Origin of the sequence: Methylibium sp. Root1272 (assembly GCF_001425905.1) — a bacterium.
Taxonomy (GTDB): Bacteria; Pseudomonadota; Gammaproteobacteria; order Burkholderiales; family Burkholderiaceae_C; genus Methylibium.
Window position 1 is genome coordinate 1 of sequence record NZ_LMDY01000004.1, and the last position, 56,011, is coordinate 56,011.

Consider the following 56,011-nt stretch of genomic DNA (forward strand, 5'->3'; position numbering starts at 1 on the left):
GAGCTCGACGCCGGCCCTGACACCGGCGTGGCGTACACCTACATGCACATGAAGGCGAACTACGAGCTGATCATCGACAACGTGATGGACCTGAGCCACGTCGACCACGTGCACGGCGAGATCATCACCACGCGGGGGCAACTGTCGCCGCAGATTCCGAAGCTGCGCGAGGGTGGCGAGTCGGTCGCGGCCCGCTGGGAATGGCAGCAGACGCCGCCACTGCTGATCCTGGCGGACTTCCTGCCGGAGCCGAAGATGCAGGCGCGGCACTTCATCGAGGTGAGCTGGAGCCCGCCGGCCAACATCCAGCTCTCGGTCGGCGCAACGCAGAACGACGGCGCGCTCGACCTGGTCAACTGCATCGGCCAGTACGACCTGCACACCTGCACGCCCGAGTCGGCCGGGACCACGCACTACTACTTCGCGACGCGGCGCAACCATCTCGTCGACGACGCGGCCTACAACGAGGCCAAGATCAAGGCCATGCATGTCGCCTTCGAGACCGAGGACGGCCCGATCATCCAGGCGATCGATGAAGAGATGGACACGACCGACTTCTTCGGCCTGAACCCGGTGCTGATGACCAACGACGTGGCGCCGGTGAAGGTGCGACGCCTGCTGCAGCGGCTGATCGAGCAGGAGGCCCGCGCGAGCTGAGCGGTGCGGCGGCAGCCGGCTCAGTGCGTGCCCTGCCGCAGCCGCCAGCTGCCGGGCGGCTGCCCGAAGTGGCGCTTGAAGGCGCGGCTGAAGGCGGCCTCGGACTCGTAGCCGGCCCGATCGGCAATGGCCTTCAGCGGCTGGTCGCCGGTCTTCAGGTGCTGGGCGGCGAGCTGCAGGCGCCAGTGCGCCAGATACTGCATCGGCGGCTGGTCGAGGTAGCGCCGGAAGCGCTCGGCCAGCACCGTGCGCGAGACGCCGACCTCGCGCGCCAGCCGCTCCACGCTCCAGTCCTGCAGCGGCGCGTCGTGCAGCAGCTTCAGGGCCGAGCCGGTCACCGGGTCCCTGCAGGCTGCGAACCAGCCGCCCTCGCCGTCCGACAGGCCCTGCATGTGCTTGCGCAGGATCTCCACGAACATCAGCTCGGTCAGCCGCGGCAGCATGCCGCGCGAGCCGGGCGTGGTCCGGCTGGCCTCGGCGGCGGTGTGGCGGATCGTGCTGCCCAGCCAGTGGTCGGCCGGCGTGGCGTCGGGGCTCACGTGCAGCAGGGTCGGCAGGTGCCGCAGGATCGGGCGGAACAGCAGCTCGTCGCACTGCAGGAAGCCGCAGATGATGTGGGTCGCGGCGCCGCCGCCGCCGTGCTCGACCTGCGGCATGTCCTTCCAGGGCTGACAGGGCAGCAGCTGGCCGACCTGCACCGGCGCGGTCTCCTCGTGGCCTTCCAGGCGGTGGCTGTCGCCGTAGGGCAGCAGCACGGCATCGCCCTCGCGCAGCCACACCGGCTCGTGTTCGGGCAGCGTGAGCCGGCAGCCGCCGGTGGCGATGACGTGGAAGGGAATGATGTGCTCGGTGCGGAACGGCAGCACCCGCGCCAGTTGCGCAGATCCCGGCGTGAGCACCGCCCACGGCTCGCGGAACTCGGCGCGGAACAGCACCATGCCGACCAGGTGCATGCTGCCGAGCAGGTCCGACAGCAGGTCGGGCGAGTGCGACGCCGGCGGCGTTTCGGGCAAGACTTGCGGCATTTCGGGCATGGCTTCCTCGCGGCGATCGACCTAAGCTGACGACATCAAGGATGCAGCAAGGAGGCTGTCAATGGCAACGGAATCCAGGGATCTGGTGGTCGTGATCACGCATGGCATCGACCACGAACTGTCCTCGGCGGGCATGGTCATCGCGCTCGGCGGGATGACGGCGGGCCTGAAGGTGTCGATCTTTCTCACCAGTTCGGGCGTCGACATCGTGCGGCGCGGCGCGTCGGACATGACCCACGTGAAGCCGCTCGAGCCGCTGGCGGACATGCTGCGCGATTTCGTCGCGCGGGGCGGTACGCTGTGGGCCTGCACCCCTTGCGTGAAAAGCCGCGGCTATGCCCAGGAACACCTGATCGAGGGCGTGGTGATCGCCGGCTCCAGCGTGATGCACGAGCTGATCAAGCGCGGTGCGGCCACGCTGAGCTTCTGAGCCGGTACGCGAGCAGGAGGAGACCGCCGTGATGCTGATGTACCGTGAACTGAGCTGGTGGTACTGGGCCGTGACGGCGGCGCTCCTGATCGCGGGGCTGGCGGGGTGGGCCGGAGCCTTCCACGCGGCCACCGCGTTGAGTGCGTGGCAGGTGCTGCACTTACGCCGGCGCGAGGGCCGCTTTGCGGCCTTTCCGGTGCAGGTGCGGCTGGCTTTCACGGGCCTGCTGCTGCTGGCCGCGTGGCCACCGATGAACTGGCTGTTCTGGGTGCCTGCCATCGGCACGACGGCACAGGTGCTGTTCGGCTACTGCCTGCTGGCGCGCGGCCTGTCTTTGCTGCCCTGGAACCGCCGAGAGACCTGGTCCTGGCGACTGCTCTGGCGCACCTTCGCGGCGCCGCCGGTGCGCGGCAGCATCCTGCAGGGGCTGCCGGCGGTGCCCTAGCGGCAAGTTCAGGCCGGCGGCAGGATGCCGCGTGCCATGAAGCTGCGCAGCCAATGGCAGAACATGTCCTCGCTGTCGCAGACCTCGTGGAAGCCGGCCTGGCGCAGCTTGATCGCGCTGACGAAGGCGGGCGGCGGTGGCTCCGTCGCGCCGTGGGCGAAGCAGAAGTCCGCGTAGTGGTGCGACTCGCCGAGCAGCGCCGGCAGCGCCACCGGCCGCAGGCCGTGCCGCGCGACGATGCGATCCCACAGCGCCGCGTGCTCGGGCAGGAACTGTCCCAGCGCGCGCGGGTGGTCGGGTCCGGCTTCGACGCCCAGCGTCGCGGCCATCGCCGGCCACACGTTGCGCCACTCGAAGACGTCGCCGTTGGTCACGTTGAAATGCTGGCCGACCGCGGCCGGGCTCGCGGTGGCCCACACGAAGACGTTGGCGAGCAGGCGCGCGTCGACCGCTTCCCACACATAGGGCACGCCGCCGGGGAAGCCGAACGGCTCGCCGAGCTCGCGGCAGATCGCGGCATAGGCGCCGATCACCGGCGCGAGGTTCATCGCGACGCCATAGGCCGCGCCGATGATGAGCTGCGGGCGCAGGATGGTGAAGTCGAAGTGGCGCGCTGCCGCCAGCTCCTTCAGGTAGTCCTCCTGCAGCCAATAGAAGTTGGCGTGGGGATCGCGCGGCGCGCGCTCTCGCGCCGGGATCGGCATCGGGTGCAGGTGGATGCCGTAGGCCTTGGTGCCCTGAAGCAGGCTCACGTGGCGCAGGCCGCTGCCCGCGCCGGTGAGCGGCGCGAGGCAGTTCTGCAGCATCGCGAGATTGGTCTCCATCTGGTCGCGTTCGCTCCAGCCGGCGATCAGGCCCGGCTTCTCGAACAGCGCGGCGTAGACGACGTGCGTGACGTCCGTCAGCGCGCCGAGCGCGGCACGGCTGGCCGCCGCATCGCGCAGGTCCACCGCGAGGTGGGTGTAGGGCCGCTCGCGCACCAGTTCCGGCCGGCGGCGCGACAGCGCCACCACCTCCCAACCTTCGGCGAGAAAGGCGTCGACCGCCGCCGCGCCGACGACGCCGCTGGCGCCTGCGATCAGAACCTTGTTGGGCATGGAGTGTCTCCGCGTTGTCAGGGCCGGCCAGCATACGGGCCGGCCGGCGTGCGATGCAGAAGGGCTGACCCTAGGACGGGTCGATCACCGGAACTGCCCCTGCATCGCTGCGCTGTTCGGTGGATCGACGCTACGCGAAACGAACTACAGTGCTGTCACTTCGGCGACAAACCGACCGCACCATTGGGCGGATCCAGGAACCCGTCACCTGCGCCGAAAGAACCCGTCGCCCCGCGCTGCTCAGCGCGATGCGCGTTCGGTAGATGAGCCCGCGGCCCTGGTCTTCTCCAGTTTGCCTGCGGGCTTTTTCTTTGCGGCGGCGTCTCGCGCGGTGCCGCGCGGGTCAGACCCTGGCGAGCAGCGCCTCGGACACCTGCAGCGCGCGTTCACGCTCGCCGGAACCCCCCAGCACCAGGCGGTGCCCGCGTTCGAACAGAACGTTCTCGGCCAGCTCGCACAGCACCGGCATCATGCTGCGCGCGACCAGCCGCAGATCGTCGATCGCCAGCGCGCGCAGCGCGCCGCTCAGTTCGGCCGCGGCGGCACGGTATTCACCCGCGTGCATGCCCATCTGCTTGTTCTCGAGGACACGCATCAGGCACAGCGAGGTGCGCAGCGTCTCGTCCTGCAACTCGGTGATCGTCATGGGGGAGGGCAAGGCAGATCCTTTCGGGGGCGTCACCATGAGTGGCGCGCCCGCTGACTTATCGGCCGGAAAGGGCGCTGCCTTGAGGGCGATCGGGCCATCGTGCCGGCCGGCCATCGGCCATGGCGGTTGAACTCCGGCGCGCGGGCGCCATTTGTGGCTGGACACTCTACGAAGGAAGGCACCTCATGGCCGATGGTTTGCTGTGGATCCTGAGCGTGGCGCTCATCGTGCTGGGCGTGGCCGGCACGGTGCTGCCGGCCCTGCCGGGCACGCTGTTCGTCCTGGCGGGCATCGTGCTCGGTGCGTGGATCGACGACTTCGTGCGCGTCGGCTGGGGCAGCCTCGCCGTGATCGGCGTGCTCGCGGTCGTGGCCTGGGCCGCGGACTACGTGGCCGGCCTGCTGGGCGCGCGCCGCGCCGGCGCCAGCCGCGAGGCGATCCTCGGTGCGGCGCTCGGCACCGTGGTCGGCATCTTCATGGGCCTGGTCGGCGTGCTCTTCATGCCGCTGGTCGGTGCCGCCGTGGGCGAGTACGTGGCGCGCCGGGACGAGCAGCGCGCGGTGCGCATCGGCTTCGCCACCTGGCTGGGCGTCATGGCGGGGCTGGTCGCCAAGATCGCGATCTCGTTCATGATGATCGGCATCTTCGTGGTGGCGTTGCTGGTCTGACGCCGTTCGCGGCGCGCTTCGGCGCAACGCATTGCGGGAGGCGGTGGCGCTGTCAGGACAGTGTCATCCGGTGCCCCGAAGGTGGCGGCATGCCGCGGCACATGCCGGAGGTTCGATCGGCGCAGACTGGACCCCATGGACAAGCACTTCCTCACCCCGCTCTTCTCGCCCGAATCGATCATCGTGCTGGCCGGTCCGCCCGACGACCCGGCCGGCCAGACGCCGCAGGCCCGGGTGCTGCACCAGGCCCTGCGGGCGCAGCCCTATGCCGGCACGCTGCAGTTCCTGGACATCCACGCGACCGGCACCCTGGCCGACCTGGCGCAGACCCGGGCCGACCTGGCCATCATCGCGCTGCCGCCGCAGGAGGTGGCCTCCGCGCTGGAGGTCGCTGGACGTCTGGCCTGCCGCTCGGCACTGGTGGTTTCCAGCGGCATCGGCGCCGAGGCCGCGGCGGCGCTGAAGAAGATCGCGCGCCGCGAGGGCATCCACCTGCTGGGGCCCAACGGCCTGGGCTTCCAGCGCCCGGCGCTGCAGCTCAACGCCAGCGCAGCCGGGCCGCTGGCCAAGCCCGGTTCACTGGCGCTGGTGTCGCAGTCGGGCGCGCTCACCGCCTCGGTGCTCGACTGGGCCAGCACCAACGCGGTGGGCTTCTCCAGCGTCGTGTCCCTGGGCCCCAACACCTCGGTGGACATCGCCCAGGTGCTGGACTACCTGGCCAACGACGCGCAGACGCACAGCATCGTCGTCTACGTCGAGGGCATCTCGAGCGCGCGCCATTTCATGAGTGCGCTGCGCTCGGCCGCCAAGGCCAAGCCGGTGGTGGTGCTGAAGGCCGGCCGCAAGCCGGCCGGCAACGAGGCCGCGCAGACCCACAGCGGCGCCATCGTCGGCAGCGACGACGTGTTCGACGCCGCGCTGCGCCGTGCCGGCGCGGTGCGGGTGCGCTCCTTCGTCGAGCTGTTCTCGGCCGCGAAGTGCCTGGCTTCGCGCTACCGCCCGGTCGGGCGGCGCCTGGCCATCGTGACCAACGGCGGCGGCCCCGGCGTGCTGGCGGCAGACTGGGTCAACGAGCTGTTCCTGCACCTGGGCCGGCTGTCGGCGGAGTCGGCCGCCGCACTGGCGCCGCAGCTGCCGCCACTCGCGTCGCTGTCGGACCTGATCGACCTGTCGGAAGACGCCGGCCCCGAGCACTACCGCGCCGCCATCGAAGCCGCGGGCCGCGATGCGCAGGTCGACGGCGTGCTGACCGTCTACTCGCCCAAGGTCGGCGTCGATGCGGCGGCCATCGCGCGCGCGCTGGTGGACGTCAAGCACACGATGGGCAAGCCGCTGCTGTCGTGCTGGATGGGCGATGCCTCGGTGGGCGCGGCGCGCGAGCTGCTGAACGAAGCCGGCATCCCCGGCTTCCGCACGCCGGAGGCGGCGGTCGGGGCCTTCGGCAACATCGCCTCGTTCTACCAGAACCAGCTGCTGCTGCAGCAGACGCCTTCGCCACTGTCCACGCTGGCCAAGCCCGACATCGAGGCGGCACGTCTGGTGATCGAGAGCGTGCTGGCCGAGCGCCGCAAGGTGCTGACCGAGATGGAGTCGAAGACGCTGCTGTCGTCCTTCCACATCCCGGTCACCAACACCATCCTCGCGCGCAGTGCCAACGAGGCGATGATGATCGCTACCCAGCTGGGCTTCCCGGTCGCGCTGAAGATCGATTCGTCCGACATCAGCCACAAGTCCGATGTGCAGGGCGTGGCGCTCAACATCATGAACGGCGCGAGCGCGCGCGACACCTACACCGACATGGTGGAGCGCGTGGCGCGGCTGCAGCCGGGCGCCCGCATCAACGGCGTGACGGTGCAGAAGATGGCGCGCGCCCGGCGCGGCCGCGAGATCTACATCGGCCTGGTGACCGACGACCCGTTCGGTCCGGTCATCGTGTTCGGCGCCGGCGGCACGATGATCGAACTGATCAACGACCGCGCGATGGAGCTGCCGCCGTTGAACCGCTTCCTGGCGCGCCGACTGATCGAGCGCTCCCGCGTCGCCGAGACGCTGGGCGAGTGGCGCGGCGCCAGCGCGGTGGACCTCGACGCGCTGGAGCAGGTGCTGCTGCGCGTGTCGGAGATGGTGTGCGAGCTGCCGCAGCTGCGCGAGATGGACATCAACCCCATCATCGTCGACGAGTCCGGCGCGGTGGCGGTGGACGCGCGCATCGTCATCGACAGCGCGCCGCAGGCGGCCGGCGGTCGCATCAACCCCTACACCCACCTCTCCATCCTGCCCTACCCGACGCGCTACGAGCAGGTCTGGCCGCTGCGCGGCGGTGGCGAGTACACGGTGCGCCCGATCCGGCCGAACGACGCGCAGATGCTGCAGGACCTGGTGCTGCACCTGTCGCCCGAGAGCCGCTATTTCCGCTTCGTGTCCTCGCTGACCGAGCTGTCGCCGTCGATGCTGGCGCGCTTCACGCTGATCGACTACGACCGCGAGATGGCGCTGGTGGCGGTGGTCAAGGAGCGCAGTGCGGGGGCCGACGGCGAGATCGCCGAGACCGAGCGCATCGTCGGCGTGTCGCGCTACATCACCAACCCCGACCACTCGACCTGCGAGTTCTCGCTGGTGGTGGCCGACGACTTCAACGGCCGTGGCATCGGCTCGCGCCTGATGGAAAGCATCATGGACGTGGCGCGCGAGAAGGGCCTGAGCGAGATCGACGGGCTGGTGCTCGCCAACAACGCCGACATGCTCAAGCTCATGCGCTCGCTGGGCTTCGCGGTCAAGCGCTTCGCCGACGACCCGGACTTCATGCTGGTGACCCACACGCTGTAGGCCGGGCCGGCCGCACCGCGTCAGGCTGCGTGGCGCAGCGCCGCTCGGGAACTTCCCGGTCGCCAGGCCGATGCCGATGCAGGAGCCGAAGGCCGGCCCGCGCAGACGATGGCTCGGCGCCAATCAGGACGGATGATGGGTACGGGGGCAGTCCCGGAACTTCCGGGGCGCGCGCGGCGTCCATCCATCGATGAGGCTCATGCGACGCGGGTCGCTGGAGGTTTGCAACATGAACAACAAGCTGATCTATGGTGTGGCCGGGCTGGCGTTCGTGATCGCCGTCGGGGCCTTGCTGTACTGGCGCCAGCGGCCGCCGGAACCGCCGGCCAGACCCGAGGCGCCGGTCGCCGAGGTGGCGCCATCGCCCGAGGTCGCCTCGGCGCCGGCCGAGCCCGCCATCCGGCACCCGATCGACGCGCAGGGCGCCGACGCCACGGCCAGCGCGTCGGCCCCGGCGACACCGGAGAAGGCCGATGCGGTGGTCCAGTCGGCGCTGGTCGAGCTGCTCGGGCGGCCCTCGGTGATGTCCTTCCTGCAGGTCGACGGCTTCGCGCGCCGCGTCGTCGCGACCGTGGACAACCTGGCCCGGCCGCATGCGGCGCCGCGGCTCTGGCCGGTCAATCCTGCCCCGGGGCGCTTCACGGTCGAAGCCGGCGCGGGTGGCGGCTCCGTGATCGGTGCGGCCAACAGCGCGCGCTATGCGGCCTTCATGGCCTTCGTCGAGTCGGTCGACAGCGCTCGTGCGGTCGCGTTGTACGTGCGGCTGTACCCGATGTTCCAGCAGGCCTACCAGGAGCTGGGCTATCCGCGCGGCTATTTCAACGACCGGCTGGTCGACGTCATCGACCACCTGCTGCAGACGCCGGAGCCGGCGGGCCCGCTGGCGGTCGTGCTGACCGAGGTGAAGGGGCCCGTCCAGCCCTCGCGCCCGTGGGTGCGCTACGAGTTCGCCGACCCGGCGCTGGAGGCGCGGTCGGCGGGGCAGAAGATGCTGCTGCGCATGGGGCCGCAGCAGCGGCAGAGCCTGAAGGCGAAGCTGGCGGAGATGCGCGCGCAGATCACGCGGGCGCCGGGTACGCGATGAGGTTGTGCGGCGTTTGAGGCTTATGGGCGGGCGCCGCGCCGGGCCGCTGTGTTGCGCTCGTGTCCCCCGCGGTCCGCCCTGCGGGCCGACCGCTCCTCCTCTACCTCGCTCCACACAGCGGCCCGTCACGGCGCTTCGATACACCGTGGACTGCGAGGGTTTGAAGACCTTCCCACGCAGCCGTTCACCCGACGCCTTGGTCAGCAGCGCACGATCTACGCAAGCTGCAAGCAACAACCGACAGGGCGTCAGCGCATCGCCGCCGCCTCTTCACCATTGGCGAGATGCCGACGCATCAGTTGTTGAGCCTGCTCGGCATCGCGCGCGCGCAGCGCGGCCATCAACTGACGGTGCTCGCTCAACGAGGCTTCCAGGCGGCCTTGCTTGAACAGCGAGTGGTGGCGGTTGAGCTTCATCACCTTGCGCAGGTCGGCGACCATCTGCACGCGCCAGCGGTTGTCGGCCAGCTCGAGCAGGCGCAGGTGGAAGCGCTCGTTGGCGGCGAAGAAGCGGTCGCGGTCGCCGAGGTTGCGTTCGAGCTGATCGTGCAAGGCCTCCAGCTCGGCCAGCTGCTCGGGCGTGAGCCGGGTGGCCGCGGCGGCGGCGGCGTCACTCTCCAGCAGCGCGAGCAGGTGGAACACCTCCGTCAGGTCGCGCGCCGACACCTCGGTGACGTAGGCGCCGCGGCGCAGCTTCATCGTCACCAGGCCCTCGGCGGCCAGCACCTTCAGCGCCTCGCGCAGCGGCGTGCGGCTGATGCCGTACTCGATTGCCAGTGCCTTCTCGTCGATCCAGCTGCCCGGCGCGAGCCGGTGCGACAGGATGCGCGTGCGCAGCGCTTCGGCCACCTGCTCGTACAGCGCGCGATCGGGCAGCGCCCCGGAGGCGGGGTCTGCGGGCGTACGGTCGAGGGCGGTGCTGGCGAGCGTGAGGGAGGGTTCGGACATGGGGCCCGGCGGCGGTCGTCTTGGTGCAGTGCACACAAGGCATGTTTGTAATTCAGTTTTGAATTATGATCGCCCGTCCGCTCGCCGTCCAGCCCGCACATCCGGCGCGGGTCGCGCCTCGTGTGCCGTGCCGCGGCGCCTTGCACACCGTTCACCGCAGGAAAGATTCGCCATGTCCGATCGCCCCGTACTTTCGCCCGAGGCCCTGGCGGCCTGGCACAAGGCCGCCGCGAAGTCGGCCCCCGGCGGTGACGTGTCGGCGCTGAACTGGGTCACGCCCGAGGGCATCACCGTCAAGCCGCTGTACACCGCGGCCGACCTGCAGGGCCTGCCGCACACCGACACGCTGCCCGGTTTCGCGCCCTACCTGCGCGGGCCGCAGGCCACGATGTACGCGGTGCGGCCCTGGACCATCCGCCAGTACGCCGGCTTCTCCACCGCCGAGGAATCGAACGCGTTCTACCGCAAGGCGCTGGCCGCCGGCGGGCAGGGCGTGAGCGTGGCCTTCGATCTGGCCACCCACCGCGGCTACGACAGCGACCACCCGCGCGTGACCGGCGACGTCGGCAAGGCCGGCGTGGCGATCGACAGCGTGGAGGACATGAAGATCCTGTTCGACGGCATCCCGCTCGACAAGGTGTCGGTGTCGATGACGATGAACGGCGCCGTGCTGCCGGTGCTGGCCGGCTACATCGTCGCGGCCGAAGAGCAGGGCGTGCGCCAGGACCAGCTGAGCGGGACCATCCAGAACGACATCCTCAAGGAGTTCATGGTCCGCAACACCTACATCTTCCCGCCCGAGCCGAGCATGCGGGCCATCGGCGACATCATCGAGTACACGGCGCAGAACATGCCGAAGTTCAACTCGATCTCGATCTCCGGTTACCACATGCAGGAGGCCGGCGCGAACCAGGCGCTGGAGCTGGCCTTCACGCTGGCCGACGGCAAGGAGTACGTGCGCACCGCGCTCGCCAAGGGCCTGAGCGTCGACGAATTCGCCGGCCGCCTGAGCTTCTTCTGGGCGATCGGGATGAACTTCTACCTCGAGATCGCCAAGATGCGCGCCGCGCGCATGCTGTGGTGGAAGATCATGCAGGAGTTCGAGCCCAAGAACCCGAAGAGCCTGATGCTGCGCACCCATTCGCAGACCTCGGGCTGGAGCCTGACCGAGCAGGACCCGTACAACAACGTCGTGCGCACCACCATCGAGGCGATGGCGGCGGTGTTCGGCGGCACGCAGTCGCTGCATACCAATGCGCTCGACGAGGCGATCGCGCTGCCCACCGAGTTCAGCTCGCGCATCGCGCGCAACACCCAGCTCATCATCCAGGAAGAGACCCACATCACGAACGTGGTCGACCCCTGGGCCGGCAGCTACATGATGGAGAAGCTGACGCAGGACATGGCCGACGCCGCCTGGGCCATCATCGATGAGGTGGAGGCCATGGGCGGCATGACCAAGGCGGTGGACTCCGGCTGGGCCAAGCTCAAGATCGAGGCCAGCGCGGCCGAGAAGCAGGCCCGCATCGACTCGGGCAAGGACGTGATCGTCGGCGTCAACAAGTACAAGCTCGGCAAGGAAGACGTGGTCGACTTCCTCGACATCGACAACGTGAAGGTGCGCGACAGCCAGATCGAGCGGCTCAAGGCGATCCGCGCGCGCCGTGACTCAGGCAAGGTGCAGGCCGCGCTGGACGCGCTGACACAATGCGCCGAATCGGGCCAGGGCAACCTGCTCGACCTGAGCGTGAAGGCGATCCGCCTGCGCGCCACGGTCGGCGAGGTGTCCTCGGCGCTCGAGAAGGTCTGGGGGCGCCACCGCGCCGATACGCAGAAGGTGACCGGCGTGTACGCAGCTGCCTACGACTCGGCCGAAGGCTGGGAGCAACTCAAGACCGAGATCGCCGCATTCGCCGACGACCACGGCCGCCGGCCGCGCGTGATGATCGCCAAGCTCGGCCAGGACGGCCACGACCGGGGCGCCAAGGTGGTGGCCACCGCCTTCGCCGACCTCGGCTACGACGTCGACATGGGTCCGCTGTTCCAGACACCCGACGAATGCGCGCGCCAGGCGATCGAGAACGACGTGCATGCGATCGGCGTGTCCACGCTGGCCGCCGGCCACAAGACGCTGGTGCCGGCCATCGTGGCCGAGCTGAAGAAGCAGGGCGCCGACGACATCATCGTGTTCGTCGGCGGCGTCATACCGCGCCAGGACTACGACTTCCTCTACGAGTCCGGCGTCAAGGGCATCTATGGCCCCGGCACGCCCATCCCGGCCTCGGCGAAGGACGTGCTCGAGCAGATCAAGAAGGCCATCGCCGCCCACTGAGCCGATGGCTGCCGTCCCCGACCAGGCGCTGATCGACGGCGTGCTCGGCCCGGCCGGGCCGGTGCAGCGCCGTGCCATCGCCAAGACCATCACGCTGCTCGAGTCCTCGCGCGAGGACCACCGGCTGCGCGCCGACGAACTGATCAACACGCTGCTGCCGCACAGCGGACGCTCGCTGCGGCTGGGCATCTCGGGCGTGCCGGGGGTCGGCAAGTCGACCTTCATCGAGAGCCTGGGGCTGTTCCTGGTGGAGCGCGGCCACCGCGTCGCGGTGCTGGCGGTCGACCCGTCGTCCAGCGTCTCGGGCGGCTCCATCCTCGGCGACAAGACCCGCATGGAGCGGCTGTCGGTCGACGAGCGCGCCTACATCCGCCCCAGCCCGGCCTCGGGCACGCTGGGCGGCGTGGCCGAGAAGACGCGCGAGTCGATGCTGGTGGCCGAGGCGGCCGGCTACGACGTGGTGATCGTCGAGACCGTCGGCGTCGGCCAGAGCGAGATCGCGGTGGCCGGAATGACCGACATGTTCGTGCTGCTGCAGCTGCCCAATGCCGGCGACGACCTGCAGGCCATCAAGAAGGGCGTGATGGAGCTGGCCGACCTGGTGGTGATCAACAAGGCCGACCTCGACGAGGCGGCCGCCACCCGGGCGCGCGCGCAGATCACCTCGGCGCTGCGCCTGCTGGGTCAGCACGGCAACCCGATGACGGCCCACCACGACGCGCAGCTGTGGCACCCGCAGGTGATGCAGCTCAGTGCGCTGAAGGGCGTGGGCCTGCCCGAGTTCTGGGCCGGCGTCGAGCGCTTCCGCGAGCTGCAGACGCAGAGCGGCCGGCTCGCGTCGCGCCGCCACCAGCAGGACCAGGCCTGGATGTGGGAACGCATTGAGGCCGGCCTGAAGGCACGCTTTCGCGGCCACCCCGCCGTGCGCGAGGCCCTCGCCGCCACCAGCGCGGACGTGCGCGCCGGCCGGCTGGCGGCCTCGGTCGCGGCGCGCCGGCTGCTCGATCTTTCCGACTGATCCCCGCGAATCTTTCGCTGCTTCGTCCCACCCGACACATCCATCCAGGCCGAGAGGACCACCGACATGCACGACATCATCGAAGAGCTCAAGCGGCGACGCGAGCGGGCCCGCCTGGGCGGCGGCGAGAAGCGCATCGAGGCGCAGCACGGCAAGGGCAAGCTCACCGCGCGCGAGCGCCTGGAGCTGCTGCTCGACGCCGGCACCTTCGAGGAATGGGACATGTTCGTCGAGCACCGCTGCGCCGACTTCGGCATGGCCGACAACAAGATCCCCGGCGACGGCGTCGTGACGGGCTACGGCATGATCAACGGCCGCCTGGTGTTCGTCTTCAGCCAGGACTTCACCGTGTTCGGCGGCGCGCTCAGCGAGGCGCACGCCGAGAAGATCTGCAAGGTCATGGACCAGGCGATGAAGGTCGGCGCGCCGGTGATCGGCCTGAACGATTCCGGCGGCGCGCGCATCCAGGAGGGCGTGGCCTCGCTGGGCGGCTATGCCGAGGTGTTCCAGCGCAACGTGATGGCCTCGGGCGTGGTGCCGCAGATCAGCCTGATCATGGGTCCGTCGGCCGGGGGTGCCGTCTATTCGCCGGCGATGACCGACTTCATCTTCATGGTGAAGGACAGCAGCTACATGTTCGTCACCGGGCCCGAGGTGGTGAAGACGGTGACGCACGAGGAAGTGACCGCCGAGGAACTGGGCGGCGCGACCACGCACACCACCAAGAGCGGCGTCGCCGACATGGCCTTCGAGAACGACGTCGAGGCCATCCTGATGCTGAGGCGTTTCTACAACTACCTGCCGCTGAACAACCGCGAGAAGGCGCCGGTGCGCCTGGGCGGCGATCCGGCCGAGCGCCTGGACTACTCGCTCGACACGCTGGTGCCGGACAACGCCAACAAGCCCTACGACATGAAGGAGCTGATCCTGAAGGTCGCCGACGACGGCGACTTCTTCGAGCTGCAGCCCGAGTACGCGAAGAACATCCTGATCGGCTTCGCACGCATGGAGGGGCAGACGGTCGGCATCGTCGCCAACCAGCCGTTGGTGCTGGCCGGCTGCCTGGACATCAAGAGCAGCATCAAGGCGGCGCGCTTCGTGCGTTTCTGCGATGCCTTCAACATCCCGGTGGTGACCTTCGTCGACGTGCCGGGCTTCATGCCGGGCACCAGCCAGGAGTACGGCGGCATCATCAAGCACGGCGCGAAGCTGCTCTACGCCTACGCCGAGTGCACGGTCCCCAAGGTCACGGTGATCACGCGCAAGGCCTACGGCGGGGCCTACGACGTGATGGCCTCCAAGCACCTGCGCGGCGACGTGAACTTCGCCTGGCCCAACGCGGAGATCGCAGTGATGGGCGCGAAGGGCGCGGTGGAGATCATCTTCCGCGAGGACAAGGGCGACCCGGCCAAGCTGGCCGCGCGCGAGGCCGAGTACAAGGCGCGCTTCGCCAATCCCTTCGTGGCCGGCGCGCGTGGCTACATCGACGACGTGATCCAGCCGCACGAGACGCGCAAGCGCATCTGCCGTTCGCTGGTGATGCTGCGAGACAAGAAGCTCGAGAACCCGTGGCGCAAGCACGGAAATATCCCACTTTGACGCGGCGAGGGAAGACAGCATGTTCACCAAGATCCTGATCGCCAATCGCGGCGAGATCGCCTGCCGGGTCATCAAGACGGCCAAGAAGCTCGGCATCGCGACGGTCGCGGTCTATTCCGAGGCCGACCGCGATGCGCGCCACGTGGAGCTCGCCGACGAATCGGTGCTGCTCGGGCCGGCGCCGAGCCGCGAGTCCTATTTGGTGGCCGACAAGATCATCGCGGCGGCCAAGCAGACCGGCGCGCAGGCCATCCACCCCGGCTACGGCTTCCTCTCGGAGAACGAGGCCTTCGCACGCCGCGTCGAGGAGGAGGGGCTGGTCTTCATCGGGCCCAAGCACTACTCGATCGCCGCGATGGGCGACAAGATCGCCTCGAAGAAGCTCGCCAACGAGGCGAAGGTCAACACCATCCCCGGCTGGAACGACGCGATCGAGTCGGCCGAGCGCGCGGTCGAGATCGCCAGGGGCATCGGCTACCCGGTGATGATCAAGGCCAGCGCCGGCGGCGGCGGCAAGGGCCTGCGCGTGGCCTTCGACGACAAGGAGGCCTTCGAAGGCTTCAGCTCCTGCCGCAGCGAGGCCAAGAACAGCTTCGGCGACGACCGCGTCTTCATCGAGAAGTTCGTCGAGCAGCCGCGCCACATCGAGATCCAGGTGCTGGGCGATGCGCATGGCAACGTGGTCTACCTGCACGAGCGCGAGTGCTCGATCCAGCGCCGCCACCAGAAGGTGATCGAGGAGGCGCCGTCGCCCTTCATCAGCGACGCCACCCGCAAGGCGATGGGCGAGCAGGCCGTGGCGCTGGCCAAGGCCGTGAAGTACCAGAGCGCCGGCACGGTGGAGTTCGTGGTCGGCAAGGACCAGAGCTTCTACTTCCTCGAGATGAACACGCGGCTGCAGGTCGAGCATCCGGTGACCGAGTGCATCACCGGCGTGGACCTGGTCGAGCTGATGATCCGCGTGGCCGCCGGCGAGAAGCTGCCGTTCGCGCAGGCCGAGATCCGGCGCACCGGCTGGGCGATGGAGTGCCGCATCAACGCCGAGGATCCGTTCCGCAACTTCCTGCCTTCGACCGGCCGTCTGGTGCGCTACCAGCCACCGGTGCAGACGATGGAAGCCGCGTTGCCGATGCCCTGGGACGGCGGCGTGCGGGTCGACACCGGCGTCTACGAAGGCGGCGAGATTCCGATGTACTACGACTCGATGATCGCCAAGCTCATCGTGCACGGGACGGACCGGCTCGACGCGATCGCCAAGATGCGCGAGGCGCTCAATGCCTTCGTGATCCGCGGCATCAGCAGCAACATCCCGTTCCAGGCGGCGCTGCTGGCGCACCCCGATTTCGTCTCGGGCGATTTCAACACCGGCTTCATCGCCGAGCACTTCCCCAAGGGCTTCAAGGCCTCGGACGTGGTGCACGAGGACCCGGATTTCGTGGTCGCGCTGGCCGCCGCGGTGAACCGCAAGTTCCTGGCACGCTCGGCGGCCATCACCGGCCAGCTGCCGGGCCACGGGTTGCGCATCGGCGACGACTACGTGGTCGTGCTGCGCGGCGAGCGGGGCGCCGCGACGCACCGGCCGGTGCGGGTGCAGGTCAACGGGGCGGTGGTCGTGACTCTGGGCGACAAGCGCTACGAGTTCCAGAGCGACTGGCGCTACGGCGAGGTGCGCATCGGCGGCAGCTGCAATGGCCGGCCGTTCACCGCCCAGGTCGAGCGGCGCGGCCTGGACCTGCGCGTCAACCACAACGGCCTGTGCATCGACGCGCTGGTGCTGTCGCCGAGCGCGGCCGAATTGCAGAAGCTGATGCCCTACAAGGCGCCGCCCGACACCAGCAAGTTCCTGCTCGCGCCGATGCCGGGCCTGCTGGCCGACGTGGTGGTGAAGCCGGGGCAGGCCGTGGTGGCCGGCGAGAAGCTCGCGGTGGTGGAGGCGATGAAGATGGAGAACATCCTGATCGCCGCGCAGGACGGCACGGTGGCCGAGGTGCTGGCCGGCAAGGGCGAGAGCCTGTCGGTCGACCAGCCGATCATCCGTTTCGCGTGAGAGGGTGTCCCCGATGAGCAGCAAACCGTTTCGCATCCTCGGCCTGCAGCAGATCGCCATCGGCGGCCCTGACAAGCAGCGCCTGCGCGCGCTGTGGGTCGACATGCTGGGCCTGTCGGTCACCGGTCACTTCGTCTCCGAGCGCGAAAACGTCGACGAGGACATCTGTGCGATGGGCCGTGGGCCTCACGCCGTGGAGGTCGACCTGATGCAGCCGGTCGACCCCGACAAGAAGCCGGCCGTGCACACGACGCCGCTGAACCACGTGGGTCTGTGGGTCGACGACCTGCCGAAGGCGGTGGCGTGGATGATCGCGAACGGCGTGCGCTTCGCGCCCGGCGGCATCCGCAAGGGTGCCGCCGGGCACGACATCTGCTTCATCCACCCGAAAGGCAACGACGAGTTTCCGATCGGTGGCGAGGGTGTGCTGATCGAACTGGTGCAGGCTCCGCCGGACGTGGTCGAGGCATTGAGCTGAGTGGTTTTGGATCGGTATCAGTGTGTTCCCGCGGTTCGGCTGATTCGTCTTGTTAGACTTATGTCACTCGCAGGGTGATGCTGTAGCCGTGCCACCAGCATTGCCTTCGAGGCCGCATCACGGGTCGGGGCGCTAGGCGAGCCGAAGAGGCTCGACACCCGGGTCGCTGCGGTGGCTGTCCGAGCGCAGCGCGTTGCGCGTCGGGTGGTGAGGCGGACGGCGGCACGGCAGCAACTAGACAACAAGAGCTCGCAGTGATCTCAGGCAACTACCCCGACAGTGTCGAGCGGAGCAGCGAACTTCTCAGGCTCGCGCTCCCGCAGATGGCCAAGCATTCGGTCGCTCTGCACCCCATCAACTACGCAGTCTGGTACGAGTACGTGTCCGGCCGCAGCGGCGACCTGAAGGCCGAGATCGAGCGGCTCACCGCCGACGGCCGCGCGCTGACCGAGGCCGACGTGGCGCGGCTGTTCAAGGCCTATGTCGCGCCGGTCGGGCTCGAGACCTCGGAGCGGGTCGCCGAGAACGCGCGCCGCATCCTGCGCAGCATGGAGCAGGACGCGCTGGAGGCGACCGATCGCACCTCGGCCTTCGACCAGTCGCTGTCGCAGTGGCAGGCCGAGCTCGATCGCGAGGCCAACGGCGGCGCGGTGCTGCAGGGCGTGGTCGACAGCACGCGCGAGATGTCGGAGGCGATGCGCCAGTTGCAGGGTCGCCTCGACGTGAACCAGCGCGAGATCGCGCAGCTGCGGGCCGAGGTAGCGGCTGCGCGCAGCGAGGCGCAGACCGACAGCCTGACCGGTCTGCACAACCGCCGCTCCTTCGAGCAGCACATCGCCAAATACCTGGCCGATCGCGAGGCGGCGATGTCGCTGGTGCTGGTCGACATCGACCACTTCAAGCTGGTTAACGATACCCACGGCCACCTGTTCGGCGACCAGGTGCTGATGGCGGTGGCGCGCGTGTTGAAGGAGAGCGTGCGCAACGACGACCTTGCCGCCCGCATCGGCGGCGAGGAGTTCGCACTGCTGCTGCCGTCGACCCCGCTCAAGGGCGCGGTCGAACTGGCCGAGCGCATCCGCACCTCGATCGCCAACAGCCGCATCCGCCGCCGCAACAGCGAGCAGCAGGTCGGGCAGATCACGGTGTCGCTCGGTGTCGCCGATCTGTGGCCCAGCGACAATGGCGAGAGCTGGTTCTCGCGCGCCGACGAGGCGCTGTACACCTCCAAGCGCGAGGGCCGCAACCGCGTCACTGCGCCGACGCTGCTGGCGCGGCACGCCACGTCCGGTGGCAGGACCTAGAGAAAGCGCTCCAGCAGCTTCTTCGAGCGCCGGTCGAGCGCCATGCGGTCGCGCACCATGAACTGGATGCCGTGGCTGTCGACGATCAGCAGCGCGCCGTTGCCGAGCCGGCGGATGTCCTCCTCGCCCTTGAGCACGAAGCTCGTCGCGCCCCGGTCGGTCTCGACCGACCAGGTGCTGGGCGTCGAGAAGGTCGACACGCCGGTGATCTGACGGATCACGGGCATGAACTCGCGGCTGGCGAGTTCTTCCTCCAGCAGCGTGCGCGTGGCCGCCGGCAGCGCGCTCAGACGTTCGATCCACCGCAGCTCGCGCCCGTCGGTGCCGACGATCGACACGCCCTCGTCGGGCGCGGCGATCGGGAAGGCGCGCACCGGCACCACGCCGTCGTGCGCCACGCCGTCCGGCGCCGTGAAGACCAGGCGGCCGAAGGCACTGCGCTCGAGCCGCAGCTCGCTGTCGTCCATCGCGGTCGTTGTGTTCATGCGAGTTCGATCGGGTGGACCGACGGCGACAGCGCCGAGGGCGAGGGCTGTTCCAGCGCTGCCTCGCCGTCGTCGCCCTCGACGCGCCGCAGTTGCGCCTCGTAGAGCCGCCAGTAGGCGCCGCGCTGCGCCATCAGCGCGTCGTGCGGACCGACCTCGACGATGCGGCCACGGTCCATCACTACCAGCCGGTCGGCCTTGCGGAGAGTGGAGAGGCGGTGCGCGATCGCGATGGTCGTGCGGCCCTGCACCAGGTTGTCGAGCGCCTTCTGGATCTCCTTCTCGGTCTCGGTATCGACCGAGGAGGTGGCTTCGTCGAGGATCAGGATGCGCGGGTCGATCAGCAGCGCGCGCGCGATGCTGATGCGCTGACGCTCGCCGCCCGACAGGCCCTGGCCGCGCTCGCCGACCAGCGAGTCGTAGCCCTGCGGCAGGCGCAGGATGAACTCGTGCGCGTGTGCGGCGCGCGCGGCGGCCACGATCTCGGCGCGCGTGGCGCCCGGCTTGCCGTAGGCGATGTTCTCGGCGATCGTGCCGAAGAACAGGAAGGGCTCCTGCAGCACCAGGCCGATGTGGCGCCGGTAGTCGGCCACGCCGAAGCGGCGGATGTCGACGCCGTCGACCTTGATCGCGCCGTCGGTCACGTCGTAGAAGCGGCAGATCAGGTTGACCAGCGTGCTCTTGCCCGAACCGCTGTGGCCGACCAGGCCGATCATCTCGCCGGGGCGGATGTCGAGCTGCAGCCCGCGGATCACGGTGCGCGAGCCGTAGCGAAAGCCGATGTCGGCCAGCTCGATGCGACCCTGCAGTCGCCCGATCGGCTGGGGGTGGGCCGGCTCGGGAACGTTCGACACGTGGTCCAGGATGTCGAAGATGCGCTTGGCCCCGGCGGCCGCCTTCTGCGTGACCGAGACGATGCGGCTCATCGAGTCGAGCCGGCCGTAGAAGCGGCCGATGTAGGCGATGAAGGCGGTCAGCACGCCGACGGTGATCTCGTTCTTGCTGACCTGCCAGATGCCGAAGGCCCACACCACCAGCAGGCCCACCTCGGTGAGCAGCGACACGGTCGGCGAGAACAGGCTCCAGGTCTTGTTGAGCCGGTCGTTGACCGCGAGGTTGTGCTGGTTCGCGTCGCGGAAGCGATCGGCCTCGCGCTGCTCCTGCGCGAAGGCCTTGACGACCCGGATGCCGGGGATGGTGTCGGCGAGCACGTTGGTCACTTCCGACCACACGCGGTCGATCTTCTCGAAGCCGGTGCGCAGGCGGTCTCGCACCAGGTGGATCATCCAGGCGATGAAGGGCAGCGGCAGCAGCGTCACCACCGCCAGCCAGGGGTTGATCGAGGCCAGGATCACCGCCGTCATGCCGATCATCAGCACGTCGGTCGCGAAGTCCAGCGCATGCAGCGACAGGAAGACGCAGATGCGGTCGGTCTCGGAGCCGATGCGCGCCATCAGGTCGCCGGTGCGCTTGCCGCCGAAGTAGTCGAGCGAGAGCCGAAGCAGGTGCTCGAAGGTGGTGGTGCGCAGGTCGGCGCCGATGCGCTCTGACACCAGCGCCAGCAGGTAGGTGCGGGCCCAGCTCAGGCCCCAGGCCGCCAGCGCGGCCGCGAGCAGGCCGCCCAGCAGCATCAGCACCAGCTTCGGGTCGATCTGCTGGCCGTTCTGGAACGGGATCAGCACCTCGTCCATCAGCGGGATCGTCAGGTAGGGCGGCACCAGCGTCGCCGCGGTCGAGGCCAGCGTGAGCCCGAAGCCGATCGCCAGGTCCTTGCGATAAGGCCGGGCAAAGCGCCACAGCCGCAGCAGCACCCAGGTGGACGGCGGGGAGTTCAGCTCCCGGGCGCACAGCGGGCATTCGTCGCTGTCCGGCGGCAGCGGCGCCTGGCAGGTGGGACACAGCGTGAGGTCATCGCCAGGCACCTCGCCGGTGCGCCGGCGGGTCTGCTGCTGTTCGAACAGTTTCAGCAAGCGCAGCGCTTGCACGTTGTTACGCAGCGTGAAGCGCCAGCCGGCCCGTCGCGTCGCAGGATCGTGCAGTTCCAGGCTGCCGACCCCGGCGTGGTCGGTGTGGCGCAGCGCCAGGTCGCCCTCCAGTGGCCAGCTCTGCCAGCCGCCGGCGCCCGGCTCATGGGCCAGCAGCCGGCGATCGGTGAGCGCCAGCAGCCCGGCCGCGAAATGCAGGCGCGAGTCCAGGTCAACCTCCAGCGTCGCCAGGACGTTCTCCTCCGGTGCGAGCTGTGATTGGAGCGCGAGGCGACCGGGGGAGGCCCCGTCCGCTGGGACGCCGACTGGATGGTGATGATGCATTCTGATTTGTTCTCGAAGACCCACAAGGCGGCCCTCAATCCCTCGGAAGGGCCCGAGATTCTGACCGATGCAGGGTTGGCGTGCCGCATGGAATGCGGCCCGGAGCGTGGTGCCAAGGAGCCGGTCGGGCGCACAATCGTGCGTCGGTCCTGGGCTGCCCGGGCGCCTCGTCCCCGCCGAAAATGAGCAAGAAAAACGACCTGCAACTGCTCCGCATCAACTATCTGCGCGGCCCCAACGTCTGGACCTACCGTCCGGTGCTGGAAACGTGGCTCGACCTCGGCGAGCTCGAAGACCACCCCTCCCACCTGTTACCCGGCTTCAACGAGCGCCTGTGCCGGCTGCTGCCGGCGCTCGAGGAACACCACTGCGGCGTCGGCGAGCGGGGCGGCTTCCTGCAGCGCCTGCAGGAAGGCACCTGGTGCGGCCACGTGCTGGAGCACGTGGTCATCGAGCTTCTCAACCTGGCGGGCATGCCCACCGGCTTCGGCCAGACCCGCAGCACTTCGCAGCGGGGTGTCTACCGCATGGTGTTCCGCGCCCGCGAGGAGCAGGTGGCTCGCGCGGCGCTGGCCGATGGCCACCGGCTGCTGATGTCGGCCATCAACGACGAAGCCTTCGACGTCGCCGCCGCAGTGGCCCGGGTACGTGAGCAGGTCGACGATTCCTACTTCGGGCCCAGCACCGCCGCCATCGTCGGCGCCGCCACCGAGCGCGGCATTCCCCACATCCGCCTCAACGACGGCAACCTGGTGCAGCTCGGCCACGGTGCCCGACAGCGCCGCATCTGGACCGCCGAGACCGACCGCACCAGCGCCATCGCCGAGGGCATCGCCGGCGACAAGGACCTGACCAAGCGCCTGCTCAAGTCCTGCGGCGTGCCGGTGCCGGAGGGTGAGGTGGTCGACAGCGCCGAGGCCGCCTGGGAGGCGGCGCAGGACATCGGGCTGCCGGTCGCGCTGAAGCCGACCGACGGCAACCACGGCCGTGGCGTCACGCTGGACCTGGGCACGCGTGAGGACATCGAGGCCGCCTACGCCTACGCCGACCTGCACGGCAGCGAGGTCATGGTCGAGCGCTACGTGCCCGGGCAGGAGCACCGCCTGTTGGTGGTGGGTGGCCGCGTGGTGGCCGCCGCGCGCGGCGAGACCGCCTGGGTCACCGGCAACGGCCGCTCGACGGTGAGCGAACTGGTCGACGCGCAGATCAACACCGACGCGAGGCGCGGCGAGACCGAGGACTTTCCACTCGGCCTGATCGAGACCGACAAGGACGGCGCCGTGCTGTCCGACCTGCAGCGCCAGGGGCTCACGCCCGATGCGGTGCCGGCGAGCGGCCGCCGCGTGCTGATCCAGCGCAACGGCAATGTCGCGATCGACTGCAGCGACCTGGTCCATCCCGAGGTCGACCACATCGTGTCGCTGGCCGCGCGCGTGGTGGGCCTGGACATCGCCGGCGTCGACGTGGTGGCCGAGGACATCTCCCGTCCGCTGGCCGAGCAGGGCGGTGCGATCGTCGAGGTCAATGCCGGCCCCGGCCTGCTGATGCACCTGCGGCCCGCCGAGGGGATGCCGCGGCCGGTCGGCCAGGCCATCATCGACCACCTGTTCGCGGAGACCGAGAGCGGCCGCATTCCCATCGTCGGCGTGGCCGGCACGCGCGGCACCCACACCATCGCCCGGCTGGTGGCCTGGCTGGTGCACCTGAGCGGCCGCCACGTCGGGCTGGCCTGCCGTGACGGGCTGTTCCTCGGCGGGCGCCGGATCGAGCGCGGTGACTGCGCGCACTGGGAGGCCGGCCACCGGCTGCTGATCAACCGGCAGGTCGAGGTGGCGGTGGTGGAGAACGGCGCCGAGGCGATCCTGCGCGACGGCCTCGCCTACGACCGCTGCCAGGTCGGCGTGGTCACCGACCTCGACGGCGCGCAGGCGCTGGCCGCGTTCGACATCCGAGAATCCGACCAGATGGTCAAGGTGCTGCGCACCCAGGTCGACGTGGTGCTGCCGGACGGCGTGGCGGTGCTCAACGCCGACGACGAGCGGGTGGCCGAACTGGCCGGCCTGTGCGACGGCGAGGTCATCTTCTACGGCCTCGATGGAGCGGCGCCGGCTCTGCAGGCGCAGCGCGCGCAGGGGGGCCGGGCCGTGTTCCTGCGCAACGGCCGGGCGGTGCTGGCCACCGGCGGCAGGGAGACGCTGGGGCCCGAGTTCGCCCGCGGGCGGATGGCCGAGGTGCCGCCGGAGACCATGCTTGCGGCCATTGCCGCGGCCTGGGCGCTGGGGATCGCGCCGGAACTGGCGGCTGCCGGCATCGAGACCTTCCAGATCGAGCTGAAGACAACGACCTGAGGCCCGCCGCGGCCCCGACAATCGTCGCGAACGGCGACTCTGCCCAACGACCCCAAAGAGCAGCAGCGATGGAAGTTTCCCGCATCCGAGCCTTGCGCGGCCCCAATCTCTGGAGCCGGCACACCGCGATCGAGGCGATCGTCTCGTGCACTGCGCCCGAGTGCGAGATCGCCGATCCGGTCGGTCTCGAGACGCGCCTGCGGGCGCTGTTCCCGAGCATCGGCGTGCTGCGCACCGCGGCGCCCGGGGTGCCGGTCTCGCTGGCCCATCTGCTCGAGGCCGCCGCGCTGGCGCTGCAGGCGCAAGCCGGCTGCCCGGTGACCTTCAGCCGCACCTCGGCGACCGTCGATCCCGGTGTCTTCCAGGTCGTCGTCGAGTACAGCGAAGAGGAAGTGGGTCGGCTGGCGTTCGACCTCGCCTGCGAGCTGATCGAGGCGGCGCAGCACGCGCGCGGCTTCGATGTCGATGCCGCGATCGCGCGGCTGCGCGAGACCGACGAGGACGTGCGCCTGGGCCCCAGCACCGGCGCGATCGTCGACGCCGCGCTGGCGCGCAACATCCCCTACCGCCGCCTGACGCAGGGCAGCATGGTGCAGTTCGGCTGGGGCTCGCGGCAGCGGCGCATCCAGGCGGCCGAGGTCGACTCGACCAGCGCCGTGTCCGAGGCCATCGCGCAGGACAAGGACCTCACCAAGACGCTGCTGCGCGCCGCCGGCGTGCCGGTGCCGATCGGCCGGCTGGTGGCGAGCGCCGACGAGGCCTGGGCCGTCGCCCAGGAGATCGGCCTGCCGGTGGTCGTCAAACCGCAGGACGGCAACCAGGGCAAGGGCGTCACGGTCAATATCGTCGACCGCGCGCACCTCGACGTGGCGTTCACCGCCGCGGCCGAGATCGGCGAGGTGATGGTCGAGAAGTTCCTGCCCGGCGCCGATTTCCGCTTGCTGGTGGTCGGCGACCGGCTGGTGGCAGCGGCACGGCGCGAGCCGCCGCACGTCATCGGCGACGGCGTGCATACGGTGAGCGAACTGGTCGATATCGTCAACGCCGATCCACGGCGCGGCACCGGCCATTCGACCTCGCTGACCAAGATCCGCTTCGACGACATCGCCGTCGCGCGCCTGCAGGTGCAGGGTTTGCGGCCCGACTCGGTGCCCGAGAAGGGCCGCCGCGTGATCCTGCGCAACAACGCCAACCTCAGCACCGGCGGCACCGCCGCCGACGTGACCGACGACGTGCACCCCGAGGTGGCCGCGCGCGCGGTCGCGGCGGCGCAGATGATCGGCCTGCACATCTGCGGTGTCGACGTGGTGTGCGAGACGGTGGGCCGCCCGCTCGAAGAGCAGAGCGGCGGCGTGGTCGAGGTCAATGCCGCGCCGGGCCTGCGCATGCACCTGTCGCCCTCGTTCGGCAAGGGTCGCAACGTCGGCGAGGCGATGATCCATCACCTGTTCAACCACGGCGACGACGGTCGCATCCCGGTGGTCGCGGTGACCGGCACCAACGGCAAGACCACCACGGCGCGGCTGATCGCCCACCTGTTCGCGACCAGCGGGCTGCGCGTGGGCATGACCAACACCGACGGCGTCTATGTCGAGGGCCGCCAGATCGACAGCGGCGACTGCAGCGGTCCGAAGAGCGCGCGCAACGTGCTGATGCACCCCGACGTCGACGCGGCCGTGTTCGAGACCGCGCGCGGCGGCGTGCTGCGCGAGGGCCTGGGCTTCGACCGTTGCCAGGTGGCGGTCGTCACCAACATCGGCAGCGGCGATCACCTCGGGCTCAACTACATCACCACCGTCGAGGACCTGGCGGTGCTCAAGCGCGTGATCGTGCAGAACGTGGCGCAGAGCGGCTACGCGGTGCTCAACGCGACCGACGTCAACGTCGCCGCGATGGCCGGCACCTGCCCCGGCGACGTGATCTTCTTCGCTGCCGACCGCCATCACCCGGTGATGGCCACGCACCGCGCGCAGGGCAAGCGCACCGTCTACGTCGAGGGCGACGCGATGGTCGCGGCGCAGGGCGCCTGGCGCGAGAAGCTGCTGCTGCGCGACATCCCGCTCACGCGCGGCGGCACGATCGGCTTCCAGGTCGAGAACGCGATGGCCGCGGTGGCCGCCGCCTGGGGCGTGGGGCTCGACTGGGACACGGTGCGCCGCGGGCTGGCGAGCTTCGTCAACGACGCCGACAACGCGCCGGGCCGCTTCAACGTGATGGACTTCAAGGGCGCGACGGTGATCGCCGACTACGGCCACAACCCCGACGCGATGCGCGCGCTGGTGGCGGCGGTCGACGCGATGCCGGCCACGCGCCGCGCGGTCGTCATCAGCGGCGCCGGCGACCGGCGCGACGACGACATCCGCGAGCAGACCCAGATCCTCGGAGCCGCCTTCGACGACGTGCTGCTCTACCAGGACGCCGCGCAGCGCGGCCGCGCCGACGGCGAGGTGATCGCGCTGCTGCGCGAGGGCCTGCAGGGTGCGACGCGCACCCGCCATGTCGAGGAGATCCACGGCGAGTTCATCGCCATCGACACCGCGCTCGATCGGCTGAAGCCGGGCGAGCTCTGTCTGGTGCTGGTCGATCAGGTCGAGGAAGCGATGGCGCACCTGGCGCGTCGCGTCGCCGCAGGCTGACGGTCCGCCGCGATCCACCGGACGGCCGGCGCGTCATGCGCGCCGGCTTCAAGGTCCAAGACGTCCGGTTTTGCCGGGCGCCTTGGGAAACGAACCAGGGATTGGTCGGGCTGCCTCAGCAGCAGCGGCCGGTGCGCGACCCGTAGCGGGCCTGCTGGCGCTCGCGGAAGAAGTCCTCGTAGCTCATCACCGGCCGGTCCGGGTGGACCGCCTTCGCATGGGCCACGTAGACCTCGTAGTCGGGCTGGCCGACCATCAGGCGCATGGCTTGACCGAGGTAGCGGCCCGCCTTCTCGGCGTCGCGCATCAGGCCGGTGAAACTGCCGGAGGCCATGGGGTGAGTACAGGAAGCCTTCAGCCGCCGGCGCCTTGCGGCATCGGCTCGAACGGCGTCTCGCGCACCGTCGGCGACTGGTTGCCGAGTGCCTTCGAGATGGACTTGACCGCGTAGAACACCGTGCTCACGACGACCAGCATGAACAGCACGCACAGGCTGGCGTTGATGTAGTCGTTGACCACGATGTGCCGCATCGCGTCGAGCGACTTGGCCGGTGCCAGCACCGTGCCCTGCGCCAGCGCGTCGCCGAACTTCTGCGCGTGGGCCAGGAAGCCGACCTTCGGATCGTCCGAGAACAGCTTCAGCCAGCCGGCGGTCAGCGTGCAGATCAGCAGCCACGCGGCCGGCACGATGGTGACCCAGGCGTAGCGCTGGCGCTTCATCTTGAACAGCACCACGGTGCCCAGCGTCAGCGCGACGGCGGCCAGCATCTGGTTGGAGATGCCGAACAACGGCCACAGCGTGTTGATGCCCCCCAGCGGGTCGACCACGCCGGCGTACAGGAAGTAGCCCCAGGTCGCGACGCACAGGCCGGTGGCGATCAGGTTGGCCACCAGCGAGTCGGTGCGCTTCATCGCCGGGATGAAGTTGCCCAGCAGGTCCTGCAGCATGAAGCGCCCGGCGCGCGTGCCGGCGTCGACCGCGGTCAGGATGAACAGCGCCTCGAACAGGATCGCGAAGTGGTACCAGAAGGCCATCATCGCGGGCCCGCCGACCACCTGGTGCAGGATGTGCGCCATGCCGACGGCCAGCGTCGGTGCGCCGCCGGCGCGCGCGAGGATGGTGTTCTCGCCCACGTCCTTGGCGGTCTGGATCAACACGTCGGGCGTGATCACGAAGCCCCAGGTCGACAGCGTCTGCGCCACCGCCTCCGGGGTGCTGCCGACCAGCGCGGCAGGGCTGTTCATCGCGAAGTAGATGCCGGGCTGGATCACCGAGGCCGCCACCAGCGCCATGATCGCGACGAAGGACTCGGCCAGCATGCCGCCGTAGCCGATGAAGCGCGCGTGGGTCTCGTTCTCCAGCATCTTGGGCGTGGTGCCCGACGAGATCAGCGCATGGAAGCCCGACACCGCGCCGCAGGCGATGGTGATGAACAGGAAGGGGAACAGGTTGCCCGACCACACCGGGCCGTTGCCCTGCGCGAACTGGGTCAGCGCCGGCATCTGCAGCGTCGGCGCCACGATCAGGATGCCGATCGCCAGCGCGATGATGGTGCCGATCTTCAGGAAGGTCGACAGGTAGTCGCGCGGCGCCAGCAGCAGCCACACCGGCAGCACCGAGGCGACGAAGCCGTAGCCGATCAGCATCCAGGTGAGGGCCTTGCCGTCGAAGTCGAACAGCGCCGACAAGGCCGCATGCTCGTGCACCCAGCCGCCCAGCCAGATGGCGGCCATCAGCAGCACGAAGCCGATCGCCGAGACCTCGCCGATGCGCCCCGGCCGCAGGTAGCGGCTGTAGATGCCCATGAACAGCGCGACCGGGATCGTGAGGCCGACGGTCACCGCGCCCCACGGCGAGTGCGCCAGCGCCTTGACGACGATCAGCGCCAGCACCGCCAGGATGATGATCATGATCATGAAGGCGCCGAACAGCGTGATGACGCCCGGCACCGTGCCCATCTCCTGCTTCACCAGCTCGCCCAGCGAGCGGCCGTCGCGCCGCGTCGAGATGAACAGCACGATGAAGTCCTGCACCGCGCCGGCGAACACCACGCCGGCCAGCAGCCACAGCATGCCGGGCAGGTAGCCCATCTGTGCGGCCAGCACCGGTCCGACCAGCGGGCCGGCGCCGGCGATGGCGGCGAAGTGATGCCCGTAGAGCACGTACTTGTTGGTCGGGACGTAGTCCAGGCCGTCGTTGTGGCGGTGCGCCGGCGTCTGCCGGTTCGGGTCCAGGCCCAGCACCTTGGTCGCCAGGAACAGGCTGTAGTAGCGGTAGGCGATGAGGTAGACGCACAGGGCGGCCACCACCACCCACAGGGCACTGATGGCTTCACCGCGCTGCAGCGCGATGGTCGCCAGCGCGAACGCGCCGACGATGGCGACGAGCACCCAGGGAAGGTGCTTGCGTAGATGGGTCATGGGGGTCTCCTGAACGCTGAGGGGCCGTGCCCCCGTGGTCGTCCGACCCGGATGCACTGGAATGGGCGTCAGTGTCCGCAGCGGTGCATCTTGAAACAAGCGTCGCACCACGTAGAGGGGTGCGTGGGACCACTTAGGGATCAGACCGGGGGCGAGGCAGTGATCTCAAGCTTCGTCGTCGCGGTAGCGCCGGCCGTGCTCGACCGCGTACTTGATCAGCTCCGCCTGGCCCTCGATGCCCAGCTTGCGCTTGATGTTCTGGCGGTGCGTCTCGACGGTGCGCACGCTCAGGTCCAGCCGCTCGGCGATCTGCTTGCTCGACAGGCCGTCGGCCAGGCAGGCCAGGATCTCGCTCTCGCGGTGCGAGACCAGCGGTTTCGGCGCCTGGCCGCGGAACAGGCGCTTGGAGACCGCCGGGCTCAGGAAGGTGCCGCCGGCACAGACTGCCTCGATGGCCGCGATGATGTCGGCCGAGGGCGCGTCCTTCAGCACGTAGCCGCGGGCGCCGGCCTGCATGGCCTGCTGCACGTACTCGGGGTTGTCGTACATGCTGAGCACCAGCACGGCCACCGCCGGATGGCGCTGCGCCAGCATGCGGGTGAGCTCGATGCCGTTGATCTCGCGCATGCCGATGTCCATCAGCACCAGGCCTGGGCGCAGCTGCGGGATCAGCTCCAGCGCCTCGCGCGCGCTGCCGGCTTCGCCCACCACCTCGAGCCAGGCGATCGCCTGCAGGCGCGAGCGCAGGCCCTCGCGCACCAGCGGGTGGTCGTCGACGATCAGCAGGCGGACGCCGGGCGTGTCGGGTTCGTGGCTCATCAGGCCTCCTTCAGGCGGCGCAGTTGTGCCTCTGGCACGTCGGCCACCAACTCGGTCAGGCCGCTGCGCGAGCGGATGCGGAACGAGCCGCCGATCGAGGCCAGGCGCTCGCGCATGTTGCGCAGGCCGATGCCGCGACGCGGGTCGAGCTGCACCGCAGCGAGGTCGAAGCCGCGGCCGTCGTCGAGGATGGCGAGCCGCAGGCCGCTGGGCCGGAACGCCAGCCGGATGCGCACCGATTGCGCGGCGGCATGCTTCTCGATGTTGGTCAGCGCCTCTTGCGTCACGCGGAACAGCACGGTCTTCACGTCGTCGGGCAACTCGGCCGACGGCCCGCGCATGCGCATCGAGAACGCCAGCCCGCTGTGGTCGCCGAACTCACGGCCCAGGTGCTCCAGCGCCGCCGGCAGGCCCAGCACGTCGAGCATCGCCGGACGCAGGCGGTGCGAAATGCGCCGCACCTCGGTCAGCGCGTCGGCCAGGCGCACCGCGGCGCGCTCCAGCGGCGCGGCGGCCTGGGCCGGCTCGCGCTCGATCTGTTCGATCGCCGACTCGATCAGCAGCTTGATCGACACCAGTGTCTGGCTGGTGCCGTCGTGCAGTTCGCGCGACAGGTGGGCGCGCTCGGACTCCTGCGATCGCACCACCTGCTGCGCCAGCTGGCGCAGCTTGGCGTCGGCCTCCTTGTGCTCGCTGAGGTTCAGCGCCAGGCCGCACACCGTGATCAACGCGATGCCCGACAGCGCGATGCCGGCGATCCACAGGAAGGTGGTCTCGATGTTGGCCGCCACCTGGTGATCGAGCTGCGTCATCGTGGCCTGCACGTCGTCGAGGTAGAGGCCGGTGCCGAGCATCCAGTTCCAGCGCGGCAGCGCGATCACGTAGCCGAGCTTGGGCGTCGTCTGCCGCGTCGAGGGCTTGCGCCACAGGTAGTCGATGAAGCCGCCGCCCTCGCTGGCCTTGGCGATCAGCTGCTGGATCGTCGGGTGGCCCGCCTCGTCGCGCAGCTCCCACAGGTCATTGCCCACCAGCTCCGGCTGGCGCGGGTGCATCAGGCTCCTGCCCTGCAGGTCGTAGAGGAAGAAATAGCCGTCGGTGCCGTAGTCCAGCGAGGCCAGCAGCTTCATCGCGGCCTGGCGCGTGGTCTCGCTGTCGTCGCCCGATTCGTACAGCGGTGCGATGGTGCTGCGCGCCAGCTCGACGTAGTGGCGCAGTTCGGTGCGCTTGGAGCTCATGTAGGCGCTCTCGACCAGCTCGCGTTCGCGCGCCGCCAGCGCGCGCTCCTGGTGGCGCACGGCCAGCGCGATCAGCACGATCGACGCCAGCAGCGGCACCACGGCGAGGAGGACGATCTTGCTCTTGAGTCGCATGTCTCGCGCATGGTATCCACAGCGGGGTGCCGGGGCGACGGCGAGGCCCTGTAGGACAGCCGCTACCTGCGCGCGCGGCAGCGTCCGATGCCCGGCGCGGCGGGCGGCGCCAATACTCCCTCCACGTCATTCAGACCTCAGGAGATCTCATGCACACCACCTTTCCCTTCAAGCCCGCACTGCTCGCCCTGTGCACTGCCGCCGCATTCGCAGCCTCGCCCGCCTTCGCCGCCGGCATGAGCAAGGCCGAGTACTCGGCCGCCAAGGACCGCATCGGCGCCGACTACAAGCTCCAGAAATCCTCCTGCGACCGCCTGTCCGGCAACGGCAAGGACGTCTGCGAGGACGAGGCCGAGGCCAAGGAGAAGGTCGCCAAGGCCGAGCTCGAGGCCGCCTACACCGGCAAGCCCGGCGATCGCGCGAAGGTGGCCGAGGTGAAGGCCGACACCACCTACGAGGTCGCGAAGGAGCGCTGCGACGACCTCGCCGGCAACGCCAAGGACGTGTGCGTCCAGGAAGCCAAGGCGGCCCACACCAAGGCGCGCGCCGATGCCAAGCTGGTCAGCACCACCGGCAAGGCCCAGATGGAGGCGCGCGACGAGAAGCGCGAGGCCAACTACAAGGTCGAGGCCGAGAAGTGCGACGCGCTGGCCGGCGACGCCAAGTCGACCTGCGTGGCCGACGCCAAGGCCCGCTACGGCAAGAGCTGAGCCGCCTGACACGTTCCCGACAAGCCGGCCTCGCGCCGGCTTTTTTTTTTTTGCGGGTGAGGGCAATTCGGGACTCGATGTAAGCCCTGCGTCACCCGGCGCCCTCATACCTGAACCTTTGGACCCGAGAGCCTTCATGAAATCCACCGACCTTCCTGCTTCGATGTTCTTCCCGATCGGTCTGTGGCTGGGTGTCGCGAGCAAGACGCAGGAGATGCTGCTGGCGTCGTCCCAGGTCATCGCCACCCGCAGCGCCCGCATGGCGTCGGCCGGGCCGCTGCCATCGGCCGCCGACCAGCGCGAGTTCGCGCTGATGGGCAGCGAGAAGCTGGACGCCTTCTCGCAATCCGCTGCCGCCTTGGGTCGCGCCTGGACCCCGGCGGTGCAGACGCTCAACAGCCAGGCCCTGCAGGGCTGGTTGGCGATCATGAACAACGCCTTCGCGCTGGCCGGCAGCCGCACGCCGGCCCAGGCGATGCGCCGCCACAAGACGCTGGTCAGCACGGTGATGCGGCGCGCACCGACGCTGCAGCGTGCGTCCGATGCCGCGGCGCGCGTGACCCACAGCGCGCTCGCGCCGGTGCACCGCACCGCGACCGCCAACGCGCGCCGCCTCGGCTCGGCCAAGAAGACGACCCGGCGCTGAGTCGCCACGCCCCGGCGCGGCCGGCCGTAGCATCGCAGGCCGGGACGCCCGGCGGGCGGGGAGGGCGCGCGGATGGATCAGGTCGATGCGGTGGTTGTCGGGGCCGGGGTCGTGGGGCTGGCGGTCGGTCGCGCGCTGGCGCTGCGGGGTCTCGAGACCGTGGTGCTCGAATCCGAGACCGCGATCGGCACCGTCACCAGCGCCCGCAACAGCGAGGTCATCCACGCCGGCCTCTACTACCCCACCGGTTCGCTGAAGGCGCGGCTGTGCGTGGCCGGCAAGGCGGCGCTCTATGCCTACTGCGCCCAACGCGGCATCGCGCACCGCCGCTGCGGCAAGCTGATCGTCGCCACCCGGGCGTCGCAGCATCCGGCGCTGCAGGCGTTGCGAGCGCGGGCCGCCGACAACGGCGTCGACGACCTGCAGCCGTTGACGGCCGACGCGGCGCGTGCGCTCGAACCCGCGCTCGCCTGCAGCGAGGCGCTGCTGTCGCCGTCGACCGGCATCGTCGACAGCCATGGCCTGATGCTCGCGCTGCAGGGCGACCTGGAGTCGGCCGGCGGCGCGGTGGCGCTGGTCTCGCGTGTCGAGCGCATCGAGCTCGGGCGGCCGCACCGCGTGCACGCCGCCGGCATGACGCTGGGGGCGCGCATCGTCGTCAATGCCGCCGGGCTGTGGGCACCGGCGCTCGCGCGGCGCACCGAGGGCCTGGCGCCGGCCTTCCAGCCGCAAGCCCGGTTCGCGAAGGGCAGCTACTTCGCCTTGCCGGGTCGCGCGCCGTTCTCGCGCCTCGTCTACCCGTTGCCGGAGGCGGCCGGCCTGGGCGTGCACCTGACGCTCGATCTCGGCGGCCAGGCACGCTTCGGGCCCGACGTGGAGTGGGTGGAGCCCGACACCGCCGCCGATGGCGGCGACGGCACGCTCGACTACCGCGTCGAGGCCCGGCGCGCCGAGCGCTTCTACGCTGAGATCCGCCGCTACTGGCCGGCGCTGCCCGACGGCGCCCTGCAGCCGGCCTACAGCGGCGTGCGCCCCAAGCTGTCGGGGCCTGGCGAGCCGGCGGCCGACTTCCGCATCGACGGCCCGGACGGGCATGGCATCGAGGGGCTGGTGAACCTGCTGGGCATCGAATCGCCCGGCCTGACGGCCAGCCTGGCACTGGCCGACGAGACGTTGCGGCGCCTGGGGGCATGAGCCGCTGCCTCGAGCGGAGCGGCCCCGTGAGGCCGCGGCTCCGCCGGAAAGTATCCTCTGCACCATGTACGCGCAATTCTTCGGCCTGAGCCAGGAGCCTTTCTCGATCGCGCCCGACCCGCGCTTCCTCTTCATGAGCGAGCGGCACCGGGAGGCGCTGGCGCACCTGCTCTACGGCGTGCGCGGCGGCGGCGGCTTCGTGCTGCTGACCGGCGAGATCGGGGCCGGCAAGACCACGGTGTGCCGCCTGCTGCTGGAGCAGGTGCCCAAGCGCTGCAACGTCGCCTACATCTTCAACCCCAAGCTCACCGTCGAGGAGCTGCTGAAGTCGGTGTGCGACGAGTTCGGCATTCCCTACGCGCACCCGGGCCCGGGTGCCGCCACGGTGAAGGACTACCTCGACCCGCTCAACCGCTTCCTGCTGCAGACCCATGCGGTCGGCCAGAGCAATGTGCTGATCATCGACGAGGCGCAGAACCTGTCGGCCGACGTGCTGGAGCAGCTGCGCCTGCTGACCAACCTGGAGACCAACGAGCGCAAGCTGCTGCAGATCGTGCTGATCGGCCAGCCCGAGCTGCGCCAGATGCTGGCGCGGCCCGAACTGGAGCAACTGGCGCAGCGCGTGATCGCGCGCTACCACCTCGAGGCGCTGACGGAGACCGAGACGCTGCAGTACATCCGGCACCGGCTCACCATTTCAGGCCTGAACCGCGCGCTGCCCTTCGATCGCGAGTCGGTGCAGCGCATCCACCAGCTGTCTCGCGGCGTGCCGCGCCGCATCAACCTGCTGTGCGACCGGGCGCTGCTGGGCGCCTATTCGATCGGCGCGCACCGGGTGCGGCGCGAGATCGTCGACAAGGCCGCGCGCGAGGTGTTCGAGACGCCGTCGCCGATGAACCCGCGCGGCTGGCTGCAGCGGCGTCCGGCGGTGCTGGGGCTGGGCCTGGTCGGCGGCGCCGCGCTGTTCGCGGCGGGCAGCTGGATGCTCGGCGGCGGTCTGGGGTCGCCGGGGCGCGCCGCTGCGAGCACGACGGCGGCGTCCGCGCCGGCGGTCGCGGCATCGGCGAAGCCGCCGCAGGCCGTGGCTGCCTCCGCCGCTGCGGCGGCACCACCGCCGGCCTCCGCGGCCTCGGTGGCCTTGGCAGCGACGCCGGCGCCGCAGGCGCTGGCCGCTGCCGAGCTGCCGGTGCAGTTCAAGACCCTGGTGCGCGATCCGAACGAGGCGCTGCGCGAGCTGGCGCCGGCCTGGAAGCTGAACCTGGCCGACGACGGCGACCCCTGCCTGCTCGCGCCGGCGCAGCAGGTGCACTGCCACGCGGGGCGCAGCAACCTCGCACTGGTGCGGCTGCTCGGCCGGCCCGGCATCGTGAGCCTGAGCGACGCGTCCGGGCAGCCGGTCTATGCGCAGCTCACCGGCCTCACGGCGCAGAGCGCGACGCTGCGCATGGGTGGCGTCGCGCAGACCATCACGCTCGGTTCCTTCACGCGACTGTGGCGTGGCGATTTCATGACGCTGTGGCGCGTGCCGCCGGGCTACACCGTCGCCGCAGCCGGCAAGGCAGCCGTGCCCGCCGACTGGCTGGCCGCGCGGCTGGCCACCGCGGCCGGCGAAGCCTCGCCGGGCGAGGCGTCGGTGGCGGCGCTCAAGCCGCGCATCGCCGCTTTCCAGGCCACCCAGGGCCTGGCGCCGGACGGCCTGGCCGGGCCGATCACGCTGATGCAGCTCAACCGCGCCACCGGCGTGGACGAGCCCCGCCTGCAGACCGAGTGACGCACCGATGTCCTACATCCTCGAAGCCCTCCGCAAGGCCGACGCCGAGCGCGATCGCGAGCGCGGCGCGCTGCCCGATCTGCATGCGCAGCCGGTGCCGCCCGACTCGGCCGCGATGGCGGCCGCGTCGCCGCAGCGTTCCGTGCCCTGGCTGTGGATCGTCGTCGGCGCCTCGGTCGGCCTGATCGGCCCGCTGTTGTGGCTGCTGTTCGGTCGCGACACGCCGCCGGAGGCCGCGGCGCTGCCGCCACCACCGGCCGAGACCGCTGGACCATCCGTGGCGGCGGCTCCCGTGAGCTCAGTGCCCGCTGCGGCGCCCGTCCCGGCGCCGCCACCGCCGGCAGCGGCGCCGCCAGCACCGACGGTGCCGGTTCCGGCCCCGCCGCCGCGCGCCGAGGCCCCGGCCTTCGCGATCGCGCCGCCGGCCCCGCCCGCGCCGGTGCTGCGCGATGCGCCGGCCTCGACGCGCCGTGCCGTGCCGGCGCCTGCGCCCTTGGCCGACCCACCGAAGCCCGTGGCCGAGGTCCGCAAGCCTGCGCCCGCCGTGCAGGCGCCTGCGTCCACGGTGGCGCCGACCGAGAAGCCGCCCGCCCCCGCGGCGGCGGAGGGCCGCGTCCACACCCTCGCCGAACTGCCCGACGACATCCGCCGCCAGCTGCCGGCCATCGCGGTGGGCGGGTCGATCTATTCCGCGGAGGCGGCCAACCGCTTCCTCATCATCAACGGCCAGATCTTCCACGAGAAGGACAAGCTCGGTCCCGAGCTCGTGCTCGAGCAGATCAAGCTCAAGGCCGCGGTGCTGCGCTTCAAGGGCTACCGCTACGAGATCACCTACTAGCCCTGTCGTGCCGGCCGCCACCCCATCGATTCCGGCGCCCCCTGCCGAGTCGCGACCGCTGGTCTGCGGCAACTGCCAGGGGCCGATGCAGGCGCTGGCGCTGCGCGGGCATTACGGGCAGGCGGTGGAGGTCGACCTCTGCGCGCCCTGCCATCTGGTGTGGTTCGATGTCATCGAGTCGGCGCGCCTCAACGGACCGGCGATCCTGGAACTGATCGGCCACATGGCGCAGGCCCAGGCGCTGGCGCACCAGCCGCTGCGTGAACAGGCCGCCTGTCCGCGCTGCCGCAGCGGCCTGAAGACCGTGCACAACCGTTCGCGCTGGGGCCGCTCGCTGCAGCTCGAATGCCCGGCGCGGCACGGTGCCTACCAGTCGTTCGCGGAGTTCCTGTTCGAGAAAGGCCTGGTGCGGCCGATGTCGTCGGCCGACCGGGCCGCGCTGATCCGGCGCGACGGCCGCATCGACTGCGTGAACTGCGGCGCCCCGATCGCGGCCGGCGACGCGCAGTGCGGCCACTGCCGCTCGGTGCCGAGCCTGCTCGACGTCGCCCGGCTGGCGCGTGCGCTGGACCCGGAGGGCGCCACCGAAGACCACCCGGTGCACGCCACCGCAGCCCACCGCGGGGCGCTGCAGTGCGGGGCCTGCGGCGCGGCGCTGCCGCCCGGGCAGGCGATGCAGTGCGCGCAGTGCGGCGCCACGCTGGCGGTGAGCCGCCTGGCCGATGCGCACCGTCAGGTGCAGGTGCTCGCACCCTTGCTGCAGGCGCATGCCGAAAAGCCGGCGCCGCACACGGTGGCGCGCCGCATGGCGGCCTTGTCGGCCGACCTGCCCCGGCAGCGAGAGTGGATCCTGCGCATGCGCGCCGACACCGCGGGCCGGCATGGCGACGACGAGGACGACGACGAGCTGCTGTCCTGGTCCACCTGGCGCACCAACCCGCTGCGAGCGGTGTTCATCGCGCTGCTGTTGTGGTGGGCCTGGTGGATGTGGTCCTGAGCCAGAGCCGACCCCCGCGCGTTCAGGACACCGTCTGCAGCCGCAACCGGCGGGCCGCCTCCTCGGCGCGCGCATCGTCGATCTCGCGCAGCACGCTGCCCAGGTCCACGGCCGCGGTGCTGCGGTCGAAGCGGCCGGTGAGCACCACGTCGGGATGCAGCATGCCGCGCTGGTAGAGGTCCCAGATCTCGGGGCCGAAGTCGGTGGGCAGCAACTCGGGCGCGTAGCGGCCGAAGTAGCCGCTCAGGTTGCCCACGTCGCGCAGCAGCATGCGGCTCGCGTGGTTGTTGCCGGCGGCATCCACCGCCTGGGGCAGGTCGATGATCACCGGGCCGTCGGCGGCCAGCAGGATGTTGAACTCCGACAGGTCGCCGTGCACGACGCCGGCGCACAGCATGCGCACCACCTCGGCCAGCAGCGCGGCATGGTGGCCGCGGGCCTCCTCCGGCGTGAAGGCCACGTCGTTGAGCCGTGGGGCCGCGTCGCCATGAGCGTCGGTCACCAGCTCCATCAGCAGCACGCCGTCGTGGAAGTTGTGGGGCCGCGGCACACGCACGCCGGCGGCGGCCAGCCGGTAGAGCGCGTCGACCTCGGCGCTCTGCCACGCCGCTTCCTGGGCCTGGCGGCCGTAGCGCGTGCCCTTGGCCATGGCGCGGGCCTGGCGGGTGTTCTTGACCTTGCGGTTCTCGGTGTAGTCGACCGCCTGGCGGAAACTGCGCTGCGTGGCCTCCTTGTAGACCTTGGCGCAGCGTGTCTCGTCGCCGCAGCGCACCACGTAGACCATGGCTTCCTTGCCGCTCATCAGCTGGCGTACCACGCTGTCGATCAGGCCTTCCTCGATCAGGGACTGCAGGCGCTTGGGTGGTTTCATCGCGGCATTCTGCGCCGCGTCCCGATGGGCCCGGGCGGCGGCGTGGCTACAGGTAGAGCGCGACCACCTCGACCACGGCGTTCTCCCACACCACCGGGATCGCCACGAGCGCCGTCGCGCCGATGCCCACCGCGGCGGCAGCGGGCGAGCCCGGCTCGTCGGCCGGGAAATCGTTGATGACCGGCATGCCGCGCTGCAAGGCCTTGACGAGCGAGCTGCCGGCCGACGCCAGCGGCAGCTGGGCGCTGCCCGACGAGCGGCCACCATGCAGTTCGCTGAAGGCCTCGACCCGCCGCAGCTCGGCCTGGGCCGCGTCGGGCACCCAGCGCTCGATGCGGTGCGCCAGCGGCAGCCGCGCGCTCGCCAGGAAGGCCACCACGTGCCGGTCGGCGAGCTGCGAGCCCACGGGGATCGCCAGGCCGCGCAGCAGGCCCGCGACCGCGGCCTCCTCGTTGCGCAGGAAGCGGCCGGGCGCGGCCGGCAGGTCCTCCACGAACACCGCCTCGCCGCGCTGCCACGCCAGGCCCGGCAAGCCCACGCCGCGCGGCAGGTAGGTCTCCTGGGAGATCGCCTCGAAGGCCTGCGCGCCGGGGCCGTAGGCGCCGTCGACGAGCGTCATGTCGGTGGTGATGCGCGGGTCGTGGTGCCAGAGCTCCAGCGCTCCGGCCTGCCCGGGCACGTGGCCGCAGAACACCACCAGGACGGCCGTGAGGCGGTCGTGCAGGTACATCGGCAGCGCGATCGCGCAGTCCATGCCGGCGGTGCGGGCCGCGGCGGTGCGCTGGAAGATCGTGCCCTCGAACTGGCGCAGCAGGACGGGGCGGCCTTCCTCCCAGGCGCGGCCGGGCAGTCCCTCGCCACGGCCGAAGCACATGGAGCGGCTGATCGTCGCGAAGCTCCGCGCCGGGCCGAAGCCACCGCAGCCGAACTCGAGCAGCGTGCCGTCGGCGCTGGGGACCCAGACTTCGGCGGCCTTGATGAAGGTGGCAGACATGGCGCGTCCTGAAGGGTGTGCAGGGCTCGTGCAAGTTGCAGGCCAGCACGGGACGATGGCGTGGCGCCGGCGAGCCGATAGACTGGTCCGCATGAGCCGCACCGACCCGCAGCAGCACGCAGACTTTCACTCCTCCGCCGTGACGCGGCTGCGGGCCGACCTGGCGCTGGCGCTGCGAGCTGCCGCCCTCCACGGCCTGGCCGAAGGCGTGTGCAACCATTTCAGCGTCGAACTTCCCGACGGCTCCGGCCGCTTCCTGCTGAACCCGCGCGGCCTGCTGTGGAGCGAGATCGGCACCGACGACATCGTCATGATCGACGCGCGTGGCGCCCCGCTGGCGGGTCGCCACGAGGTCGAGCCCACGGCGATGTTCATCCATGCGGCCATCCACCGCATCGCCGGCCAGGCCTGCGTGCTGCACACCCACATGCCGTACGCGACCGCGCTCACGCTCACCGTCGATCGGGCGCTCGACACCACGCTGTCGCAGAACGCGATGCGCTTTCACGGCCGCGTGGCCATCGACGCGCAGTACAACGGCCTTGCGCTCGATGCGTCGGAGGGCGAACGCATCGCGCGCGCCATGCAGGGGGCCGACGTGGTGTTTCTCGGCAACCACGGTGTGGTGGTCTGCGGCGCGTCGATGGCGCACGCGTATGACGATCTCTACTACCTGGAGCGTGCCTGTGCCGCGCAGGTGCTGGCCGGATCGACCGGCCGGCCGCTCGCACCGGTGGCGCCGGCCATCGCCGAGCACGTGGCGCAGCAGTCGCTGGGAGAGCGGCTGCAGTCGGAGCTGTTCTTCGAGGCGCTGCGGCGAACGGTCACCTAGCGCGCGAGGGCCCGCTGAAGCGAGACCGCCGGCGTCCTGGCCGCGACTGGCCATCTGTTCTGGCGCGGTACAAAACCGCCTAGGGAAACTACTCGCTTGGGTGGGGTGGGCCACGAACTTTAAGGTACATGCTGTGCCGACGCCTGCCCTGCACACGTCTTCAGACGGATTCTCCGGCTGCGATCGCGGAGTTCGTGGCAGGCGCGCGAGGCATACGCCGCTCGGGGTGCTGCTGCTGCAATGGCAGCGCGCCCCGCTCCTTGCCAACCTCCCGTGAAGCATCGACCGATGGATCATCTTCTCCAGTTCCGCGAGCTACCGATGCGCCAGCGCGTCGAGATGATGGAGCGTCCCGGCCTGAACGACGCTTTCCATGTCGAACCGCTGTCGTGTCGCGAGAAGGAGATGCTGAAGTCGCTCTTCAACGGCATCTCCAACCGCGAAATTGCCGGCCGCCTGTTCGTCTCGGAGAACACGGTCAAGTTTCACTTAAAGAACATCTACTCCAAGCTCGGCGTCGGCAACCGGCTCCAAGCCATCAACGCGGCCCGGGCCCTGAGATTGATCGACTGATCGACCGAGACGAAGAGACGGACGGCGCGACGCCGAAGGAGCCTGCCATGTCGGTGAACGAGAAGGTCGGTGGCAAGGCCGCCCAGGTCGATGCGGTGGTCATCGGCGCCGGTTTCGCCGGTCTCTACATGGTGCACCGACTGCGCGAGATGGGGCTGTCGCTGCGGGCCTTCGAGCGGGGTGGCGGGGTCGGCGGCACCTGGTACTGGAACCGCTATCCGGGGGCCGGTTCGGACTCCGAGTCGTGGGTCTACTCGTACTCCTTCTCCGACGAACTCGTGCAGGGATGGCAGTGGAGCCGTCGCTTCCCCGGTCAGGCGGAGATCCTGCGCTACCTGGAGTACGTGGCCGACAAGCTCGATCTGAAGCCGGCCTTCGATTTCGACACCGCGGTGACGGGCGCCGCCTACGACGAGCAGCGCGCGCTCTGGACGGTCGAGACCGAGACCGGCGAGCGGGTCGAGGCCCGCTACCTGATCACGGCGGTCGGCTGTCTGTCCTCGGCCCAGGTGCCTGCGATCCCCGGCAAGGACCGGTTCCAGGGCGAGCAGCACCACACCGGCGCCTGGCCCCACGAGGGCGTGGACTTCACGGGCAAGCGCGTCGGCGTGATCGGCACCGGGTCGAGCGCGATCCAGGCCATCCCCATCATTGCCAGACAGGCCGCCCACCTGACGGTGTTCCAGCGTACGCCGCAGTTCAGCGTGCCGAACGGCAATCGCGACCTCGGTCCGGAGGAGCAGGCCCGGCTCCGGCGCGACATCAAGCAGATCCGCGAGACCTGCAAGTGGAGCTCGATCGGGCAACCGTACGAGTTCAGCAACCAGGGCGCCTTCGACGTCGACGATGCACAGCGCGAGCGCCAGTACGAGGCGCTCTGGCAGAAGGGCGGCTTCGAGTGGATGTTCGGCAGCTACAAGGACCTGCTGGTCAACGAGGACGCCAACGCGACGGCGGCGGAGTTCGTGCGGCGGAAGATCCGCGAGGCCGTGCGTGACCCCGCGGTGGCGCGCAAGCTGATCCCGCAGGGCTACCCGATCGCGACCAAGCGGCTGCCGCTGGACGCGGGTTACTTCGAGACCTACAACCGCGACAACGTCGAGTTGGTCGACCTGCGCGAATCGCCGATCCAGGAGATCGTGCCCGAAGGCCTCCGCACGGCCGACAAGACCTACCCGCTGGACATCATCGTTTTCGCCACCGGCTTCGACGCGCTGACCGGCCCGCTGACCCGGCTGGGCATCCGGGGCCGCGATGGCGTGACGCTCGGCGAGAAGTGGGCGGCCGGGCCGCGCACCTACCTCGGCGTCTCGACGGCGGACTTCCCCAACCTGTTCATGATCACCGGACCCGGCAGCCCTTCGGTGCTCGGCAACATGCCGACCTCGATCGAGCAGCATGTCGAGTGGATCGCCGACTGCATCGCTTACCTGCGCGCGCACAAGGCGGCCACCATCGAGCCGACCCGGGACGCCGAAGAGGCCTGGGTCGAGCACGTCAACGAGCTGGCCGACAAGACACTGCTGCCGCGCGCCGACTCCTGGTACATGGGCGCCAACATCCCGGGCAAGCGTCGGGTGTTCATGCCCTACATCGGCGGATTCGGCGCGTACCGCAAGCTGTGCGCCGAGGTCGCGGCGGAACGTTACCGGGGCTTTGCCATCGTCTAGGTTCTAGACGATCCGGTCCGGCTGCGGCAGCTCGGCAACCGTCAGCCACACCCGCAGATCGAACTCCAGCTGGTGGTAGTCCGGCGCCATGTGCGTGCACAGGGCATAGAAGGCCTTGCCGTGCTCGCGCTCCTTCAGGTGCGCGAGCTCGTGCACGACGATCATCTTCAGGAAGGCGGCCGGCGCTTCCTTGAACAGGCTGGCCACCCGGATCTCGCGCTTGGCCTTCAGCCGGCTGCCTTGCACACGCGACACCGCGGTGTGCGTGCCCAGCGCATTGCGGATCACGTGCAGGCGCTGGTCGTAGGCCACCTTGCTCAGCGGCTCGGCCTGGCGCAGGAAGCGGGACTTGAGACCGGTGACGTATTCGTACAGCGCGCGGTCGGTGCGGACCTCGTGAACCTCCGGGTAGCGCGCGCGCAGTCCGTCGGCCAGGCCACCTCGAGCGAGCGCCGTTCGCACCTGGGCCTGCAGCGCCTCGGGGTAGTGGGCCAGGTAGGGGAGCGAGGGCACGGCGTGCCCTTCAGCGTGGGGCCATCGCGTCGCGGTCGATCTCGGCCTGCAGCGCCGCCCATCCGTCGTGGCCCAGTCGGCGCAGCGTGAGGATGTTGGCCTCGTAGATCGACTCCGCCTCGGGGAAGGCCGCCACGGCGCGGTCGATGCTGGCCTCGCGCAGCAGGTGCAGCGTGGGGTAGGGCGAGCGGTTGCTGGCGTTCTCGACATCGTCGGGCGCCGTGCCGGCGAACTGGTAGTCCGGGTGGAAGCTCGCCACCTGCAGCACGCCCGCATGACCCAGGCGCTCGATCGCGGCATCGGCCCGATCGAGGAAGTCGTTGTAGTCGAGAAAATCGACCAGCACCTGCGGGTGGATCAGCAGCGTGGTGTCGACCGTCGCAGCGTCGGCCTCGGCCAGCAGGTCGAGTTCGCGGCACAGGTCGTCGAGCAGGCGCTCGGGGTCGGTGGCGTCGCTGACCACGTAGCGCACCTGCCCCTTGGCCTCGACGGCCTTCGCGAACGGACAGAGGTTCAGCCCGATCACCGCACGCTGCAGCCAGGTGCGGGTGCGCGCGATCACAGGGTCGGGGCGCAGCGGTGGCATCATGGTGTCGGTGCCGCTGGGCGTGCTCGTGCAGGGACGCCGCGGCGGCTCAGGGCGCGAGCAGGCGGTTGACGGCGCTGACGAACTCGGGCTTCAGCGTGCCGGCCGCTTGGCGCAGGCGCAGGTTGCCCAGCACCACGTCGTAGCGTGCGCGCGCCAGATCGCGCTGGGTCGTGTAGAGCTGGGTCTGGGCGTTCAGCACATCGAGGTTGACGCGCACGCCGACCTTGTAGCCGAGCTGGGTGGCTTCGAGCGCGAGCTGGTTCGAGGCCTCGGCGGCCTCCAGCGCCTTCACCGTGGCCAGACCCGACTGCACGGTGAAGTAGGCCTGGCGCGTGCCCTGCGTGACGCTGCGGCGCGCGAACTCCAGATCGTTGCGCGACTTCTCCTCCAGCGACAGCGTCTCCTTCACGCGGTTCTGGATCGAGTAGCCGGCGAACAGCGGCAGGTTCAGTTCCACGCCGATCTGCGCGCTGGTGGTGTTGCCGCTCAGACCGCTGCCGGTGGTCCGGCCGGTGTTGCGGTTGCGGCCGACGCCGCCCACCAGGTCGACCGTCGGCAGGTGGCCGGCGCGGGCCTTCTCGGTCTCGAGCTGGGCCACGTCGTAGGCGAGCTGGGCCTTGCGCACGGTGGGCGACTGGCTCGCCATCGTGACCCACTCCTCCACGTTCGCCGGATCCACCGCCGGCAGCTCCACCGGCAGCAGCAAGGTGCGCGGCGCCACGTCGGTGCTGCCCACCAGCTGGTCGAGCGCGATGCGCTTGGTGCGCAGGTCGTTCTCGGCGGCGATCTCCTGCGCGGTGGCGAGGTCGTAGCGCGCCTGCGATTCGCGCGTGTCGGTGATGGTGGCCGTGCCGACCTCGAAGTTGCGCTTGGCCGACGCGAGCTGTTCTGCGATGGCGGTCTTGTTGGCGCGTGTTGCGGCCAGCGTGTCCTGCGCCCCTAGCACGTCGAAGTAGGCCTGGCTCAGGCGCACCACCAAGTCCTGCTCGGCGGTCTCGAGGTCGGCCATCGAGACTGCATAGCTCTTCTCGGCCTGGTCGATCGTGGTGCTGTTGCTGCGGTTGAACAGCGGTTGCAGCGCCGAGATCTGCGCGCCCGTGCTGGTGCCGCCGGCGCTGCCCGCCGCGGTGTCGGTCTCGGTGCGGGTGGTGCTCGCCGTCAGGCCCACGCTCGGGCGGTTGAGCGCCTTCACCTGCTCGTAGCGGTATTGCGCCGAATCGGCCAGCGCACGGGCCGCCAGGTAGGTGGCGTCGTAGCCGCGCGCGGCGTCGTACAGCGACTGCAGGCTCTGTGCCTGGGCCGTGGCGGCGGCAGCGCCGAACACGAGGCAGACCGCCAGCGCGCGAGCCAGGCGGTGCCGCCGCCGCGGCGGGGTCGGGCAAAGCGGGGAACGCTGGGGCATGGAGACCTTTCTGCAAGGGGCCGCACGGGCCGCCGATATCGGGATCGGCGAGCCGGCGTGCGGCGGGTTCAGAAGCTGAACTTCGAGGGCTCGCCGAAGCCGTCGAGTCGCGGTGCGACGGTGTCGAACAGCTCCACGCTGTGGAAGCCGCCGCCCTCGGTGCGGGTGACGAGCACCGCGCGCATCACCGGCTCCTGGCCGACGACGGCGGCCAGCCGCCCGCCGACCTTGAGCTGGTCGAGCAGGCCCTGGGGGATCTCGGCGACCGAGCCGGACAGCGCGATCACGTCGAACGGGCCTTCGGCCGCCAGGCCGTGCGAGCCATCGGCCTGGCGCACGTCGACATTGACGACCGCCGCGCGCTGCAGGTTGATGCGGGCCTGCAGCGCCAGCGCGGCGCGGACCTCGAGGCTGATCACTTCGCGAGCCTTGTGGCCGAGCAGCGCAGCCATGAAGCCCGAGCCGGTGCCGACCTCGAGCACGCGCTCGTGCTTGTGCACCGCCAGCTCCTGCAGCAGACGGGCCTCGACCTTGGGCGAGAGCATGAACTGGCCCTCGGCCAGTGGCAGTTCCATGTCGTTGAAGGCCAGGGCGCGGTAGGCCGGCGGCACGAACTCCTCGCGGCGCACCACGGCCAGCAGCGACAGCACGGAGGAGTCCAGCACGTCCCAGGGGCGGATCTGCTGTTCGATCATGTTGAAGCGGGCTTGTTCGATGTTCATGAGGCTCTCGCGGAAGGGGGTTTGCAGGGCGGCGAATTCTATTTCGGGGGTGGCATCGGTCTCACGACAGCGCGTCCGGCTGCGCGGTGCCACCGGGCGCCGGCCGGTGCGGGCGCCAGCGGCGCCGCGCCCAGTCGGCCAGGTCGTCAAGGTAGCAGTAGATCACCGGCACCACCACCAGCGTCAGCAGCGACGAGGTGATCACGCCGCCGATCACGGCCTGGCCCATCGGCGCGCGCTGCTCCGAGCCCTCGCTGAGCGCGAAGGCCAGCGGCACCATGCCGAAGATCATCGCCAGCGTCGTCATCAGGATCGGCCGCAGGCGCACCTGTGCGGCGTGCAGCAGGGCGTTCTCGCGGCTCATCGGCGCGTGTTCCCCGGCGGCCCCGTGCGTTCCCTCGCGCGAGCGGATCGCGAAGTCGACCAGCAGGATCGCGTTCTTGGTCACCAGGCCCATCAGCATCACGATGCCGATGATGCTGAACATGTTGAGCGTCGAACGGAACGCCAGCAGCGCCAGCACCACGCCGATCAGCGTGAGCGGGAGCGAGCTCATCAGCGCCAGCGGCTGCAGGAAGCTCTTGAACTGGCTGGCGAGGATCATGTAGATGAAGACGACCGCCAGCGCCAGCGCGCCGATCGCGTAGTTGAACGACTCCTGCATGTTCTTGGTCGAGCCGCCGAAGCTGTAGCGGTAGCCGGGCGGCCACGCCACGCCGTCGAGCACCTTGCGGATGTCGGCCGACACGTCGCCCGAACTGCGGCCGAAGGCGTTGGCGTCGAGGTTGATCTCGCGGTTGAGGTCGCGGCGGTTGATCTGGTTCGGCCCGGTCGACGGGCTCACCTCGGCCACCTGCGACAGCCGCACGATGCGCGGCGTGCCATCTCCGGCTGCCGTGATGTTGAGCGGCAGTCGCGCCAGGTCGGCCAGCGAGTGGCGGCTCTCGGGGGCGAGGCGCACGTTCACGTCGTAGTTCTCGCCGTCGGGCGCGCGCCAGTTGCCGACCGTGGTGCCCGCCACCAGCGTGCGCAGGCTGCTGGCCAGCGCGTCGACGTTGAGCCCGGCGTCGGCCGCAGCATCGCGCTTCACCTCGATCGACACTGTGGGCTTGTCGGGCTTGAGCGTGCTGTCGAGGTCGACCAGGCCGGGGATCTCGCGCAGCTTCGCGGTGATCAGCCCGGACAGCCGCGCCAATTCGATCAGGTCCGGCCCCTGGATCGAGAACTGCAGGCTCTTGCCGCCGCCGAGGTCGGTCTGGCCGATGTTGGTGACGGTGATGCCGGGGATGCCGGCGAGGCGCTCGCGCAGCGGCACGGCCAGTTGCGCCACGTCGCGCTCGCGGTCCTTGCGGTCGACCAGTCGCACGTAGACGGCGCCGTAGATCTTGCCGAGTGCCTGCCCGCTGTTGATGGTGGTGACGGTGTAGCGCACCTCGGGCATCTCGCGCAGCACCTGGTCGATCTGCTTCGCGCGCTGCTCGGTGAGCTCGAGCGAGGAGCCGACCGGCGTGTAGAAGTTGAGCTGGGTCTCGGAGAAGTCGGCCTTGGGCACGAACTCGGCGCCGAGCATCGGGATGACGAAGAAGCTGCCCGCGAAGGTGGCGGCTGCCACGCCCAGCGTCGCGAGCCGGTGAGCGAGCGACCAGCGCAGGATGCGTTGGTAGCCGTCCGACAGCCAACCTGTGAAGCGGTCGAAGGCGCCGGTGACGCGCCCGATGGTCCGGTCGTACAGCGTGAGCGGCGGACCGCTGTGGGCGCCATGTGCTTGCGGGTCGTTCCACATGCTCGACAGCATGGGGTCCAGCGTGAAGCTCACGAACATCGAGATCAGGACCGCCGCGACGATGGTGAGCCCGAACTCGTGGAAGAACTTGCCGACGATGCCGCCCATGAAGCCGATCGGCAGGAACACCGCGACGATGCTCAGCGTGGTGGCCAGCACCGCGAGGCCGATCTCCTGGGTGCCGTCGAGCGCGGCCTGGTGCGGGCTCTTGCCCATCTGCACGTGGCGCACGATGTTCTCGCGCACCACGATCGCATCGTCGATCAGCAGGCCCACGCACAGGCTCAGCGCCATCATCGTGATGGTGTTGATGGTGAAGCCGAACGCGTACATGAACAGGAAGGTGCCGATCAGCGCGATCGGCAGCGTCAGGCCGGTGATGACGGTGGAGCGCCAGGAGTTCAGGAACAGGAACACGATCAGGATCGTCAGCGCCGCGCCCTCGATCAGCGTGCGCTTGACGTTCGCTACCGACACGCGGATCGAGCGCGAGTTGTCGCGGTTGATCTCGGTGCGGATGCCCGGCGGCGTCACGTCGCTGGCCTTCTCCAGCGCGAGCTTGAGGCCGTCGACGACGGCGATGGTGTTCTCGCCCTGCGACTTCTGCACCGACAGCAGCACCGTGCGCTGGCCGTTGTAGAGCGCCAGCGTCTCGAGCTCCTGCGGACCGTCCACCACGTCGGCCAGTTGCCACAGCCGGATCGGCGCACCCGCGCTCAGGTTGTTGCCGGCAGCGCCCTTGCGCGCGACGACGATGTCCTTGAAGTCCTCGGGCGTCTTCATGCGCGCGTTGATCTGGACCACGCGCTCCTGCTCGCGCGAACGGATCGCGCCCATCGGCAGTTCCTGGTTCTCGCTCTTCACCGCGGCCAGCACCTGCTCCACGCTGACGCCCAGTGCCTCCATCGCCGCGGGCCGCAGGTAGATGTTGATCTCGCGCTCCAGACCGCCGATCAGCGACACCGCGCCGACGCCGCGCACGTTCTCCAGCCGCTTCTGCAGCACCTGGGTGGCCCAGGTGGTGAGCTCTTGGGTGCCGCGCCGTCCGTCGTCGGACAGGACCGCGACGTTGAAGACCGGCTGGCTGGCCGGGTCGAAGCGCGAGACGCGCGGCTCCTCGACCTCGTCGCGCAGCAGCGGGCGCACCAGCGCCACCTTCTCGCGCACGTCCTCGGCGGCCTTGCGGCCGTCGACGTCGAGGTTGAACTCGATGATGACGACCGAGCTGCCCTCGTAGGAGCGCGAGTACAGCGAGTTGATGCCGGCGACGGTGTTGACCGCCTCCTCGACCTTCTTCGTCACCTCGCTCTCGACGATCTCGGGCGAGGCGCCGGGGTAGTCGAACTGCACCACCACGGTCGGGAAGTCGATGTTGGGGAACTGGTCGACCGACAGCCGCTGGTAGCTGAACAGGCCCAGCACCACGAAGGCGAGCATCACCATCGTGGCCATCACCGGGTTGGCGATCGAGACGCGGGTGAACCACATGCTGCAGACGCCGGCGTGCGCTTCTTCAGCGCGTGGCCGTGGCGGCCGACGAGGCCGATGCGGTGGACGGCGAGGCCGACTCGCCGATCGCCGGCAGCCGCACGCGGACGCCCTCGCGCACCGCCCCCACCGTGCCGCGCAGCACGGTGCTGCCGTCGGCGATGCCGGAGCGCACCTCGACCAGGGCCTCGTCGCCGCGCGCGGAGGCGTCACCCCGGAGGCCCAGTTCGACGCCGCGCTGCACCACCGATCCGTCCTCGATGGCCAGCACATAGGGACGGGCCTGGTCGATGCGCACGGCAGCCGCCGGCACACTGCTCGCGGTGCGGCGCTCCAGCTCGATGCGGCCCTTCGCGAACAGGCCCTGGCGAAGACCAGGCTGCGGTTCGACGGCGAGGTAGACCATCACCGCGCGCGTGCCCGCCTGGGCGGCCGGGTTGATGCGGGCCACGCGCGCCAGCACGGGCGCCGCGATGCCGTCGACCTGCAGGCGCGCCGCCGCTCCGATGCGCACTGCGCCCACGTCCTCGGGCGCGACCGCCGCCTCGATCTCGAGCCGGGACAGGTCGACGATCTCGATCAGCTTCGCATCGACCGACACGCGCTCGCCGGGCTGCACCGCTCGCTGAGACACATCGCCGGTGATCGGCGCGCGCAGCACCGTGTCGTTCTGGGCCTTGCGCGCCAGTTCCGCGGCGGCGTGGGCCGACTGCAGCGCGGCCCGTGCCGCGGCCGCGTTCGACACCGACGTGTCGAGCGCGTTCTTCGAGATGAAGCCCTGGTTCACCAGCGCCCGGTTGTTCTCCAGCGCGCGCTCGGCGATGTCCAGCTGCGCGCCGGCCTGAGCTGACTGCTCCTGCGCCTGGCGCAATTTCCAGGCGTACTCGGTCGCGTCGATGCGGCCCAGCACCTGACCCGTCGTGACGCGGTCACCCTCGCGCACCGTGAGCTGCTGCACCTCGCCCGCCACCTTGGCCTTGACGATCGCGGAGTTCACCGCCTTGATCGCACCGGTGATCTCGAGCGTGCGCAGCAGCTCGCGCGGCCGCACCACGGCCACGTCCAGCGGCGCGAGCTCGAGGGCCACGTCGGCGGGCCGCGCCAGCATGCGGCCCTGCTCGGCCTTGCGCGCCAACAGGCCGCGGCCCAGCGCCGCGCCCACCAGCAGCAGGACGATGGCGGCGCCGATCCACCACGCGGCCTTGCGCTTCATTCCTTGGCCTTCAGCTCGCTGCGGCGTGGGTCGGTGCGCGGCACGAGGCCGTTGAGCACGAGGTCGATCTGCATCGCGATCACACGCGGTGCGTCGAGCCGCCGGCCGAGGTTGGGGCAGGCGCCCATCGAGTGTTTGTGCAGCATCAGGAACAGCATCGGCGCCATCAGCGCATGCACCACGTCGTCGACCGCCACCGGCCGGAACTCGCCGCGGTCGATGCCGCGCTGCACGACGCCGCCGATCATGCGCTCGGCCGGCAGCACCACCTCGTCGAGATAGAACTGCGCGATGTCGGGGAAGTTGCGCACCTCCGAGATGATGAGCTTGCAGATGCCCGAGGCGCGGGTCTCGCCGATGCGGCGCCACCACTCGGCCATCAGGTAGGCCAGCAGCTCGGCCGTCGGTCCGTCGAAGCCGCGCACGATGTCCTCGCCCTCGGCGATCTCCTGTGAGATGTTCTCGCGGATCACCGCCTTCAGCAGCTCTTCCTTGCTCGGGTAGTACAGGTACAGCGTGCCCTTGGAGACGCCGGCACGCGCGGCGACCTCCTCCGAGCGCGTCGCGGCGAAACCCTTCTCGACGAACAGGTCGAGCGCAGCGTCGAGCAGTTCCTGCGGGCGTGCTTCCTTGCGCCGCTGGCGCGTGGAGGGGAGGGGATCGGCGGCTCGTGACATGGTTTTACTGACTGATCGGTCATTAATGTAGCGCCGGCCCGGGGGGAGGGTCAAACCAGGCGCTGCAGATCCTGAGCGCAGCGCCCAGGATGCCGGTGTGCGCCGCCGCGACTGTGCCTCGCCGGTGGCGATCCGGTAAAGATCGATGAAGCCTTCACGCATCCCTGCAATCGCGTGAACCGGGGGCGCCGAGGTCAGAAGCCCGGCAGGGTCGGCGGCTAACATCGATCGCTTTGCCGCACCGGAGACGTTTTCTTGGACATCCTGCTGCTCGTCAAGGCCGCGATCATGGGCATCGTCGAGGGACTGACCGAGTTCCTGCCGATCTCGAGCACCGGGCACCTGATCCTGACCGCGTCGCTGCTCAACTTCACCGGCGAGATGGTGAAGGTGTTCGACATCGCGATCCAGACCGGCGCGATGTTCGCCGTGATCTGGGAGTACCGGGTGCGCCTGGGGGCCACGGTGGCCGGCATCACGCACCAGGCGGTGGCGCAGCGCTTGGTGCGCAACCTGCTGATTGCCTTCGTGCCGGCGGTGGTGTTCGGCCTTGCGCTGGGGGGGCTGATCAAGGAGCACCTGTTCCATCCGGTGCCGGTGGCGACGGCCTTCGTGGTCGGCGGCCTGATCATCCTGTGGGTCGAGCGCCGCCACCGGGCGCTGTTCGGCGGGCGCGACCTCGAGGGCGGGCGCGTGGCGCGTGTCGAGACGATCGACGACATGAGCGCCCTCGACGCGCTGAAGGTCGGCCTGGTCCAGTGCGCGGCGCTGATCCCGGGCACCAGCCGCTCGGGCGCCACCATCATCGGCGCGATGCTGTTCGGCTTTTCGCGCAAGGCGGCCACCGAATTCAGCTTCTTCCTCGGCATCCCGACGCTGATGGGCGCCGGCGCCTACTCGCTGATCAAGCAGCGCGACCTGCTGAGCTGGGACGACCTGCCGGTGTTCGCGGTCGGCGTGGTGTTCGCCTTCCTCAGCGCGCTGGTCTGCATCCGCTGGCTGATCCGCTACGTGTCGACGCACGACTTCACCGTGTTCGCCTGGTACCGCATCGCCTTCGGCGGCCTGGTGCTGCTGAGCGCCTGGGGCGGCTGGGTCGACTGGAAGGACTGAGAGAGGGCCGCGCTCAGCGCTGCCTGAAGCGCTCCAGCGTGGCGAGCACGATCCGCGTTGCGCCGTCCAGCGACGACGGCACACGGTGCGCCACGCCGAGGCTGCGGGTCAGCGCCGGCCGCAGCGGGATCAGCTGCAAGGGATCGGTGCCCGCGGCCACCGCGACCGCCGAGCTCTCCATCGGCAGGATCGCGGCGCCGTAGCCGGCGGCCACCAGGCTCTTGATCGCCTCGGTGTAGTTGAGCTCGATGCGTGCACGTGGCGCGTGGCCGGCGGCGGCGAACCACTCCATCGTCATCCGGTACATCCGCGTCGTCGCGTCGTTGAAGATCAGCGGCTGCGCGGCCAGCCACTTCGGCGTGGCCGCCTTCGGTGCCTGCCAGCGCGGCGGCACGAAGGCCATCATCGGGTCGTTGCGCCAATGCGTCACCACCAGGTCGCGCACCGGTGGCTGCGGCAGGGCGACCAGGCCGATGTCCAGCGTGCCGGCGGTGAGCCGCTCCATGCAGTGGTTCGAGCCGAGGATGGCGACCTCCACGTCGATGCCGGCATGGGCCAGCTCCAGCGCCTTCAGCACCCGGGGCAGCAGGTGCACGATCACGCCGGTCGAGGTGCCCAGGCGCACGCGCCCGGCCTGGCCCTTGGCATGGCGCTTCACGGTGTCGACCGCCTCGTCGGCATCGCGCAACAGGCGCCGCGCGCGATCGATCAGCGCGGCGCCGGCGGCGGTGGGCGAGACCCGCCGGCTGCCGCGCACGACCAGCGGCGTTCCGAGCCGGGACTCCAGCTCGCTGACGTGCAGGCTGACCGTGGGTTGCGCCAGGTGCAGCGCGCGTGCGGCCGCCGAGAACGTGCCCAGGTCGGCGATTGCCACCAGGGTGCGCAGCTGGTCGAGGTTGAGCTCACGCATCAGAAGAGCTGATAGAAAGTCTCAGTAATCTCAACTTCCACGATAGCACGCGTGCTTGCACGATGGCGACTCCCACCAGGAGTGCCTGCCATGACAACTTCACCCGACATCGAACCCGCTGCCCCAAGATCCCTGCTGCACCGCATGCTCGCGGCGTGGGTGGCCCGGCGCGCACGCCACACCGCGGCGCGTGAGCTGCGGGGCATGTCCGAGCACGAACTGAAGGACCTCGGCATCGGCCGCTCGGAGATCCCGGCGCAGTTGGCGCAGCGGGGCGGGCCGAAGACCGCGATGAGGCTGGAGCCGCAGCGGCCGTCTACCCGCTTCGACCGGCTCGGCGCTAGCGGCGCGTGAACACCAGATCCCAGACGCCGTGGCCGAGCTTCAGGCCGCGCTGCTCGAACTTCGTGAGCGGCCGGTAGCCGGGCTTGGGGGCGTAGCCGTCGGCGCTGTTCCGCAGCGCCGGCTCGGCGCCCAGAACCTCCAGCATCTGTTCGGCATAGGGCTGCCAATCGGTGGCGCAGTGGAGGGTGCCGCCGGGCGCGAGCCGCGTGACGAGCTTGGCCACGAAGTCCGGCTGGATCAGCCGTCGCTTGTGGTGCTTCTTCTTGTGCCAGGGGTCGGGGAAGAACAGGTGGATGCCGGCCAGCGAGCCGGCTTCGATCATGTGCTCGAGCACCTCGACCGCGTCGTGCTGCACGATGCGCAGATTCGTGAGCTCGCGCTCGCCGATCTGCTTCAGCAGTGCGCCGACGCCTGGGGTGTGCACCTCGCAGCCGATGAAGTCGGTGCCGGGCAGCGCCGCGGCGATCTGCGCGGTGGCGTCGCCCATGCCGAAGCCGATCTCGAACACCAGCGGGGCGCGGCGGCCGAACACGGCCTGCGGATCGAGCGGTTCGCGCCGGAACGGCAGCACGAAGCGCGGACCGAGTTCGGCGAGGGCGCGTGTCTGCCCGCTGCCCATGCGGCCGGCGCGCAGCACGAAGCTGCGGATCGGCCGGGGCGGATGGGCCGGAGGGGACGAAGAATCGGGTTCGCTCATGGCACGACAGGCTTCGCCGCGAGGGCGGACGACAGATGTTCACACGCGGGCTGCAGGCATTCGCGGCAACGGCCGCGCAGCCGCGGGCCGCCGTCCGGCGCGGGGGTGGCCGAGGCGGGCAGGGCCAGCAGCGGGCGCAGCGCGGCCACCGCGGCGGCGGTGCGCGCCGGACCTTCACCATAGACCACCGAATAGGGCAGGGCCGCCGAGGCCAGCGCGTCGCGGACCAGTCGGTCGACCGGGCCGCGCACCTGGGCACCGTCGCGCTGCAGGCCGTCGGGCTGCCAGGCGAGATCGAGCCCGGTCAGCAGCGTGTGCGTGCAGTGGCGCTGTCGCTCGAGCGCCAGGGGGTAGAGGCTGCGGTCGCCGAAAACGAACTCGCTGTAGACCGCGATCATCAGCGGCGTGGTGTCGGCCAGCACGGTGCTGCCGTCCTGTGCGGCGGCCTCGATACGGCGCCATTGCTCGTCGGCGATCGCGGCCTGCTCCTCGGGCCGCGGCGTGCGGCCGTGCGCGTCGCAGAACTCGCGCAGGTATTCGGCCACCCGCGTGGCCGGGCGGCCGAGCGAACGGAGTTCCAGTGCCAGCGCATGCGCCAGCGTGGTCTTGCCGGTGCTCTCGGCGCCGACGAGGGCGATCACCGGGCCCATGACGGCCGCTTCGAAAGGTGGTTCATGCCGAGCTCGCCACCGTGGCCTTGTGTGCCCAGGCCCGCCAGCCGATCGCGGCCAGCAGCGCGAACAGCGCGTAGAGCCCGACCGTGAGCCACAGCCCCTTGTAGGCGAACAGGCTCACGCCGACCGCGTTCACGGCGATCCACACCGGCCAGTTCTCGACCAGCTTGCGGCCCAGCAGCACCTGGCCGACGACGCTGCCGGCGGTGGGAAAGGCATCCCACCAGGGCACGTCGGTGTCGGTGCCGTGGCGCAGCAGCAGGGCGGTGGCGGGCCACAGCAGCGCGAAGGCCAGCAGCGCCTTCAGGCGCCCGCGCGGCGCAAGGTGGCGCACCGTGAGCGCGCTGCCGTCGGCCTGTGTCCCGCGCAGCCACTGCCACCAGCCCCAGAAGGCCACCGCGATGAAGAGCAACTGCAAGGAGGCATCGCCGTACAGCCGGGCCTGCCAGAACACGAGGCCGTAGAGCGCGGAGCTGGTGATCGCCAGCGGCCAGGCCAGCGGGTCGACGCGCAGGTTGCACCACACCATCCAGATGCCCAGCAGCGCGCCGGCCAGCTCGGCCCGGCTGGCGGCCAGCGGGCCGAGCACGAAGGCCGGCGCATTGAGGAAGTCGATCAGCGAGGTGAGCATCGCGAGGCACGCGCTCGGGCGGCGCGTCGGGGCGAAAGAGCGTCGGGCGCGGGCCTAGCGCCGGGGCGCGTACTGCACGTAGATCTCGTCGGGCTTGAGCATGCCGAGCTCGGAGCGTGCCTTCTCCTCGACCATCTCCAGGCCTTCCTTCAGGTCGCGCACCTCGGCCGAGAGCCGGTCGTTGCGCGTCTGCGCCACGTCGTTCTTCGCCTGCTGCTCGCGCAGTTGCGCCTGCAGGCCGACCACCCGGCCGACCCCGCCCTTGCCGAACCACAGCTCGGCGTGGACCAGGACCAGCAACGCGACCAGCGCGAAGGTGATCAAGCGCATGGCATCGGCGGCAGGGAATCAGCGCAGGTTGTAGAACGCGGCGCGGCCCGGATAGACCGCCACGTCGCCCAGGTCTTCCTCGATGCGCAGCAGCTGGTTGTACTTGGCCATGCGATCGCTGCGCGACAGCGAGCCGGTCTTGATCTGGCCGGCGTTGGTGCCCACGGCGATGTCGGCGATCGTGCTGTCCTCGGTCTCGCCCGAGCGGTGCGAGATCACGGCGGTGTAGCCGGCGCGCTTGGCCATCTCGATCGCGGCGAAGGTCTCGGTCAGCGTGCCGATCTGGTTGATCTTGATCAGGATCGAATTGGCGATGCCCTTGTCGATGCCTTCCTGCAGGATCTTGGTGTTGGTGACGAACAGGTCGTCGCCCACCAGCTGCACCTTCTTGCCCAGCACCTCGGTCAGGTGGGCCCAGCCGGCCCAGTCGCCCTCGGCCATGCCGTCCTCGATGCTGATGATCGGGTATTTGTCGACCCAGCCCGCCAGCATGTCGGTCCACTGCTGGGCCGACAGCGACAGGCCGCCCTCGCCGTCGAGCTGGTAGACCAGCGAGCCGTTCTTGCCCGGCTTGTAGAACTCGCTGGCGGCGCAGTCGAGGCCCAGCGCGATCTGAGTGCCGGGGGTGTAGCCGGCCTTGTCGATCGCCTCGAGGATCATCTGGATGGCGGCCTCGTGGTTCTCGACGCTGGGCGCGAAGCCGCCCTCGTCGCCCACCGCGGTGCTGATGCCCTTGTCATGCAGGATCTTCTTCAGCGCGTGGAAGGTCTCCGCGCCCCAGCGCACCGCTTCGCGGAAGCTCGGTGCGCCCACCGGGATGATCAT

Annotated in this window: 49 protein-coding genes and 1 pseudogene (1 of these 50 cut by a window edge); 25 read left to right on the top strand and 25 right to left on the bottom strand. The window is 70.1% G+C overall.

Going from position 1 to position 56,011, the window contains the following annotated elements; translation table 11 throughout:
• A pseudogene (locus tag ASC67_RS20760) lies at positions 1-657 on the top strand (aromatic ring-hydroxylating dioxygenase subunit alpha); the annotation flags it as partial.
• 20 nt (positions 658-677) lie between these two features.
• Here the strand turns inward: ASC67_RS20760 and ASC67_RS04835 are convergent.
• Positions 678-1,682, bottom strand: a complete 1,005-nt coding sequence (locus ASC67_RS04835) for an AraC family transcriptional regulator (RefSeq protein WP_235566225.1) — start codon at positions 1,680-1,682, stop codon at positions 678-680.
• 70 nt (positions 1,683-1,752) lie between these two features.
• On the opposite strand from ASC67_RS04835, the gene ASC67_RS04840 reads away from it, so the two are divergent.
• Both ASC67_RS04840 and ASC67_RS04845 read left to right on the top strand, forming a co-directional pair.
• Complete coding sequence (locus ASC67_RS04840; protein WP_056315810.1) at positions 1,753-2,121, top strand: DsrE family protein; 369 nt, start codon at positions 1,753-1,755, stop codon at positions 2,119-2,121.
• A 31-nt stretch (positions 2,122-2,152) separates the two neighbouring features.
• Complete coding sequence (locus ASC67_RS04845; RefSeq protein WP_056315813.1) at positions 2,153-2,566, top strand: hypothetical protein; 414 nt, start codon at positions 2,153-2,155, stop codon at positions 2,564-2,566.
• Positions 2,567-2,574: 8 nt separating this feature from the next.
• Here ASC67_RS04845 and ASC67_RS04850 read toward each other — a convergent pair whose 3' ends face one another.
• Together ASC67_RS04850 and ASC67_RS04855 are read right to left on the bottom strand one after the other, a co-directional pair.
• On the bottom strand, positions 2,575-3,663 hold the full coding sequence (locus ASC67_RS04850) for an SDR family oxidoreductase (RefSeq protein WP_056315816.1): 1,089 nt from the start codon (positions 3,661-3,663) through the stop codon (positions 2,575-2,577).
• A gap of 343 nt (positions 3,664-4,006) precedes the next feature.
• Complete coding sequence (locus ASC67_RS04855) at positions 4,007-4,321, bottom strand: hypothetical protein (RefSeq protein WP_156466660.1); 315 nt, start codon at positions 4,319-4,321, stop codon at positions 4,007-4,009.
• Between the two features lie 176 nt (positions 4,322-4,497).
• Here ASC67_RS04855 and ASC67_RS04860 point away from each other — a divergent pair, with 176 nt between their 5' ends.
• From ASC67_RS04860 to ASC67_RS04870, 3 genes are all read left to right on the top strand, one after another.
• A complete protein-coding gene (locus tag ASC67_RS04860; RefSeq protein WP_056315822.1) occupies positions 4,498-4,980 on the top strand; it encodes a DUF456 domain-containing protein in 483 nt (160 codons plus the stop codon).
• 135 nt (positions 4,981-5,115) lie between these two features.
• Complete coding sequence (locus ASC67_RS04865) at positions 5,116-7,806, top strand: bifunctional acetate--CoA ligase family protein/GNAT family N-acetyltransferase (protein WP_056315826.1); 2,691 nt, start codon at positions 5,116-5,118, stop codon at positions 7,804-7,806.
• Positions 7,807-8,035: 229 nt separating this feature from the next.
• Positions 8,036-8,890, top strand: a complete 855-nt coding sequence (locus tag ASC67_RS04870) for a DUF3014 domain-containing protein (RefSeq protein WP_235566226.1) — start codon at positions 8,036-8,038, stop codon at positions 8,888-8,890.
• A gap of 248 nt (positions 8,891-9,138) precedes the next feature.
• Here ASC67_RS04870 and ASC67_RS04875 read toward each other — a convergent pair whose 3' ends face one another.
• Complete coding sequence (locus tag ASC67_RS04875) at positions 9,139-9,837, bottom strand: GntR family transcriptional regulator (RefSeq protein ID WP_056315830.1); 699 nt, start codon at positions 9,835-9,837, stop codon at positions 9,139-9,141.
• Positions 9,838-10,009: 172 nt separating this feature from the next.
• Between ASC67_RS04875 and scpA the strand changes: the two genes are divergently transcribed.
• The 6 genes from scpA to ASC67_RS04905 all read left to right on the top strand — a co-directional run bounded on the left by scpA (position 10,010) and on the right by ASC67_RS04905 (position 18,615).
• Positions 10,010-12,169 carry a methylmalonyl-CoA mutase gene (gene scpA / locus ASC67_RS04880; RefSeq protein WP_056315833.1) on the top strand — a complete coding sequence of 720 codons (2,160 nt, stop codon included), beginning with the start codon at positions 10,010-10,012 and terminating at the stop codon, positions 12,167-12,169.
• 4 nt (positions 12,170-12,173) lie between these two features.
• Positions 12,174-13,187: a methylmalonyl Co-A mutase-associated GTPase MeaB gene (gene meaB, locus ASC67_RS04885; protein WP_056315839.1), complete on the top strand. Its 1,014-nt coding sequence runs from the start codon at positions 12,174-12,176 to the stop codon at positions 13,185-13,187.
• A gap of 66 nt (positions 13,188-13,253) precedes the next feature.
• Positions 13,254-14,786, top strand: a complete 1,533-nt coding sequence (locus ASC67_RS04890) for an acyl-CoA carboxylase subunit beta (protein WP_056315841.1) — start codon at positions 13,254-13,256, stop codon at positions 14,784-14,786.
• Positions 14,787-14,805: 19 nt separating this feature from the next.
• Positions 14,806-16,833 (top strand): acetyl/propionyl/methylcrotonyl-CoA carboxylase subunit alpha, encoded by a 2,028-nt coding sequence (locus ASC67_RS04895; RefSeq protein ID WP_056315846.1) that lies wholly within the window; start codon positions 14,806-14,808, stop codon positions 16,831-16,833.
• A gap of 13 nt (positions 16,834-16,846) precedes the next feature.
• Positions 16,847-17,311 (top strand): VOC family protein, encoded by a 465-nt coding sequence (locus ASC67_RS04900; protein WP_056315849.1) that lies wholly within the window; start codon positions 16,847-16,849, stop codon positions 17,309-17,311.
• Between the two features lie 323 nt (positions 17,312-17,634).
• Positions 17,635-18,615 (top strand): GGDEF domain-containing protein, encoded by a 981-nt coding sequence (locus tag ASC67_RS04905; RefSeq protein ID WP_156466661.1) that lies wholly within the window; start codon positions 17,635-17,637, stop codon positions 18,613-18,615.
• On the opposite strand, the gene ASC67_RS04910 is transcribed toward ASC67_RS04905, so the two are convergent.
• Both ASC67_RS04910 and ASC67_RS04915 read right to left on the bottom strand, forming a co-directional pair.
• The gene (locus ASC67_RS04910) at positions 18,612-19,100 is read right to left on the bottom strand and encodes a DUF1854 domain-containing protein (protein WP_056315855.1); all 489 of its coding nucleotides are present in this window, start codon (positions 19,098-19,100) and stop codon (positions 18,612-18,614) included. The two genes, ASC67_RS04905 and ASC67_RS04910, sit on opposite strands and share 4 nt — an antisense overlap.
• Complete coding sequence (locus tag ASC67_RS04915; RefSeq protein WP_056315858.1) at positions 19,097-21,409, bottom strand: ABC transporter ATP-binding protein; 2,313 nt, start codon at positions 21,407-21,409, stop codon at positions 19,097-19,099. The genes ASC67_RS04910 and ASC67_RS04915 overlap by 4 nt, the downstream gene beginning before the upstream one ends.
• A 182-nt stretch (positions 21,410-21,591) precedes the next feature.
• On the opposite strand from ASC67_RS04915, the gene cphA (ASC67_RS04920) reads away from it, so the two are divergent.
• Positions 21,592-23,757 carry a cyanophycin synthetase gene (gene cphA / locus ASC67_RS04920; RefSeq protein ID WP_056315862.1) on the top strand — a complete coding sequence of 722 codons (2,166 nt, stop codon included), beginning with the start codon at positions 21,592-21,594 and terminating at the stop codon, positions 23,755-23,757.
• 68 nt (positions 23,758-23,825) lie between these two features.
• Positions 23,826-26,393, top strand: a complete 2,568-nt coding sequence (gene cphA, locus ASC67_RS04925) for a cyanophycin synthetase (RefSeq protein WP_056315864.1) — start codon at positions 23,826-23,828, stop codon at positions 26,391-26,393.
• Positions 26,394-26,508: 115 nt separating this feature from the next.
• Here the strand turns inward: cphA (ASC67_RS04925) and ASC67_RS04930 are convergent, their stop codons facing one another.
• The 4 genes from ASC67_RS04930 to ASC67_RS04945 form a co-directional block, all read right to left on the bottom strand.
• On the bottom strand, positions 26,509-26,727 hold the full coding sequence (locus tag ASC67_RS04930) for a YbdD/YjiX family protein (RefSeq protein WP_310731966.1): 219 nt from the start codon (positions 26,725-26,727) through the stop codon (positions 26,509-26,511).
• Between the two features lie 20 nt (positions 26,728-26,747).
• Positions 26,748-28,814, bottom strand: a complete 2,067-nt coding sequence (locus ASC67_RS04935) for a carbon starvation CstA family protein (RefSeq protein WP_056315869.1) — start codon at positions 28,812-28,814, stop codon at positions 26,748-26,750.
• Positions 28,815-28,979: 165 nt separating this feature from the next.
• Positions 28,980-29,633 (bottom strand): response regulator transcription factor, encoded by a 654-nt coding sequence (locus tag ASC67_RS04940; RefSeq protein WP_056315873.1) that lies wholly within the window; start codon positions 29,631-29,633, stop codon positions 28,980-28,982.
• Entirely contained in the window at positions 29,633-31,003 is a 1,371-nt protein-coding gene (locus ASC67_RS04945) for a cache domain-containing protein (protein ID WP_056315876.1), read from the bottom strand. Before ASC67_RS04945 ends, ASC67_RS04940 begins: the two co-directional genes overlap by 1 nt.
• Positions 31,004-31,152: 149 nt before the next feature.
• On the opposite strand from ASC67_RS04945, the gene ASC67_RS04950 reads away from it, so the two are divergent.
• From ASC67_RS04950 to ASC67_RS04975, 6 genes are all read left to right on the top strand, one after another.
• Positions 31,153-31,713, top strand: a complete 561-nt coding sequence (locus ASC67_RS04950; protein ID WP_056315879.1) for a hypothetical protein — start codon at positions 31,153-31,155, stop codon at positions 31,711-31,713.
• A gap of 136 nt (positions 31,714-31,849) precedes the next feature.
• Positions 31,850-32,359, top strand: a complete 510-nt coding sequence (locus ASC67_RS04955; protein WP_156466662.1) for a polyhydroxyalkanoate granule-associated phasin — start codon at positions 31,850-31,852, stop codon at positions 32,357-32,359.
• 72 nt (positions 32,360-32,431) lie between these two features.
• The gene (locus tag ASC67_RS04960) at positions 32,432-33,553 is read left to right on the top strand and encodes an NAD(P)/FAD-dependent oxidoreductase (protein ID WP_056315885.1); all 1,122 of its coding nucleotides are present in this window, start codon (positions 32,432-32,434) and stop codon (positions 33,551-33,553) included.
• 64 nt (positions 33,554-33,617) lie between these two features.
• Complete coding sequence (locus tag ASC67_RS04965) at positions 33,618-35,324, top strand: ExeA family protein (protein WP_056315888.1); 1,707 nt, start codon at positions 33,618-33,620, stop codon at positions 35,322-35,324.
• 7 nt (positions 35,325-35,331) lie between these two features.
• On the top strand, positions 35,332-36,162 hold the full coding sequence (locus ASC67_RS21180; protein ID WP_056315891.1) for a general secretion pathway protein GspB: 831 nt from the start codon (positions 35,332-35,334) through the stop codon (positions 36,160-36,162).
• 7 nt (positions 36,163-36,169) lie between these two features.
• Positions 36,170-37,159 (top strand): hypothetical protein, encoded by a 990-nt coding sequence (locus ASC67_RS04975; RefSeq protein ID WP_156466663.1) that lies wholly within the window; start codon positions 36,170-36,172, stop codon positions 37,157-37,159.
• Between the two features lie 22 nt (positions 37,160-37,181).
• Here ASC67_RS04975 and ASC67_RS04980 read toward each other — a convergent pair whose 3' ends face one another.
• Positions 37,182-38,030 carry a PA4780 family RIO1-like protein kinase gene (locus tag ASC67_RS04980; protein WP_056315898.1) on the bottom strand — a complete coding sequence of 283 codons (849 nt, stop codon included), beginning with the start codon at positions 38,028-38,030 and terminating at the stop codon, positions 37,182-37,184.
• A gap of 46 nt (positions 38,031-38,076) precedes the next feature.
• Entirely contained in the window at positions 38,077-39,024 is a 948-nt protein-coding gene (locus ASC67_RS04985) for a GAF domain-containing protein (RefSeq protein ID WP_056315901.1), read from the bottom strand.
• Between the two features lie 91 nt (positions 39,025-39,115).
• Here ASC67_RS04985 and ASC67_RS04990 point away from each other — a divergent pair, with 91 nt between their 5' ends.
• The 3 genes from ASC67_RS04990 to ASC67_RS05000 all read left to right on the top strand — a co-directional run bounded on the left by ASC67_RS04990 (position 39,116) and on the right by ASC67_RS05000 (position 42,099).
• Entirely contained in the window at positions 39,116-39,856 is a 741-nt protein-coding gene (locus tag ASC67_RS04990; protein ID WP_056315903.1) for an aldolase, read from the top strand.
• A 288-nt stretch (positions 39,857-40,144) separates the two neighbouring features.
• Complete coding sequence (locus tag ASC67_RS04995) at positions 40,145-40,429, top strand: helix-turn-helix transcriptional regulator (protein ID WP_310731967.1); 285 nt, start codon at positions 40,145-40,147, stop codon at positions 40,427-40,429.
• Between the two features lie 47 nt (positions 40,430-40,476).
• A complete protein-coding gene (locus tag ASC67_RS05000) occupies positions 40,477-42,099 on the top strand; it encodes an NAD(P)/FAD-dependent oxidoreductase (protein ID WP_056315907.1) in 1,623 nt (540 codons plus the stop codon).
• A 3-nt stretch (positions 42,100-42,102) separates the two neighbouring features.
• On the opposite strand, the gene ASC67_RS05005 is transcribed toward ASC67_RS05000, so the two are convergent.
• The 7 genes from ASC67_RS05005 to ASC67_RS05035 all read right to left on the bottom strand — a co-directional run bounded on the left by ASC67_RS05005 (position 42,103) and on the right by ASC67_RS05035 (position 50,486).
• Positions 42,103-42,612: a M48 family metallopeptidase gene (locus tag ASC67_RS05005; protein ID WP_056315911.1), complete on the bottom strand. Its 510-nt coding sequence runs from the start codon at positions 42,610-42,612 to the stop codon at positions 42,103-42,105.
• Positions 42,613-42,622: 10 nt separating this feature from the next.
• Positions 42,623-43,201, bottom strand: a complete 579-nt coding sequence (locus ASC67_RS05010; protein ID WP_200946811.1) for a DUF1415 domain-containing protein — start codon at positions 43,199-43,201, stop codon at positions 42,623-42,625.
• Between the two features lie 46 nt (positions 43,202-43,247).
• Positions 43,248-44,603, bottom strand: a complete 1,356-nt coding sequence (locus ASC67_RS05015; RefSeq protein WP_056315914.1) for a TolC family outer membrane protein — start codon at positions 44,601-44,603, stop codon at positions 43,248-43,250.
• A gap of 68 nt (positions 44,604-44,671) precedes the next feature.
• Entirely contained in the window at positions 44,672-45,325 is a 654-nt protein-coding gene (locus tag ASC67_RS05020; protein ID WP_056315916.1) for a protein-L-isoaspartate O-methyltransferase, read from the bottom strand.
• Positions 45,326-45,386: 61 nt separating this feature from the next.
• Entirely contained in the window at positions 45,387-48,596 is a 3,210-nt protein-coding gene (locus ASC67_RS05025; RefSeq protein ID WP_056315921.1) for an efflux RND transporter permease subunit, read from the bottom strand.
• 25 nt (positions 48,597-48,621) lie between these two features.
• Positions 48,622-49,809 carry an efflux RND transporter periplasmic adaptor subunit gene (locus ASC67_RS05030; protein WP_056315923.1) on the bottom strand — a complete coding sequence of 396 codons (1,188 nt, stop codon included), beginning with the start codon at positions 49,807-49,809 and terminating at the stop codon, positions 48,622-48,624.
• Positions 49,806-50,486, bottom strand: a complete 681-nt coding sequence (locus ASC67_RS05035) for a TetR/AcrR family transcriptional regulator (protein WP_056315926.1) — start codon at positions 50,484-50,486, stop codon at positions 49,806-49,808. The genes ASC67_RS05030 and ASC67_RS05035 overlap by 4 nt, the downstream gene beginning before the upstream one ends.
• Before the next feature lie 255 nt (positions 50,487-50,741).
• Here ASC67_RS05035 and ASC67_RS05040 point away from each other — a divergent pair, with 255 nt between their 5' ends.
• A complete protein-coding gene (locus ASC67_RS05040) occupies positions 50,742-51,599 on the top strand; it encodes an undecaprenyl-diphosphate phosphatase (protein WP_056315929.1) in 858 nt (285 codons plus the stop codon).
• Positions 51,600-51,612: 13 nt separating this feature from the next.
• Here ASC67_RS05040 and ASC67_RS05045 read toward each other — a convergent pair whose 3' ends face one another.
• Positions 51,613-52,509 carry a LysR family transcriptional regulator gene (locus ASC67_RS05045; protein ID WP_056315932.1) on the bottom strand — a complete coding sequence of 299 codons (897 nt, stop codon included), beginning with the start codon at positions 52,507-52,509 and terminating at the stop codon, positions 51,613-51,615.
• A gap of 90 nt (positions 52,510-52,599) precedes the next feature.
• Between ASC67_RS05045 and ASC67_RS05050 the strand changes: the two genes are divergently transcribed.
• Positions 52,600-52,863 (top strand): DUF1127 domain-containing protein, encoded by a 264-nt coding sequence (locus tag ASC67_RS05050; protein ID WP_082535836.1) that lies wholly within the window; start codon positions 52,600-52,602, stop codon positions 52,861-52,863.
• Here ASC67_RS05050 and trmB read toward each other — a convergent pair.
• The 5 genes in view from trmB to eno are tightly spaced (at most 54 nt apart) and all read right to left on the bottom strand, a layout consistent with a single transcriptional unit that may run on beyond the window.
• Positions 52,850-53,551 carry a tRNA (guanosine(46)-N7)-methyltransferase TrmB gene (trmB, locus tag ASC67_RS05055; RefSeq protein ID WP_056315938.1) on the bottom strand — a complete coding sequence of 234 codons (702 nt, stop codon included), beginning with the start codon at positions 53,549-53,551 and terminating at the stop codon, positions 52,850-52,852. The genes ASC67_RS05050 and trmB overlap by 14 nt on opposite strands.
• On the bottom strand, positions 53,548-54,201 hold the full coding sequence (locus ASC67_RS05060) for an AAA family ATPase (protein ID WP_056315941.1): 654 nt from the start codon (positions 54,199-54,201) through the stop codon (positions 53,548-53,550). The genes trmB and ASC67_RS05060 overlap by 4 nt, the downstream gene beginning before the upstream one ends.
• Before the next feature lie 22 nt (positions 54,202-54,223).
• A complete protein-coding gene (gene pnuC / locus ASC67_RS05065; protein WP_235566227.1) occupies positions 54,224-54,856 on the bottom strand; it encodes a nicotinamide riboside transporter PnuC in 633 nt (210 codons plus the stop codon).
• Positions 54,857-54,910: 54 nt separating this feature from the next.
• Positions 54,911-55,186, bottom strand: a complete 276-nt coding sequence (ftsB, locus tag ASC67_RS05070) for a cell division protein FtsB (protein WP_056315945.1) — start codon at positions 55,184-55,186, stop codon at positions 54,911-54,913.
• An 18-nt stretch (positions 55,187-55,204) separates the two neighbouring features.
• Positions 55,205-56,011 carry the 3' portion of a phosphopyruvate hydratase gene (gene eno, locus ASC67_RS05075; RefSeq protein WP_056315949.1) on the bottom strand. The gene runs 495 nt beyond the window's last position, so 807 of the gene's 1,302 nt are visible here — the last part of the coding sequence; its start codon lies beyond the right edge, outside the window; the stop codon is at positions 55,205-55,207.

What these genes read in the sequence shown, in the direction of transcription:
- ASC67_RS04840 (WP_056315810.1), top strand. Translation starts at nt 1,753, where the DNA reads ATGGCAACGGAATCCAGGGATCTGGTGGTCGTGATCACGCATGGCATC.
- ASC67_RS05010 (WP_200946811.1), bottom strand. Translation starts at nt 43,201, where the DNA reads ATGATGCCACCGCTGCGCCCCGACCCTGTGATCGCGCGCACCCGCACC.
- ftsB (WP_056315945.1), bottom strand. Translation starts at nt 55,186, where the DNA reads ATGCGCTTGATCACCTTCGCGCTGGTCGCGTTGCTGGTCCTGGTCCAC.
- ASC67_RS21180 (WP_056315891.1), top strand. Translation starts at nt 35,332, where the DNA reads ATGTCCTACATCCTCGAAGCCCTCCGCAAGGCCGACGCCGAGCGCGAT.
- ASC67_RS04835 (WP_235566225.1), bottom strand. Translation starts at nt 1,682, where the DNA reads ATGCCGCAAGTCTTGCCCGAAACGCCGCCGGCGTCGCACTCGCCCGAC.
- ASC67_RS05020 (WP_056315916.1), bottom strand. Translation starts at nt 45,325, where the DNA reads ATGAACATCGAACAAGCCCGCTTCAACATGATCGAACAGCAGATCCGC.
- ASC67_RS05000 (WP_056315907.1), top strand. Translation starts at nt 40,477, where the DNA reads ATGTCGGTGAACGAGAAGGTCGGTGGCAAGGCCGCCCAGGTCGATGCG.
- ASC67_RS04995 (WP_310731967.1), top strand. Translation starts at nt 40,145, where the DNA reads ATGGATCATCTTCTCCAGTTCCGCGAGCTACCGATGCGCCAGCGCGTC.
- ASC67_RS04945 (WP_056315876.1), bottom strand. Translation starts at nt 31,003, where the DNA reads ATGCGACTCAAGAGCAAGATCGTCCTCCTCGCCGTGGTGCCGCTGCTG.
- ASC67_RS04985 (WP_056315901.1), bottom strand. Translation starts at nt 39,024, where the DNA reads ATGTCTGCCACCTTCATCAAGGCCGCCGAAGTCTGGGTCCCCAGCGCC.
- pnuC (WP_235566227.1), bottom strand. Translation starts at nt 54,856, where the DNA reads ATGCTCACCTCGCTGATCGACTTCCTCAATGCGCCGGCCTTCGTGCTC.
- ASC67_RS05050 (WP_082535836.1), top strand. Translation starts at nt 52,600, where the DNA reads ATGACAACTTCACCCGACATCGAACCCGCTGCCCCAAGATCCCTGCTG.
- ASC67_RS04850 (WP_056315816.1), bottom strand. Translation starts at nt 3,663, where the DNA reads ATGCCCAACAAGGTTCTGATCGCAGGCGCCAGCGGCGTCGTCGGCGCG.
- ASC67_RS04935 (WP_056315869.1), bottom strand. Translation starts at nt 28,814, where the DNA reads ATGACCCATCTACGCAAGCACCTTCCCTGGGTGCTCGTCGCCATCGTC.
- ASC67_RS05035 (WP_056315926.1), bottom strand. Translation starts at nt 50,486, where the DNA reads ATGTCACGAGCCGCCGATCCCCTCCCCTCCACGCGCCAGCGGCGCAAG.
- ASC67_RS04860 (WP_056315822.1), top strand. Translation starts at nt 4,498, where the DNA reads ATGGCCGATGGTTTGCTGTGGATCCTGAGCGTGGCGCTCATCGTGCTG.
- ASC67_RS04890 (WP_056315841.1), top strand. Translation starts at nt 13,254, where the DNA reads ATGCACGACATCATCGAAGAGCTCAAGCGGCGACGCGAGCGGGCCCGC.
- ASC67_RS04900 (WP_056315849.1), top strand. Translation starts at nt 16,847, where the DNA reads ATGAGCAGCAAACCGTTTCGCATCCTCGGCCTGCAGCAGATCGCCATC.
- ASC67_RS04895 (WP_056315846.1), top strand. Translation starts at nt 14,806, where the DNA reads ATGTTCACCAAGATCCTGATCGCCAATCGCGGCGAGATCGCCTGCCGG.
- ASC67_RS05030 (WP_056315923.1), bottom strand. Translation starts at nt 49,809, where the DNA reads ATGAAGCGCAAGGCCGCGTGGTGGATCGGCGCCGCCATCGTCCTGCTG.
- ASC67_RS04965 (WP_056315888.1), top strand. Translation starts at nt 33,618, where the DNA reads ATGTACGCGCAATTCTTCGGCCTGAGCCAGGAGCCTTTCTCGATCGCG.
- ASC67_RS04845 (WP_056315813.1), top strand. Translation starts at nt 2,153, where the DNA reads ATGCTGATGTACCGTGAACTGAGCTGGTGGTACTGGGCCGTGACGGCG.
- ASC67_RS04940 (WP_056315873.1), bottom strand. Translation starts at nt 29,633, where the DNA reads ATGAGCCACGAACCCGACACGCCCGGCGTCCGCCTGCTGATCGTCGAC.
- ASC67_RS04910 (WP_056315855.1), bottom strand. Translation starts at nt 19,100, where the DNA reads ATGAACACAACGACCGCGATGGACGACAGCGAGCTGCGGCTCGAGCGC.
- ASC67_RS04905 (WP_156466661.1), top strand. Translation starts at nt 17,635, where the DNA reads ATGGCCAAGCATTCGGTCGCTCTGCACCCCATCAACTACGCAGTCTGG.
- cphA (WP_056315862.1), top strand. Translation starts at nt 21,592, where the DNA reads ATGAGCAAGAAAAACGACCTGCAACTGCTCCGCATCAACTATCTGCGC.
- ASC67_RS05045 (WP_056315932.1), bottom strand. Translation starts at nt 52,509, where the DNA reads ATGCGTGAGCTCAACCTCGACCAGCTGCGCACCCTGGTGGCAATCGCC.
- ASC67_RS05025 (WP_056315921.1), bottom strand. Translation starts at nt 48,596, where the DNA reads ATGTGGTTCACCCGCGTCTCGATCGCCAACCCGGTGATGGCCACGATG.
- ASC67_RS04950 (WP_056315879.1), top strand. Translation starts at nt 31,153, where the DNA reads ATGCACACCACCTTTCCCTTCAAGCCCGCACTGCTCGCCCTGTGCACT.
- ASC67_RS04930 (WP_310731966.1), bottom strand. Translation starts at nt 26,727, where the DNA reads ATGGCCTCCGGCAGTTTCACCGGCCTGATGCGCGACGCCGAGAAGGCG.
- ASC67_RS04955 (WP_156466662.1), top strand. Translation starts at nt 31,850, where the DNA reads ATGAAATCCACCGACCTTCCTGCTTCGATGTTCTTCCCGATCGGTCTG.
- ASC67_RS04875 (WP_056315830.1), bottom strand. Translation starts at nt 9,837, where the DNA reads ATGTCCGAACCCTCCCTCACGCTCGCCAGCACCGCCCTCGACCGTACG.
- ASC67_RS05015 (WP_056315914.1), bottom strand. Translation starts at nt 44,603, where the DNA reads ATGCCCCAGCGTTCCCCGCTTTGCCCGACCCCGCCGCGGCGGCGGCAC.
- cphA (WP_056315864.1), top strand. Translation starts at nt 23,826, where the DNA reads ATGGAAGTTTCCCGCATCCGAGCCTTGCGCGGCCCCAATCTCTGGAGC.
- ASC67_RS05060 (WP_056315941.1), bottom strand. Translation starts at nt 54,201, where the DNA reads ATGGGCCCGGTGATCGCCCTCGTCGGCGCCGAGAGCACCGGCAAGACC.
- meaB (WP_056315839.1), top strand. Translation starts at nt 12,174, where the DNA reads ATGGCTGCCGTCCCCGACCAGGCGCTGATCGACGGCGTGCTCGGCCCG.
- ASC67_RS04870 (WP_235566226.1), top strand. Translation starts at nt 8,036, where the DNA reads ATGAACAACAAGCTGATCTATGGTGTGGCCGGGCTGGCGTTCGTGATC.
- ASC67_RS04980 (WP_056315898.1), bottom strand. Translation starts at nt 38,030, where the DNA reads ATGAAACCACCCAAGCGCCTGCAGTCCCTGATCGAGGAAGGCCTGATC.
- trmB (WP_056315938.1), bottom strand. Translation starts at nt 53,551, where the DNA reads ATGAGCGAACCCGATTCTTCGTCCCCTCCGGCCCATCCGCCCCGGCCG.
- ASC67_RS04865 (WP_056315826.1), top strand. Translation starts at nt 5,116, where the DNA reads ATGGACAAGCACTTCCTCACCCCGCTCTTCTCGCCCGAATCGATCATC.
- ASC67_RS04990 (WP_056315903.1), top strand. Translation starts at nt 39,116, where the DNA reads ATGAGCCGCACCGACCCGCAGCAGCACGCAGACTTTCACTCCTCCGCC.
- scpA (WP_056315833.1), top strand. Translation starts at nt 10,010, where the DNA reads ATGTCCGATCGCCCCGTACTTTCGCCCGAGGCCCTGGCGGCCTGGCAC.
- ASC67_RS04915 (WP_056315858.1), bottom strand. Translation starts at nt 21,409, where the DNA reads ATGCATCATCACCATCCAGTCGGCGTCCCAGCGGACGGGGCCTCCCCC.
- ASC67_RS04960 (WP_056315885.1), top strand. Translation starts at nt 32,432, where the DNA reads ATGGATCAGGTCGATGCGGTGGTTGTCGGGGCCGGGGTCGTGGGGCTG.